The 55983-nt window shown below is 33.3% G+C and carries 53 protein-coding genes, 16 tRNA genes, 1 rRNA gene and 1 riboswitch; of the genes, 8 read left to right on the plus strand and 62 right to left on the minus strand.

The genetic code is table 11. From position 1 onward, the window contains the following. Positions 1–116: 116 nt before the first annotated feature. From ACFVRR_RS21625 to ACFVRR_RS21695, 15 genes are all read right to left on the minus strand, one after another. Positions 117–662, minus strand: a complete 546-nt coding sequence (locus tag ACFVRR_RS21625) for a GNAT family N-acetyltransferase (protein ID WP_387332560.1) — start codon at positions 660–662, stop codon at positions 117–119. Between the two features lie 216 nt (positions 663–878). Continuing rightward, the gene (locus ACFVRR_RS21630) at positions 879–2360 is read right to left on the minus strand and encodes a DEAD/DEAH box helicase family protein (RefSeq protein ID WP_387332562.1); all 1482 of its coding nucleotides are present in this window, start codon (positions 2358–2360) and stop codon (positions 879–881) included. 229 nt (positions 2361–2589) lie between these two features. Then, on the minus strand, positions 2590–2886 hold the full coding sequence (locus ACFVRR_RS21635) for a hypothetical protein (protein WP_387332564.1): 297 nt from the start codon (positions 2884–2886) through the stop codon (positions 2590–2592). A 1-nt stretch (position 2887) separates the two neighbouring features. Beyond that, on the minus strand, positions 2888–3163 hold the full coding sequence (locus ACFVRR_RS21640) for a hypothetical protein (RefSeq protein ID WP_387332566.1): 276 nt from the start codon (positions 3161–3163) through the stop codon (positions 2888–2890). Between the two features lie 116 nt (positions 3164–3279). After that, entirely contained in the window at positions 3280–3663 is a 384-nt protein-coding gene (locus ACFVRR_RS21645; RefSeq protein ID WP_387332568.1) for a hypothetical protein, read from the minus strand. Between the two features lie 134 nt (positions 3664–3797). Then, positions 3798–4547: a helix-turn-helix domain-containing protein gene (locus ACFVRR_RS21650; protein ID WP_387332570.1), complete on the minus strand. Its 750-nt coding sequence runs from the start codon at positions 4545–4547 to the stop codon at positions 3798–3800. Between the two features lie 177 nt (positions 4548–4724). Continuing rightward, on the minus strand, positions 4725–5666 hold the full coding sequence (locus tag ACFVRR_RS21655; RefSeq protein ID WP_387332572.1) for a tyrosine-type recombinase/integrase: 942 nt from the start codon (positions 5664–5666) through the stop codon (positions 4725–4727). Positions 5667–5863: 197 nt separating this feature from the next. Beyond that, positions 5864–5936: transfer RNA gene (locus ACFVRR_RS21660), tRNA-Lys, on the minus strand. 123 nt (positions 5937–6059) lie between these two features. Further along, a tRNA-Gln gene (locus tag ACFVRR_RS21665) sits at positions 6060–6134 on the minus strand. Positions 6135–6437: 303 nt separating this feature from the next. Next, positions 6438–6513, minus strand: a tRNA-Asp gene (locus tag ACFVRR_RS21670). A 12-nt stretch (positions 6514–6525) separates the two neighbouring features. Further along, positions 6526–6601, minus strand: a tRNA-Val gene (locus ACFVRR_RS21675). 10 nt (positions 6602–6611) lie between these two features. Continuing rightward, positions 6612–6686, minus strand: a tRNA-Glu gene (locus ACFVRR_RS21680). Positions 6687–6692: 6 nt separating this feature from the next. Then, positions 6693–6783: transfer RNA gene (locus tag ACFVRR_RS21685), tRNA-Ser, on the minus strand. A 7-nt stretch (positions 6784–6790) separates the two neighbouring features. Next, positions 6791–6865 (minus strand) — tRNA-Asn (locus ACFVRR_RS21690). Positions 6866–6948: 83 nt separating this feature from the next. Beyond that, a complete protein-coding gene (locus ACFVRR_RS21695; protein WP_387332574.1) occupies positions 6949–7401 on the minus strand; it encodes a SprT family protein in 453 nt (150 codons plus the stop codon). A 301-nt stretch (positions 7402–7702) separates the two neighbouring features. Between ACFVRR_RS21695 and cmpA the strand changes: the two genes are divergently transcribed. Further along, entirely contained in the window at positions 7703–7813 is a 111-nt protein-coding gene (gene cmpA, locus ACFVRR_RS21700; protein WP_088003988.1) for a cortex morphogenetic protein CmpA, read from the plus strand. On the opposite strand, the gene ACFVRR_RS21705 is transcribed toward cmpA, so the two are convergent. The 13 genes from ACFVRR_RS21705 to msrA form a co-directional block, all read right to left on the minus strand. Beyond that, positions 7803–10001, minus strand: coding sequence for a Tex family protein (locus ACFVRR_RS21705; RefSeq protein ID WP_387332576.1), 2199 nt, complete (start codon positions 9999–10001; stop codon positions 7803–7805). The genes cmpA and ACFVRR_RS21705 overlap by 11 nt on opposite strands. Positions 10002–10118: 117 nt before the next feature. Next, complete coding sequence (gene ndoA, locus ACFVRR_RS21710; RefSeq protein ID WP_056476047.1) at positions 10119–10469, minus strand: type II toxin-antitoxin system endoribonuclease NdoA; 351 nt, start codon at positions 10467–10469, stop codon at positions 10119–10121. Positions 10470–10473: 4 nt separating this feature from the next. After that, positions 10474–10755: a CopG family ribbon-helix-helix protein gene (locus ACFVRR_RS21715; RefSeq protein WP_069033898.1), complete on the minus strand. Its 282-nt coding sequence runs from the start codon at positions 10753–10755 to the stop codon at positions 10474–10476. Positions 10756–10899: 144 nt separating this feature from the next. Beyond that, positions 10900–12066 carry an alanine racemase gene (gene alr, locus ACFVRR_RS21720; RefSeq protein ID WP_387332579.1) on the minus strand — a complete coding sequence of 389 codons (1167 nt, stop codon included), beginning with the start codon at positions 12064–12066 and terminating at the stop codon, positions 10900–10902. 168 nt (positions 12067–12234) lie between these two features. Continuing rightward, on the minus strand, positions 12235–13254 hold the full coding sequence (locus ACFVRR_RS21725; RefSeq protein ID WP_387332581.1) for a LolA family protein: 1020 nt from the start codon (positions 13252–13254) through the stop codon (positions 12235–12237). Between the two features lie 344 nt (positions 13255–13598). Beyond that, a complete protein-coding gene (gene acpS, locus ACFVRR_RS21730; protein ID WP_097978941.1) occupies positions 13599–13952 on the minus strand; it encodes a holo-ACP synthase in 354 nt (117 codons plus the stop codon). Between the two features lie 25 nt (positions 13953–13977). Beyond that, positions 13978–14943, minus strand: coding sequence for a UV DNA damage repair endonuclease UvsE (gene uvsE, locus ACFVRR_RS21735; protein ID WP_387332638.1), 966 nt, complete (start codon positions 14941–14943; stop codon positions 13978–13980). A 125-nt stretch (positions 14944–15068) separates the two neighbouring features. Beyond that, a complete protein-coding gene (cshA, locus tag ACFVRR_RS21740; protein ID WP_387332583.1) occupies positions 15069–16622 on the minus strand; it encodes a degradosome RNA helicase CshA in 1554 nt (517 codons plus the stop codon). 419 nt (positions 16623–17041) lie between these two features. Further along, a complete protein-coding gene (locus tag ACFVRR_RS21745; protein WP_387332585.1) occupies positions 17042–18424 on the minus strand; it encodes a UDP-N-acetylmuramoyl-tripeptide--D-alanyl-D-alanine ligase in 1383 nt (460 codons plus the stop codon). Between the two features lie 80 nt (positions 18425–18504). Continuing rightward, the gene (locus ACFVRR_RS21750) at positions 18505–19605 is read right to left on the minus strand and encodes a D-alanine--D-alanine ligase (protein WP_141437846.1); all 1101 of its coding nucleotides are present in this window, start codon (positions 19603–19605) and stop codon (positions 18505–18507) included. Positions 19606–19891: 286 nt separating this feature from the next. Then, positions 19892–21163, minus strand: a complete 1272-nt coding sequence (locus tag ACFVRR_RS21755) for an MDR family MFS transporter (protein ID WP_387332587.1) — start codon at positions 21161–21163, stop codon at positions 19892–19894. Positions 21164–21332: 169 nt separating this feature from the next. Beyond that, positions 21333–21560 carry a hypothetical protein gene (locus ACFVRR_RS21760; protein ID WP_097978935.1) on the minus strand — a complete coding sequence of 76 codons (228 nt, stop codon included), beginning with the start codon at positions 21558–21560 and terminating at the stop codon, positions 21333–21335. A 269-nt stretch (positions 21561–21829) separates the two neighbouring features. Then, positions 21830–22777 carry a peptide-methionine (S)-S-oxide reductase MsrA gene (gene msrA / locus ACFVRR_RS21765; protein WP_387332588.1) on the minus strand — a complete coding sequence of 316 codons (948 nt, stop codon included), beginning with the start codon at positions 22775–22777 and terminating at the stop codon, positions 21830–21832. Between the two features lie 151 nt (positions 22778–22928). Here msrA and mscL point away from each other — a divergent pair, with 151 nt between their 5' ends. Next, the gene (gene mscL, locus ACFVRR_RS21770; RefSeq protein ID WP_387332589.1) at positions 22929–23318 is read left to right on the plus strand and encodes a large-conductance mechanosensitive channel protein MscL; all 390 of its coding nucleotides are present in this window, start codon (positions 22929–22931) and stop codon (positions 23316–23318) included. Between the two features lie 270 nt (positions 23319–23588). Here the strand turns inward: mscL and ACFVRR_RS21775 are convergent, their stop codons facing one another. Continuing rightward, positions 23589–24788: a C40 family peptidase gene (locus ACFVRR_RS21775; RefSeq protein WP_387332591.1), complete on the minus strand. Its 1200-nt coding sequence runs from the start codon at positions 24786–24788 to the stop codon at positions 23589–23591. Between the two features lie 214 nt (positions 24789–25002). Continuing rightward, positions 25003–26322, minus strand: a complete 1320-nt coding sequence (gene lysA, locus ACFVRR_RS21780) for a diaminopimelate decarboxylase (protein ID WP_387332593.1) — start codon at positions 26320–26322, stop codon at positions 25003–25005. A 135-nt stretch (positions 26323–26457) separates the two neighbouring features. Next, positions 26458–26631: riboswitch (Lysine riboswitch) on the minus strand. Positions 26632–26938: 307 nt separating this feature from the next. Here lysA and ACFVRR_RS21785 point away from each other — a divergent pair. Beyond that, a complete protein-coding gene (locus ACFVRR_RS21785; RefSeq protein WP_387332595.1) occupies positions 26939–27877 on the plus strand; it encodes a cation diffusion facilitator family transporter in 939 nt (312 codons plus the stop codon). 67 nt (positions 27878–27944) lie between these two features. Here the strand turns inward: ACFVRR_RS21785 and ACFVRR_RS21790 are convergent, their stop codons facing one another. From ACFVRR_RS21790 to ACFVRR_RS21800, 3 genes are all read right to left on the minus strand, one after another. Next, a complete protein-coding gene (locus ACFVRR_RS21790; protein ID WP_387332597.1) occupies positions 27945–28601 on the minus strand; it encodes a VC0807 family protein in 657 nt (218 codons plus the stop codon). 228 nt (positions 28602–28829) lie between these two features. Further along, positions 28830–29297: a DinB family protein gene (locus ACFVRR_RS21795; RefSeq protein ID WP_387332599.1), complete on the minus strand. Its 468-nt coding sequence runs from the start codon at positions 29295–29297 to the stop codon at positions 28830–28832. A 175-nt stretch (positions 29298–29472) separates the two neighbouring features. Further along, positions 29473–29859 (minus strand): DoxX family protein, encoded by a 387-nt coding sequence (locus ACFVRR_RS21800; protein WP_097978520.1) that lies wholly within the window; start codon positions 29857–29859, stop codon positions 29473–29475. Positions 29860–30035: 176 nt separating this feature from the next. Here ACFVRR_RS21800 and ACFVRR_RS21805 point away from each other — a divergent pair, with 176 nt between their 5' ends. Together ACFVRR_RS21805 and ACFVRR_RS21810 are read left to right on the plus strand one after the other, a co-directional pair. Continuing rightward, entirely contained in the window at positions 30036–30680 is a 645-nt protein-coding gene (locus tag ACFVRR_RS21805) for a TVP38/TMEM64 family protein (protein ID WP_387332601.1), read from the plus strand. A 111-nt stretch (positions 30681–30791) separates the two neighbouring features. Then, entirely contained in the window at positions 30792–31100 is a 309-nt protein-coding gene (locus ACFVRR_RS21810) for a magnetosome magnetite crystal formation protein family (protein ID WP_069033916.1), read from the plus strand. A 106-nt stretch (positions 31101–31206) separates the two neighbouring features. On the opposite strand, the gene ACFVRR_RS21815 is transcribed toward ACFVRR_RS21810, so the two are convergent. From ACFVRR_RS21815 to ACFVRR_RS21825, 3 genes are all read right to left on the minus strand, one after another. Beyond that, on the minus strand, positions 31207–32091 hold the full coding sequence (locus ACFVRR_RS21815) for a TVP38/TMEM64 family protein (protein WP_387332604.1): 885 nt from the start codon (positions 32089–32091) through the stop codon (positions 31207–31209). 297 nt (positions 32092–32388) lie between these two features. Beyond that, the gene (locus ACFVRR_RS21820; protein WP_387332606.1) at positions 32389–33219 is read right to left on the minus strand and encodes an aldo/keto reductase; all 831 of its coding nucleotides are present in this window, start codon (positions 33217–33219) and stop codon (positions 32389–32391) included. Between the two features lie 39 nt (positions 33220–33258). Then, positions 33259–34461, minus strand: coding sequence for an MFS transporter (locus ACFVRR_RS21825; protein WP_387332608.1), 1203 nt, complete (start codon positions 34459–34461; stop codon positions 33259–33261). Between the two features lie 423 nt (positions 34462–34884). Here ACFVRR_RS21825 and ACFVRR_RS21830 point away from each other — a divergent pair, with 423 nt between their 5' ends. Continuing rightward, on the plus strand, positions 34885–35250 hold the full coding sequence (locus ACFVRR_RS21830; protein ID WP_387332610.1) for a winged helix-turn-helix transcriptional regulator: 366 nt from the start codon (positions 34885–34887) through the stop codon (positions 35248–35250). A 49-nt stretch (positions 35251–35299) separates the two neighbouring features. On the opposite strand, the gene ACFVRR_RS21835 is transcribed toward ACFVRR_RS21830, so the two are convergent. Together ACFVRR_RS21835 and ACFVRR_RS21840 are read right to left on the minus strand one after the other, a co-directional pair. Then, entirely contained in the window at positions 35300–35971 is a 672-nt protein-coding gene (locus tag ACFVRR_RS21835; protein ID WP_387332612.1) for an META domain-containing protein, read from the minus strand. A 62-nt stretch (positions 35972–36033) separates the two neighbouring features. Further along, the gene (locus ACFVRR_RS21840; RefSeq protein ID WP_387332614.1) at positions 36034–37398 is read right to left on the minus strand and encodes an alkaline phosphatase; all 1365 of its coding nucleotides are present in this window, start codon (positions 37396–37398) and stop codon (positions 36034–36036) included. A gap of 332 nt (positions 37399–37730) precedes the next feature. Between ACFVRR_RS21840 and ACFVRR_RS21845 the strand changes: the two genes are divergently transcribed. After that, positions 37731–38273, plus strand: a complete 543-nt coding sequence (locus tag ACFVRR_RS21845) for a copper resistance CopC family protein (protein ID WP_387332616.1) — start codon at positions 37731–37733, stop codon at positions 38271–38273. Next, positions 38270–39349, plus strand: coding sequence for a copper resistance D family protein (locus ACFVRR_RS21850; RefSeq protein ID WP_387332618.1), 1080 nt, complete (start codon positions 38270–38272; stop codon positions 39347–39349). Before ACFVRR_RS21845 ends, ACFVRR_RS21850 begins: the two co-directional genes overlap by 4 nt. A 56-nt stretch (positions 39350–39405) precedes the next feature. Here ACFVRR_RS21850 and ACFVRR_RS21855 read toward each other — a convergent pair whose 3' ends face one another. The 24 genes from ACFVRR_RS21855 to rrf all read right to left on the minus strand — a co-directional run. Beyond that, complete coding sequence (locus ACFVRR_RS21855; RefSeq protein ID WP_156339746.1) at positions 39406–39570, minus strand: hypothetical protein; 165 nt, start codon at positions 39568–39570, stop codon at positions 39406–39408. A 90-nt stretch (positions 39571–39660) separates the two neighbouring features. Continuing rightward, a complete protein-coding gene (gene mgsA / locus ACFVRR_RS21860) occupies positions 39661–40077 on the minus strand; it encodes a methylglyoxal synthase (protein WP_097978524.1) in 417 nt (138 codons plus the stop codon). Between the two features lie 153 nt (positions 40078–40230). Then, positions 40231–41640 carry a sensor histidine kinase gene (locus tag ACFVRR_RS21865; protein WP_387332619.1) on the minus strand — a complete coding sequence of 470 codons (1410 nt, stop codon included), beginning with the start codon at positions 41638–41640 and terminating at the stop codon, positions 40231–40233. Next, positions 41630–42304 (minus strand): response regulator transcription factor, encoded by a 675-nt coding sequence (locus tag ACFVRR_RS21870; protein ID WP_387332641.1) that lies wholly within the window; start codon positions 42302–42304, stop codon positions 41630–41632. Before ACFVRR_RS21870 ends, ACFVRR_RS21865 begins: the two co-directional genes overlap by 11 nt. A gap of 148 nt (positions 42305–42452) precedes the next feature. After that, on the minus strand, positions 42453–43121 hold the full coding sequence (locus ACFVRR_RS21875; RefSeq protein WP_387332621.1) for a PspA/IM30 family protein: 669 nt from the start codon (positions 43119–43121) through the stop codon (positions 42453–42455). A gap of 1 nt (position 43122) precedes the next feature. Beyond that, positions 43123–43533 (minus strand): hypothetical protein, encoded by a 411-nt coding sequence (locus ACFVRR_RS21880; protein WP_387332622.1) that lies wholly within the window; start codon positions 43531–43533, stop codon positions 43123–43125. A gap of 158 nt (positions 43534–43691) precedes the next feature. Continuing rightward, positions 43692–44762 carry a Ger(x)C family spore germination protein gene (locus ACFVRR_RS21885; RefSeq protein ID WP_387332624.1) on the minus strand — a complete coding sequence of 357 codons (1071 nt, stop codon included), beginning with the start codon at positions 44760–44762 and terminating at the stop codon, positions 43692–43694. A 14-nt stretch (positions 44763–44776) separates the two neighbouring features. Continuing rightward, positions 44777–45862, minus strand: a complete 1086-nt coding sequence (locus ACFVRR_RS21890; protein WP_387332625.1) for a GerAB/ArcD/ProY family transporter — start codon at positions 45860–45862, stop codon at positions 44777–44779. A 17-nt stretch (positions 45863–45879) separates the two neighbouring features. Then, complete coding sequence (locus ACFVRR_RS21895; protein WP_387332627.1) at positions 45880–47169, minus strand: spore germination protein; 1290 nt, start codon at positions 47167–47169, stop codon at positions 45880–45882. Between the two features lie 690 nt (positions 47170–47859). Continuing rightward, the gene (gene glmS, locus ACFVRR_RS21900) at positions 47860–49662 is read right to left on the minus strand and encodes a glutamine--fructose-6-phosphate transaminase (isomerizing) (RefSeq protein ID WP_387332629.1); all 1803 of its coding nucleotides are present in this window, start codon (positions 49660–49662) and stop codon (positions 47860–47862) included. 534 nt (positions 49663–50196) lie between these two features. Beyond that, positions 50197–51540 (minus strand): phosphoglucosamine mutase, encoded by a 1344-nt coding sequence (glmM, locus tag ACFVRR_RS21905; protein WP_387332631.1) that lies wholly within the window; start codon positions 51538–51540, stop codon positions 50197–50199. A gap of 13 nt (positions 51541–51553) precedes the next feature. Then, positions 51554–52843: a CdaR family protein gene (locus ACFVRR_RS21910; protein WP_387332633.1), complete on the minus strand. Its 1290-nt coding sequence runs from the start codon at positions 52841–52843 to the stop codon at positions 51554–51556. Continuing rightward, entirely contained in the window at positions 52836–53654 is an 819-nt protein-coding gene (gene cdaA / locus ACFVRR_RS21915) for a diadenylate cyclase CdaA (RefSeq protein ID WP_387332635.1), read from the minus strand. The genes ACFVRR_RS21910 and cdaA overlap by 8 nt, the downstream gene beginning before the upstream one ends. Before the next feature lie 273 nt (positions 53655–53927). Next, entirely contained in the window at positions 53928–54827 is a 900-nt protein-coding gene (rocF, locus tag ACFVRR_RS21920) for an arginase (RefSeq protein WP_088014518.1), read from the minus strand. Between the two features lie 240 nt (positions 54828–55067). Next, positions 55068–55143, minus strand: a tRNA-Ala gene (locus ACFVRR_RS21925). A 20-nt stretch (positions 55144–55163) separates the two neighbouring features. After that, positions 55164–55238: transfer RNA gene (locus tag ACFVRR_RS21930), tRNA-Gly, on the minus strand. Positions 55239–55254: 16 nt separating this feature from the next. Continuing rightward, positions 55255–55327, minus strand: a tRNA-Lys gene (locus ACFVRR_RS21935). Positions 55328–55355: 28 nt separating this feature from the next. Continuing rightward, positions 55356–55430, minus strand: a tRNA-Gln gene (locus ACFVRR_RS21940). An 8-nt stretch (positions 55431–55438) separates the two neighbouring features. After that, positions 55439–55523, minus strand: a tRNA-Tyr gene (locus ACFVRR_RS21945). An 18-nt stretch (positions 55524–55541) separates the two neighbouring features. Further along, positions 55542–55617, minus strand: a tRNA-Val gene (locus ACFVRR_RS21950). A 10-nt stretch (positions 55618–55627) separates the two neighbouring features. Then, a tRNA-Glu gene (locus ACFVRR_RS21955) sits at positions 55628–55702 on the minus strand. Positions 55703–55718: 16 nt separating this feature from the next. Continuing rightward, positions 55719–55791 (minus strand) — tRNA-Thr (locus tag ACFVRR_RS21960). Positions 55792–55804: 13 nt separating this feature from the next. Further along, a tRNA-Asn gene (locus tag ACFVRR_RS21965) sits at positions 55805–55879 on the minus strand. A gap of 11 nt (positions 55880–55890) precedes the next feature. Next, a 5S ribosomal RNA gene (rrf, locus tag ACFVRR_RS21970) occupies positions 55891–55983 on the minus strand; the annotation flags it as partial.

The following is a 55983-nucleotide window of genomic DNA, read 5'->3' on the forward strand; positions in this document are numbered from 1 at the left end:
CTTTAGCCCTCCAAGACTCGTTACGAGCGAATGGCTAGTTCTTACTCGACGGGAATCCCACCCGTTATATGATACGACCTAGGCTCGGCCGCACATGCATCAGTTAGTTGTATAGGTTAATTCCACTCGTTTACCAATAGACCGTAGATAATATGGTCTACATAATGGTCATACAACCACTCTGCTTGCCTGATTTTACCTTCTTCAACAAATCCAAATCTTTCAGGAAGTGCTCTACTTTTGTTATTCGCAACAGCGACACTAACTTCAATTTTATTCAGTCCAAGGTCTTTAAATCCATAATCAATTAAAGATTTAAATGCCTTTGACATAATTCCTTTACCTTGGAAGTGTTCCCCTAACCAATAGCCAATCGTTCCAATTTTATTTGACTTATTAATGTCGGTAAAACCGATTGTACCTGCTATTTCTCCTTTATAAATAATAGCGAATGACCTTGGTATTCCACCATTATCAACAAATGATTTTAACCTTGCATTAATATTTTGAACAGTATCTTCTACACTTTCAATGAAATCTAACCAACCAAGCCATTCTTTTAAATAAGCCTTCGAACTGATCGTTAAATTATAAAATTCTTCAGCATCATTAATATTCAACATTCTTAACGACACATCTTCGTCGACCTTATGTATTAACATTTCTTTCCCCTCACTTGTAAAAACGTTATTAAATATTTTACCAAAAATAACCTATTACTTCATTTTTCTTGTTCAACTAAACTGCCATTTAGTTGCATAAGAACATCAACTTTATTCTTTAATAGAGCCAAAAATAAGACAGATTTCTCCTCCTTACTGACTTGAGACAAAATTAGTTATGTTTCAATTTAAATAAGAAAGGTAACTTTTTTTGTCTCAAACTTTTATAAGAAGCCAATACGTTTTCTTATAATTTTCAGACTGTCTACTTTCCTCTCGTTTACTTTCAATTACATAGGCAATGTTGTTTTCTTCAAAGAATGAATTGATAGTTTTCATACCAGCTTTATTTGAGCCATTCTTTGCCCTCAATCCATACTTGTTGCAGATTACTTTGACTAATTCTTGCTGCTGTTCCTTGAAGATTTTTTTATCGATGTAGTTATCAATTATGTCTAGCTGAATATAGTCTTCTCTTTTAAGTTGTTCCAAATCGATGTATTGGATGTTAGGAAAATATTTGTCAAAGAAAGATTCAAATCCAAATTGACTCATAAATTCATATACTTCAAATTGATACTGAAGATAAGCTAATCCAGTTTGATGAACTCGTAAACAAGTATAATTTTGGTGACTAATCGGATCAACAACAGTATCAAGATAGAATGCTTTCATTGACTTATTAATTATATCTAACCCATATTCTTTAACGAATTCGGTTTCACCGAGTTCTGTAAATTTGTCATAGTAATCAAGCTGTTTATCAAGATAACGAAGCTTAGTCTGAATAGATTTTTTTGAAATACGTTTATAAAAAACATTTACTTTATGATTTCTAACTCTTGCTGTAGATTGAACGAAAGTATCAATTTCACTAATCCCATTTATCACAATAGTTTCAACTGAATCATCTTTAATTTCTGTTGCTTCAGTCATAAGCTTTGTAGTATTTAAAACAGTACATTCAAATTTCTGAGTTTCAGCAATCTGTTTGAACTCCAAAGAATTTTCCCGGTTACCTGAATAAAGAGTTTTGCTATTACTTAAATTGAAATCCGACATTGAATCTATGGAATTATGAAATATAAGAACTTTATTACCTTTTTCAACTTCCTTATCGATTACTGCTAAAACCGTTTCATTTTGTTCGTAGCGATACATATCTTTAACATTGTTGTTATAGTAGTTAGCTTCATTTAATACTTCTAATTTATTGTTCCAAGGTAGATAACCAAGTCCTTCAGATGTTGCAGTCATAAAGATTTTTATAGCTTTCTTATTTTGATTTAAGAAGTTAAATGCTAACTCTGTCTTCGTATTGAATGAACTGTCACTTACAAAGTAATGAGCTTCATCACATACAATATAATCGAATGAATTCACCATAATATCATTCCGTTCAATCATCTTTTGAAATGCTTGATAAGTTTTACTTTCAAACATTCCACCTTTAAATTGTCGAATACATTCTTGTTTGTATTCATCTAAGTAGTTTTCTTGTTGTCTCATTGTCTGAGCTCGATGTGATAAAAATAATGTTCTTTTGTTATTATCCAAAGTGTATGGAAGAAGTACTTTTCTCACCCAGTAATTTTTTCCACTATTCATTTCAGAACCAATAAGATAGTTTTGTCCTTGATTCAGTTGTCCAACAATATCAGTTGTAATTTTATCACTTACATAAGTTGTTTCTTCCACTTTATTTTCCTCCAATTGATTATTTATTTATTTATTTATTTATTTGTATCTGTACTTTGAAATACGTAAATCAATTGGACAAATTATTTAGAGTTAACAACGAATCATCCACTAATATATATCTATTAAAAATTAAATTCCACTACCTCTGAGAGCTTTTGGTAGCACCCACTTAAGTAATATAGGTAATAAAATATTGATTTTATTATAAAAAGAAAAAGCCGAGCAATTAAGCTCGACTCCAACCAATCCTATATTCTCTAAGTAGTATGAATTCAGCATGTTCTTCAGAAATCCAAGACTCTTCTCGTTTAAGACGTTTATAACATCTTCTCCACATTTCTTTTTTAGTAATTCCCATTGAAGTTAGCATTCCTTTGTCTTTGTTCCAATTATCTTCAAAGTAAATCATTCCTAAAATTACACTTGGTCGTTTTTCCGTTCGCATAAGCTTGTCGAACTCTTTAGTTTTTATAAGTTGTGTGATATTAAAAATGTTAATTTTCATTTTCTCTTCTCTACTCATATTATTTGACCTCCATTGGATAGTATCTGTTGAATTCTGTACATCCAAGAGATTTGATTTTTTCTAAGACGATTTTGTACTGCCAGTACTCATGAGATTTTGACCATTGAAGCTCCCGATCAAAAACTGCTTTTTTATCGGCTACATTGATTTTTTCAGACTTCTGAGCTAGGGCTCTAATATTGATAAGGATCGGTATCTCATAAGTATCAAGCCCATAATACTGTTCCTGACGAATACGTTCAGCTTGTTCCAACATTTGTTTTGTGATTTGCATAATAATGACCTCCAGTTATTATTATTTTGTTTAACTGAAAGTATTATATATTCTCAATCAAGAACGTAAAGCAAATGAGTAAAAAAATAATAAAAAAGACTGACATAATTGTCAGCCTAAAATTCTACATTAACTTTTAGTGTTCTACTTGAATTGTAATATTCATCATACAAAATATCGAGTAACTTCCATCTCTCTTCGTTATCCATGATTTTTATCGCATTTAAAATTTCATCTGAAGTCATCTTTTCTATATGTAAGTCCAAATTAGAATCTTGATCTTTTTCAACTTCAACTTTCTCGCATAACATTTCAGACATTCTTTTTTGTTCTTTTTCTATCGAACTAATTAAACTATCAATAGAATCAATTTTTACTTCCATTACAACTGTACGTCTACCAATTACAGAATCAATCAAAGTAAATCGTTCATAGTTAGTAGCATCCATTTTTTTAAGAAATTCCATAATCTTTTCATTTGTTACTTTTTCATTTGTCATTTTCTCAATCTCCTTTAATAATCATATTTTTAAATTTAAGGACAAGATTACTATTTATGAGTATTTATATTTAATGAAAATTAAAATACAACACGGGTTAAGCAGGGGCTTCTGGGAGCTATCCTAAATAACTCTTAGTATTCACAATTTACACCTATGCCTTGTGCCATAAGTTGTTGACGCATTTTAATAACTTCTTCCTCAGAGATATTAGATTCATTTTCAATAAAATCATCTTGAAGCCACTCTGGTACAATTTCTTTTCTAATAGACTTCTTATTAAAAAAGTTACTTTTCTTTTGAGGTATATAATTCTTTAATCTATAAAGAAGAACAGAATAATATTGCTTGTCTGTATTAATGATCAAAGTTCCATCTTCAAGAACTTGTTTTATCACTTCTTCAAAGATGGTTGGATAAAGTTCTTTAAGTTTAATATTAATTTCTTCTCTACTACTATTTTTATTTTTAATAATTTTATTTTTATCTTTTAGTTTTAGTGGTTCATTTTGATCTACCTCATAGTTCAATTTGACCTGCGCTCCTGATTCATTTTGAGCTAGCTCATTTTGACCTAGGTTATTTTGAGCTACGTCATGATAATCGTTAAGTATGTAGATCGAGGTAAATCCAGGTCTACTTTTAATATCTAGAAGGTTTAACTGGCCTAAGTCTTGAAGTGTTCTTTTAACTGTTGAAATTGAACAACAAACTGCTTTTGATATTGTTTCATGTGATGGAAAAATTGAAGAGCAATTCTTTAAAGAATACAAGTAAAGATAGCATAACTTTTGATTAGCATTCTTAAAAATAGTTTTTTCTTGTAGTAGGTCATTCGTAATTACTGTAAATGGTTGTTTTGTGTTATTAATAAAATTTCCCATGCTTGTCTCTCCCTTGACACAGAAGAAAAACAATTGCTATCATTACATATGTAGAAGTTTTCTTCTGCGTGTTTTTTCAGGAGATGGTTGGGGTCCAATCCAAAAACCATCTCTCTTATTTTATTTTAAAACACGAACACACATTCGTAAAATATAAGTATGATTTTAAAACCAGTATTAAAACAATCCCGAAAAATCTTCTTTTTTCATAGCTTGTTTCTCTAAGTCTGCTCCCCATATCTGAACATATCTTTTTGTTACTTCTAGTGTTGAGTGTCCAAGCAGTACTGCTAAACTGAATGGGTCCATCCCTTTCAAAATTGCCTTTTTGGCATACGTTCTCCTACATACATGTGGACTAACTTGTTTTTTGATTCCACAAGCTCTAGAAGTCATCCTAAGTCTTTCTTTATAAGTGTTATTACAAAGCCTCCCGTTATCTTGATTAATAAACAAATAATCATGATAAAGAGTTCCTCGAACTTTAATATAGACTCCTAACTTTTCCTGCATACTTTTAGACAAATAAACTATCCGTTGTTGCAGGTTCTTTGATTCGGTAATTACAAGCCGTTTTCCATCAATATCTTGGATTTGTATGTTAAGACATTCGTTGATTCTTATTCCAGTATCTAATAGTAGTTGAAATATAACTAAGTCACGAAATGAAGGAAATGTATTTTTCTTTTTTAAGTAGTCAGCAATTTTTTTGATTTCGTTATCTTCAAGTGTCTCATGGATTTTTTTTCGATCACGAAGTAACTTAACATTTTTAGTAGGATTTTTCTTAAGCCACTTCTTTTCCTCTAAGAAAGAATAAAACGGTCTGATACCTCTAAGTTTACTGTTTATAGTTGTTACCTTTAAATTCTTCTGCCAATGCATGATAATTTGTTCAATATCTTTTTCAGTAAGTTCAATCAGCTGCTTATTGATGCCTAAATAATTTAAATCTCGTTTCAATACATGAAAAGCATCATAATAATATTTAATTGTCGTATCACGTACATTTTTTAAAGTCCTACTTCTTATAAATTCTTTTATTGCTTTTTCGTCATCAATTTTAGTCGCTTTATTAATAATTTCTTTCTCAAACTGGCTAAGTTCTTTTCTTCTCATGAACAACCTCCAACTAGATCGTCGTGTTAGATTCTTACGAAAAAAATCTTGCTGAAAAACAAAAAAATCCCTACGTAAAAACGTAGAGATTAATGATGTCATTGGTATGTGTTGATGTTATATAAAATTATGTATGTCCTTGTGGACCCTCAACCTAGCGCGTCTGCCATTCCGCCACGACCGCGAATAAACAAAAGTGAGCCATGAAGGATTCGAACCTTCGACCCTCTGATTAAAAGTCAGATGCTCTACCTACTGAGCTAATGGCTCGTAATAATTAAAAGTAATTATAACTAAATACAATATATCTTTAAACCAACTTACTGTCTACACGATCGCATCTAAGATAAAAGCAAATCCCCTTACCTTAAACATATTAATAAAAAACTAAAATGGCTGGGCTACCTGGATTCGAACCAGGGCATGACGGAATCAAAATCCGTTGCCTTACCGCTTGGCTATAGCCCAATGAATTATCATCACGAATCTACTTCTTAGAATAACCTTCGTGAACCCGCACCGCAGGATTTATTTTTATGTTGAAATGTTTTAACCTCTCGAATTTACTCCTAAAGATAAAAACAATCCGACATTTCAAAATATTTATTATAGAATAGCAATTAACTCTATAACCTTAACAATAGAATCTGTAGAAGCTTATTGTCCAACTTTGGATCTAACTCTCAAAATAGAAACAAGCTAACTCCAAAAAACCACTCTTACTATTTTTCTCCAAATAAAGAAAAAAATACTACAATTTGTAGTAAATAATGGCGGTCCCGACCGGGATCGAACCGGCGATCTCCTGCGTGACAGGCAGGCATGTTAACCGCTACACCACGGGACCATATGTAATTAATGGTGGAGGATGACGGGCTCGAACCGCCGACCCCCTGCTTGTAAGGCAGGTGCTCTCCCAGCTGAGCTAATCCTCCAGGATAAAAATGGTGACCCGTACGGGACTCGAACCCGTGTTACCGCCGTGAAAGGGCGGTGTCTTAACCGCTTGACCAACGGGCCTTTATATGGCAGAGAAGAAGGGATTCGAACCCTCGCACCGCGTAAACGATCTACACCCTTAGCAGGGGCGCCCCTTGAGCCACTTGGGTACTTCTCTATAATAATGGCTCCGCAGGTAGGGTTCGAACCTACGACCACTCGGTTAACAGCCGAGTGCTCTACCACTGAGCTACTGCGGAAGAATACTAATCTTTTCATCAAGTGCTAAAACGTGATGACAAGTATTAATATAAACTAAATGCCTATTAGATGTCAACACTATTTATAATAGTTTTAATGGACTTTTGCATGATCCACATACATAGCGGCTTATGTCCACTTTTCTTTTTCTTAAGAAAGCTTGCCCACACCCTGAACATCTATATTTATACTTATAAGAATGCGTTCTTTTTTTTATTGAGTTTAGTGGTTTACAATACCTAGGAGCACCTACCTTTTTTAATAGCTCTTTAAAATCTCTATCTTCGTGCTTATATCCTTTCTTCATAATATGAAGATGATAATGACATAGCTCGTGTAATATGATCCCCTTTAACTCTTCAATTCCGTGTTCTTCATAATAAAACTTATTTAATTCGATATTACTTGTTTTTAATAAATACCTACCACCAGTTGTCCTCAATCTAGTATTGAAAGAAGCTTGGTGGAGAAATGGTCGATCGAAATAAGTGATTGATAGTTCTTCAACTAGTTTTTGTATCTCCTCATTATCCATTTATGAATCGCCATCCTTTTTTCTTCTTTATTATAACTGAACAACTCACAAATTCTTGGGTATGCGCATACATTAAACTTACAAATGAGAATTTCAAAAGATCTTATTAGTACGATTTATGCTAAATGGGCTGCTCTTAGTAAATCTCTCTACAACGGCGTAATTTTTACTATCAAAATGAACAATACAGTTATCCTTTTAATACAGTGTATCGGAAGGTTACCCCTCACTCATTTATTTCATCGCCCATCCTCAAAAAAGATGGGCGAAGATTTTTAAGTTGGAGGTTTTCATCATGGTAATGCCTAGTTGGCTTAAAACTCAAATGCAAAAAGCATTTTATGAAAAAAACCGTTATCAAATTAAATTATTGAATCAATGTTGGTTTTATTATCAAAAAATTAAGCTTTGACGATTTCTTTCGATTCAATTGGTAGCATAGATAAACCTACTCTTTGTTTCTTTTGGTCTACTTCAGCAATCCATACTTTTACTACTTGACCAACCGATACAACATCAAGAGGATGCTTAATAAATTTGCTACTTATTCTAGAAATATGAACAAGGCCATCATTCTTTAGCCCAATATCAACAAACGCACCAAAATCGACTACGTTTCTTACTGTTCCTTCAAGTTCCATTCCTATTTTTAGGTCTTCAATTTGAAGTACATCTTGGCGAAGGATTGGTGCTGCTAATTCATCTCGTAAATCTCTTTCAGGTTGCATTAATGATGCTAAAATATCTTTTAGCGTAATTTCACCAATATCTAGTTGTTCTGATACTTCTTTTAAATTAATCGTTTTTAACTGATCTTTCAATTCATTTGAACCAATTTGGCTCGTTGAGAAATTTAATTGCTTTAATAATTTTTTTACTTGTACGTAGCTCTCCGGGTGAATACTTGTACGGTCTAAAGGCTCATCTCCTTCAAGAACACGTAAAAATCCAATACATTGCTCATATGTTTTAGCGCCTAATCTCGGTATTGTTTTAAGCTCTTTTCGGTTTGTAATTTTCCCTTTTTCATCACGGTAATTAACAATATTTTTCGCTACTGTTTTGGACAAACCTGATACGTATTGAAGTAGTGAAACTGATGCTGTATTTACATTTACACCAACTTTGTTAACAGATGTTTCAACGACAAATGATAATGATTCATTTAAGCTCTTTTGAGATACATCGTGTTGATATAATCCTACCCCAACAGATTTCGGATCAATTTTTACTAGTTCTGCTAACGGATCTTGTAGTCGTCTTGCAATGGATACTGCGCTCCGCTCCTCAACTTGGAAATCTGGGAACTCTTCTCTTGCTAGTTCAGATGCTGAATAAACACTTGCGCCAGCTTCATTTACGATTACATAATAAGTATTATTGTTCATTTCTTTTAAAATTCCAGATATAAACAGCTCTGTTTCTCTCGAAGCCGTACCATTTCCAATTGCGATCATTTCTATTTTATATTTGACAAGAATATCTTTAATTTTTGTAATTGCTTGTTCTCTTTTATTTCTTTGAACCTCTTCTTTTTCTCCTCTGAAAGGATGAGGGTAAATCACATCTATTTTGAGCACTTTGCCTGTTTCATCTACTACTGCTAATTTACAACCTGTACGAAATGCCGGATCTACTCCTAGTACGATTTTCCCTTTTAATGGTGGTTGCAATAATAATGAACGCAAGTTTTCTGAGAAAATATTAATCGCGTGTGAATCAGCTTTTTCGGATAATTCTTTACGAATCTCTCTTTCAATCGAAGGCTGAATTAATCTTTTATATGCATCTTCAACGACTTCCATTAAGATTGGTCTTACAAAAGTGTCCTTTGTAATAACCCTTTTTTCTAAATATAAAATAATCTCATCAAAAGGAGACTGAATAGCAACTTTTAAAATATCTTCTTTTTCAGCACGATTCATTGCTAGTATTCTATGAGGAACAATCCTTGAAATTGGTTCAGAGTACTCGTAATACATTTCGTATACTTTTTTCTCGTCTTTTTCGGAGTCTTTTACCGTACTGTCAATCGTTCCTTTTTTGAAGGTAACTTCACGAATCCACTTGCGATAAGTAGCATCGTCTGCAATCCATTCTGCAATTATATCTTTTCCACCTTGAATAACTTCATCAACTGTATTAACTTCTAGTTCAACATTTATGTATTTTAACGCTTCATCCGCAAGTGAACCTTCATTTGGCATTGAAAATAACCATTCTGCAATAGGTTCTAACCCTTTATCTTTTGCTACTGTAGCACGAGTTCTTCTTTTTTCTTTATATGGTCGGTATAAATCTTCAACTTCTTGTAGCTTTGTAGCTAATGTAATACTTTTACGTAAGTCATCAGTCAGTTTCCCTTTTTCCTCAATTAAACGGATTACTTCATCTTTTCTCGTTTGAAGATTTACTGCATACTCATATTTTTCTAAAATGGAATGAATTTGCACCTCATCTAGAGAACCCGTTTTTTCTTTTCGATACCTGGCAATAAAGGGAATCGTATTTCCTTCTTCCTTTAATTCAATTACGGTAGCTACTTGTTTTGTAGTAATCGATAAATCAGATGCAATTTTATTAATCAATTGTTGTGACAAAAATAACGCCTCCAATTTTTGGGAATTTTAAAGGACCTAAAATAACCCTTTCAAGACGAAAGGGTTACAAAACAATTTATTATAATCTATGTAGGTAAAGCTGCTATAAAAGCAACTTTAAAAATCAACAAGTCCTAAACTGATTTGCAACGCTTCGTCAACCTGATCCATCATCTCATCATCAAGATGTGTTATCTTATCGGTTAATCGTTGTTTGTCAATCGTTCGAATTTGTTCTAGTAGTATAACCGAATCACGTTCAAATCCATATTTTTTAGCATCGATTTCAACATGTGTTGGAAGCTTTGCTTTTTGGATTTGTGCTGTAATCGCAGCGACTATAACGGTAGGACTAAAACGATTACCGATATCATTTTGTATTATGAGAACCGGACGAACTCCACCTTGTTCTGAGCCAACTACAGGGGAAAGGTCTGCAAAATATACGTCGCCACGTTTTACTATCAAGTGATTACCCCCCGCTAACTAAGCGCTCCACTTTAGAATCCGCTTCAGACTCAGCATAGAATGACTCAGAAGATATTAATAAGTTGATTTTAGCCATTTCCATGTATCCACGTCGCATTTGTTCGCGACTTTGGCGTCTTTTACGATCTTTTAAAAACATCTTAGTCGCTTGATAAATATACTCATTTCGATTACCGTTTTCTTGCTTTACTAATCCATCTAGTTCGCTTACTACATGTTTTGGTAAACGTACTGTTATTTCAGTTGTCGCATTTAGTTCGGACAAGTTTCAGCACCTCCAGAATCAACTATTACCCATATATCTCCCTACACTACATCATACCATTATTTTCAGTGATTGGAAAGACACATATCTTCGTTTATCTTAACCAAATAACAGTGTTTCATACTTTAATACATCAAATTACAATTAATCTGATACTAGATAATTACTTATGGACTTAATATTTCCATTCTTTTTATATACCCTTGGTACCCTATGATTGATAAGGCAAGTTACTTCATAATTGATTGTATTCATATGTGTAGCGACTTCCTCAGCCGTTACTGCTCCATCCTTACTTTCTCCTATTAAAGTCACTTTTGTACCAACAGGATAATGTTTAGAAAGCTTGATCATACACTGATCCATACAAACTCTACCAACGATTTCTGCCTTTTCACCTTCAACCAACACAGAAAATCCTTGCATATCTCTAAGCCAGCCATCTGCATACCCAACTGGCAACGTCGCAATCCACTCAGAATCAGAAGTAAAATACGTTGCACCATAACTTACACCACTATTTGCTGGTAATTGCTTAATATGAGTGATTTTCGTATAAAACGATAGTGCTGGCTTTAATGTAAATGGTAACATTGGTTTTATTTCTAAAGATGGAGTTAAACCATACATGATAATACCAACACGTACAGTATTAAATAAGTTTGTTTCTAATGCAGCCGCTGCACTATTTGCACAATGAATTAGCTCTGGAGAGAATCCACTGCTCTTAACCCATTCTATACATTCATAAAATTTATCTACTTGCTCATTAAAATAGGATCTATTTAGCTCATCAGCAGTAGCGAAATGTGTAAACAAACCTTCCAGTATAATTGATGGATTTTTTCGTAAGATCGATGCAGCTTGCTCCCATTCAGAATTTGTTTTTAGGCCTAATCTACCCATCCCAGTATCAAATTTAATATGAATCATTGTACGATCTGTGCTTTTTAAATTTTTAGAAATACCTTCTAACCAATCAACATTATATGCCGTTAAAGTTAATTTATTCTTGATTGCCACGTTAATATCCTCTGGTCTAGTTGCTCCTAACACTAATATCGGCGCCTCTATACCCGCGTTACGCAGAAAAATCCCTTCATCAATAAAAGCAACTAATAATCTTGTTGCTCCAGATTTCAATGCTTGTTTTGCTACTTCAACATAACCATGTCCATATGCATTCGCTTTTAAAGCTACATATATTTCTTGATGATTAGGGTAAAGCGATACAATATTTTTGATATTTTCCTCTATTGCATCTAAATCTACTTCTACCCAAGTGTCGCGATAAAATGATGTTTCTGTCATGAAATACACTTCCTTATCGATTTACCCATTACTCTTTTTTTATATGTTTAAAATTATTTGCTTATTTTACTATAAATGTCAACCAATATACTACTCATTTATAGTTTATTTAAAATTTAAAAAGGCGTGATAAAGCATCATCACGCCCTTTTAAGTTTGAAAAAAATATTATTTTGTGCCTGTATCTCCGACTGATTGGGCAACTTGAATTAACTCACCTTGAGTTAAGTTTTTAGAAACAATCGTGAAATCTGTTCCACCGTATGACCATGTGATCATCTTATCTGATAACGCTCCTACCGTTTTACCTAAATCTACTGGTTCACCAGTGATTTCCATCGTTGTTCCAGACTCTGAAATTCGTGCTTTTTCCTCTATTAAAGTAAACGATTTTTTATCACCTTTATATGAAAGTATAACCTGAACACCATTGGCTGTTTTTACTTCTTGTTGATCATCTAACACAACACCCTTCATTAAATAATTAGGGTAAAGTGTAACTAATAAATTAGGATCATTATTTGGATTTGTAGATGTAGGAACACTTAAACGGGCGCTTGTCATATTTTTCTTCACATCAAAAGCATCATTATCAAACTTCGCATTGTATTGTACTTTATCGAATTTAACATCCAACACAACATTTTTATCTGTATCTAATAGTTTTACCGATTCAGGTGTCAGACCCTTTTTATTAAACGTAATTTCTTGTGTTGGGAGCAATTGTCTATTTGTGTAATTTGTTTTTGTTTCAAACACATATCCTTGCTTAGTTGTTTTAAACGTTGCATTCTTATCTTGTACCAAGTCATTAACTAAAGATTCCGGTAAATATGGCTGACTGCTGTTTGATGGCCAATCGCTTTGGAAGCGATAGCTTTTATTTAATGCTGGCGTTAAAACAAACACACCCTCTTTGTTTCTTAAAATAATTTGGTTTTGATCACTCTTAGCATTTTTTAATTGAACACGGTAGTAAGATGGCTTTTTATGCCAAATGACTACTTCATACTTTTGAGGATCATTACCATTATTAATTGTTAATGTTGCATCAGCCTTATAGCCATTCATTTTTTCCATCTGATTACTAAGAGAACCTACAACATCATCTTTCGATTTCTTGCCACATGCAGCCAATGATAGTACTAACATGATTGTCAAAAGCATCGCTACAAGCTTTTTCTTCATCTCCCCAGCTCCTTTATTCCTCTTAAATTGTAAAAAAGAGAATTTTATGCAAAGGCTTATGAATAAATGTGCGCGAGTAGCTTAGAAGTAAAATCTAGATTTATTCATGCACGTTGCAACCTTGCTCTTCATATCCTCATGAAACTATATGAGGTCAAGCTCTAAAATATGCAGACTAGCATGACAAGCTAATTTAAAAAATTTAAAGAAAACGCCCTAATCACCAAGAGCTGTAAGTGAAGACAATGGAGTAGTTACACTTATTAATTAATCCTTATAATTTAACTATTACGTCAAGTACAAAAAAGAAAAGCCACTCAAAGGAGTGACTGTTTAAAAGGGTATTATACTTGCTGTAAGACCACTTGAGCAGCAGCATAATGTTCAGTATGCGTAATTGATAAAAACGGTATAAACGGCAAATCAACGGTTAAAACAGGCTTACCTTTTTCGTCATTTAAGATTTCAATATCATGAAATCCTAATTCCTTCCCAATTCCTGTACCAAAAGCTTTCGAACATGCTTCTTTTGCGGCGAATCTTCCTGATAAAAATTCAAGTTTTCTTCGTTCTGATAAATTTTCGTATATTTCATATTCTGCTTCAGTTAAAATCCTTTTTGCAAACCGTGGCTGCGAGCTTATAATTTCTTTCATTCGTTCAATTTCTACTAAATCTAATCCAATACCTACGATCATATTTCCTCACCCTAACTTTCGAGTACTACGGTTTAAAATAAAAGCTTGAATCATTAATCATTTCAATAGACGGATGAGCTTTCATATCATCCATTAGTTGAAATAGTGCATTATCTTTTTGTTTTGCTTCAATCATACAATCAATTTGCCTAACCGAGCCATAAATTTCATTTAAAAATGTCATAAACATGTTCGGGTCCACAAAATCAGCATGAGCACGGATGTCTTTCTCATCTCTAGGACTTGATATATGCATTTTCATAGGCAAGCTCGAAGCTTTCCATGTATCGACTGCATAACTCCAATTTTTAACCCAATCTTCATTTGTGTGATTGACTAGATGATGATGATAGTCAAATACAAGCGGTACTCCTAATTTTTCACAAGCAAATAATGTTTCATCAAACGTAAAGGTAGTATCATCATTTTCAAACATTAGCATTTTTTGAATTTGCGCAGGTACAAGGCTGAAATTCTCTATTAATTGTTCTAGTGATTTTTCCTTATCATCATACCCTCCACCAATATGTAGTACACATCGTTGTTCTGTATTAATCTTCATCGCTTTTAAAAGCTGATAATGCATTTTTAAGGTTTTTACTGATGTTTTTAATAACTCTTCATCAGTTGAGTTCAAGATAACGAAATGATCCGGATGAAAATCAATCCTCATTTCATTCGTAATCGCAAATTTACCTAACTCAAGTAAACTTTCCTTTAATGGCTTTATATAATTCCAATCTGCTACTTCTTCATGATTTGCTAACGGGACTAATTTACTACTCAGGCGAAAAAAAGATATATCATGTGCCTTGTTGTGCTTTAGTAGTCTTAGACAGTTATTTATATTAGTATTAGCAATTTGCTCTAGCTTACGAATAGCCGCATCTTTATCCTTTTGTTTTAAAAACTGAGCAACCGTCATTGTCTTTGATGGGGAGGCATTTTGTAAATTCATACTCATTGCGACATATCCAAGTCTTACTAACATTATCATTCCAACTCTCATAAGTTTTTAGTTAGTGTATGGAATCTGTCCAAATTCACACGTTACGAGAAAATAATATTATAAACAAAAAAGGTACATGGATTTAACCATGTACCTTAACTAGTTACTTATTTACTGCTGTCTTGTGGTTTGCGTTGTCCACCACGGTTGTTATCACGAGAACCTTCGTTACGTTTGCCACGGAAGTTTCCTCCGCCGCGGTTATCACGGTCTCCACGACGTCCATCTCCACGACGATTATCGCTACGACGTCCATCTCCACCGCCACGTCTATTTTCGCCACGACGGTATCCGCCGCCGCCACTGCCACCGTTTCCTCCGCGTCCGCCACGGTCACGTTTGACCATTGGTGGCTCATCAGTTAAACGAATTGGTGTTTCATTTGGCTCTTTTGTTAGCATTTTTAAAGCTGCAGCTACAACACTTACAGAGTCATGCTCTTCAAGTAATTCTTCTGCAATACGTTTGTAGAATGCTAAATTATCACTTTCCATAGTCGAAGTTAATTTTTCAGCAATGATACGTTGTTGACTTTCAATTGCTTCGTCTAATGTAGGTGCAGTCATACGTTCCATACGACGTTTAGTTGTACGTTCGATATTTTTTAATTGATTAAACTCACGAGGAGTAATAAATAACATCGCTATACCCGATTTCCCAGCACGTCCTGTACGTCCAATACGATGAACATAGCTTTCAGGATCTTGTGGAATATCAAAGTTGTATACATGTGTAACTCCAGAAATATCTAATCCACGAGCTGCTACATCAGTTGCAACTAAAACATCAATTGATCCAGATTTAAATTTACGAAGTACTTGCTCACGTTTTGCTTGTGATAAATCACCATGAATACCTTCTGCAGCATATCCACGTGAGTTTAATGCTTCTGATAATTCATCAACACGACGTTTTGTACGACCGAAAATAATCGCTAATTCTGGTGTTTGAATATCTAGTAAACGTGTAAGAACGTCAAATTTTTTCTTTTCTTGAACTTCAATAAAATGTTGTTCAATGTTAGGCATTGTAACTTCTTTTGCTTGTACTTTTACGATTTGTGGATTTGTCATGAAAGTTTCTGCAATGCGACGAATTGGATCAGGCATAGTTGCAGAGAAAAGAAGTGTTTGTTTGTTTTCTGGAACTTCTTTTAAAATCGCTTCAATGTCTTCAATGAATCCCATGTTTAACATTTCATCCGCTTCATCTAATACAACTGTATTTACATTGTTTAGGCGAATTGTACGACGGTTAATATGGTCTTGAATACGACCAGGAGTTCCTACAATAATATGTGGGAATTTTTTTAAAGAACGCATTTGACGATTAATATCTTGTCCACCGTATATCGGAAGGATTTTTACACCTTTATTCATACCGATTTTGTGTAACTCTTCGCCAACTTGAATAGCTAGTTCTCGTGTAGGAGCAATAACAAGTCCTTGGACATTGTTACTATCTACATCAATTTTTTCTAGTAATGGAATACCAAAAGCGGCTGTTTTACCAGTACCAGTTTGCGCTTGACCAATTACATCATGGCCTTGTTTTGCTAATGGAATAGTCTGCGCTTGAATTGGTGTAGCTTCCTCGAAGCCTAATTTTTCAATCGCAAACAGGATTTTACTACTTAATCCTAATTCTTGAAATGTTGTCAATTTGGTTAATCTCCTTTGTATCTCAATTGATCTATAAAAATTTAAAAAATTATATGTTTCGTGACTGTTTCATATGGAAGGTTCGTTTTTAGTGGAAAACAATAGTCCGAAGTTTCATGAAAAGGAAACAATATCTACCCATTATACGGACATTCTATCTAAAAAGCAAATGAAGTTATATTCTAACAATTTGGTTTCCACACTATATTTTACCCTTAAATTATCTTTAAATTCGCCATAAAATCATATTTATAGCCTTCTTCATCCCTTATATTACGAACAGTTTTCATTTGTTAAATTACTTGTATAAAGTTTTCACTTCGTATATTTTTACACACAAGAAGCGAAGAGCAAAACCAAGTGAATAAGGAAAACTTTTATTCCTATTTCTCCTACCTTCCCCTTCCCTGATTATATGCTTACCCCTGATTTACTAATGCATTTACAACTTCTTCTAATTTCATTCCCCTAGAAGCTTTAACTAATACTAGGTCATTTGGTCCTACCTGTTGTAATAAATCTTCAATTAACTTATTTTTATCTTCAAAGCTTTTTACATTTGAAGAGTCCATTTGTTCAAAAGCTGACGTTGCTGCAAATTTACTTAATGGTCCAAACGTATATAGAAAATCAAAATGAAGATTTACAACTTCTTCACCAATTTCTTCATGAAAAGCAATTTCTTGATCACCTAATTCTAGCATGTCGCCAAATACAACAAATTTTCGATTATAACCTTTTAGTTCTGAAGCAAATAAAAGAGCCGCTTTCATAGATGTAACACTTGCATTATAGGCATCATTAATAATTGTTATTCCATTTTCATTCTTTAATAGTTCCATACGCATTTTTGTCATTTCTAAATTCTGCATACCAGAACTAATTTCATCCCATGTTAATGAAAACTTTCTCGCAACTGCAATTGCTGCCATTGTATTACTAATATTATGTTTGCCTAGTACGCCCAATTTGAAACGGACATCCTTAGCTTTATTTATTTCAAATTCACTACCAGATTCATTCATTTCAATAAATGTTGGAAATACATCATTACTTTCGTTTAAACCAAAAGTTTCGATTGTATAGACTAAGTTTTTGTCTTTTGTACCTTCGATTAATAATGGTTCATCACCATTAATGACGAGTAATCCATTTTTTGATAGTCCGCTAGCAATCTCAAGCTTCGCTTTTGCGATTCCAGCTCTTGAACCAAGTTCCTGCATATGTGACTCACCGATGTTTGTAATTATTGCCGCGTCAGGTTCAGCTAAATTAGATAAAAATTCAATTTCACCAAAATTGCTCATACCCATTTCTAAGACAGCAACCTCTGTATCTTCTGCCATCGCTAATACTGTTAACGGAAGTCCGATATGATTATTAAAGTTCCCTTGTGTTTTATGTACTTTATATTTTGCTGAAAGAATGCTAGTTAAAATATCTTTTGTCGATGTTTTCCCATTACTTCCTGTAATACCAACTATTTTACCATTCCACTCAATTAAATATGATTTAGACAGCTTTTGTAATGCTTCTAATGTATCATCCACTAAGATGACAGATGCGTTTGTTGGTACATTTGAAAATTTTCTAGAACAAAGCACTGCACTAGCACCATTTTCAATTGCTTGAGGTAAAAATTGATGTGCATCGAATTTTTCACCAATCAGCGGTATAAATAATTTTCCATTTAAATCAACACGAGAGTCTGTTGAAACTCCGTTGATCGTTAAATCTTCACCCTTTAATTCGCTACCAGGGATCATGTTAACGATTTGAGATAAAGTACGTACGATTGACATTGTCACCGACTCCTCTTCTATAGCATGTTTCTTCTATTCACATGAAAACACTATTCAACCATGAATAGTGTTTTCAATTGTTAAATATTATATTTAATTTGTTGTTTTTGTTCGTAACGTTCAATTGCTAGGTCTATTAATTTTTCAATTAATTTTGGATATGTTAATCCAGTAGCCTGCCATAATTGAGGATACATACTGAACGGAGTAAATCCAGGCATTGTATTAACTTCATTCATTAATACGCCACCATCTTCTGTTACAAAGAAATCAGCACGAGTTAAGCCTGATCCATCGATTGCTTTGAACGCAACTTCTGCATAATGCTTAATTTTTTCATATGTTTCAGTTTCTACAGGAGCTGGGATAATTAGACCAGTATCGCCACTCTCATATTTTGCGGTATAATCATAAAATTCTACTGATGGTTTGATTTCGCCAACAACAGAACATTCAACTTGATCGTTTCCTAATACAGCAATTTCAATTTCACGGCCAACAATATTTTCTTCAATAATTATTTTACGGTCAAATTGGAATGCTTCTTCAAATGAAGCCATTAATGCTTCACGATTCTTAGCTTTCGTAATACCAACACTTGAACCTAAGTTTGCAGGTTTAACAAATACAGGATAGCCTAATTCTTTCTCGACTACTTCATAGCAAGACTCTGCATTTGATTTCCACTCTGTTTTTAAGAAATGTACATATTTAGCTTGAGGAATTCCAGCCTGAGCAAATAAGTTTTTCATAATCACTTTATCCATACCAGCCGCTGAAGCTAATACACCATTACCTACATAAGGAATATTTAATAGCTCAAGTAAACCTTGAACTGTTCCATCTTCACCATTTGGTCCATGTAATAATGGGAAAATAACGTCAACTGGGCCAGTTGAATCTTGATTTGAAGCTGCAGGAATAATTGATGAAGTTAACGCGACAGGAGCGATTTCATTTACATGTTGATCTTCATTTGAGAATTTTAAAGCTGCAACACTTTCTACTTTCCCCTCAATTTGTTTCCCTTGTAACCATTCGCCTTGTTCTGTTATATAAATTGGATACACATCAAATTTTGTGTGATCTAAGGCAGAAATAACGGCAAAAGCTGTTTGTAATGATACTTTGTGTTCAGCAGATTTACCGCCATATAATAATCCTAACTTAATCTTCATGATGTTCCCCCTACTATTTTTTGCTCTCCCTATTGTACCACTTTATACAAATGTGTATAAGTTTTTATGGGTAGAAACCTATTTTTCTTTACAACATATGCAATGATATCTTTTTTGTGATTTCTTTACAACTAAAAAAAGCATAGCTCTACTTAAGCTATACTTAGTTTATAGACAAGAATACCAAAACTTGAATTCCAGACTGAGGGCAAGCGTTTTCAGGCAGTCCAAAAAGAGCAATAAGTACTGCTCATTTCACGATTCACCAAAGAAACAAGTGCCCTTAGAACTATTGCGCTATACCCTGTTGATTATCTCTAATCGCTACTTTTTTATCAAGTGAGCGATACATTATTCCTGATAGTACAACTCCTGTTCCTAGAATGATAAAAAGCCATATTCCAAGTTTTAAATCAAATAAAAATCCACCTAATAAAGGTCCAAGAAATCCACCAATCGTCCATTTCATACTACCAACCGCCATATAGGTCGCTCTTAAATCTTCAGGTGCAATATTCGCCACAAATGTCATTTGTACTGGCGACATGACCATTTCCCCAAAAGTGTAGTAAATGAAGATCATTGCCAAGAAAAATAGAATCATCCATTTACCTAACCCAACTGTAAGTAATAATGGAGGTGCAAGGCCGATCGATAAAATACCTAAGCCAAATAAGATGGTTCCATAAAACATTGTTTTTCCAATTGAACGATTCGATAAATAACTTGAAATCGGAAATTGCAAGAGAACAACTAACAATCCATTAAGCGACATTAAAAATGGGTAAGGATTCCACATACCAAATTGAGATTGAAAGGTTTGTTTAAAATAAAGTGGAAGCATTCCCTCAATTTGTGAGAAACCCATTGAAATAATTACACCTGTTGCTACGTAAAAAATTAATAATTTATCAGATCTAATGATTTTCATAACCTTTTTAAAAGGTATTTTCGTTACTTCATTCTTTTCTTTAACATTCTTTACTGCAGGAAGTGTTTCTTTTAATAGAATTAATTGTGCAATACTATAAAGTCCTAAAGTGATTGCTGCAATATAAAATAAACTATCTTTTGAAAAGTAAACAACTGAACTTCCTAATAATGGACCGATCACAGTACCTACATTACTTCCAACCCTTAATAATCCATATGCTTCAGTTCTTTTCTCTGGTTCAGTAACATCAGCTATCATAGCAGAAGCTGCTGGACTAAAGAATGAGTTACTTATACCTAGTAAAATTGATAAAATTAAAAATGCTGTATAGCCTTCTGCTAAAGCAAAGGATAATAAAATAAGAGATGTTCCAAGCGTCGAAAAAACCATCATACGTTTTCGACCATATAAATCTGCTAATCTACCACCAGCCATCGAACCAAATAGTGATGCTATAGGTGAAATTGACATAATAAATCCTACCTTTAGCATTGAATCAACTTTTCCTTCTAGGTATAGTGCAAAAAACGGCATAAGCATCATCATTGCACTACTCGTAATCGTTTCTCCAATCACTCGAATCCACACATTACGATCCATACCTTTTAACTTTTTAAAAAAATTCATCCTTAAGCGGCACCTCCTAGTGCATCATAACTTCCATATTTTAATCGTATCGGAAGAATTTTAAGTTTCAAATTACTTTATACACGTATCCGATAAAATATGTTATACAAAACAAAAGGGCGTTCAAATTGACTTATCGCCATTTGAACACCCACTCTTTTTTTAACTTTTAAACTTGTTCTTTTGAAGAAATTGAGAACATCAATCCCAAAAAAGTACCTAATAGAAATAAGGTTGAACAAGAGCCCATCAATACTATGCTCACCGTTAAGCTTACGCCTGTATGTAAGAAACCGCTTCCAGTGAAATATAGTAAAAAAAGAATAAGACCAATAAAAAAGGCAATACCAGAATATTGAGTATATGTTTCAACGATTTCATAATCAGTTCGCTTCATAATGATTAACCTCCTGTTTTCATCTTTTTCGTAAATTGCAATACCTAATTTGTGACAACTTTGTGACACTTTTATATTAACACACTTATTTTATAATTGTAAATATTTTCAGAAAACTTTTTAGAAAATATTTTGGACAAAATCAAGAAACAAATGAATAGGTAGGATAAATACCCCCATTCTAAATAAAAAAACCGAGACGAATAGTCATCTCGGTTCAAATTAAAATTTTTTCAATTAGTTCGTATCTAGTTAAATATCCTTAGCGTCTATTTAAGAAAGATACTCTTATAATTACCATAGCCCTCTTCATCCATTTTTTCATACGGAACAAATCTTAGTGCTGCAGAATTTATGCAGTAGCGTAGGCCCTCAGGTCCAGGTCCATCATCAAATACATGCCCTAGATGCGCGTCAGCTTCAGAACTTCTGACTTCAATACGCAACATTCCATGGCTATAGTCCTTCTTCTCTTCAATTTCACCTTTTAGAATCGGCTTTGTAAAACTTGGCCATCCACAGCCTGAATCAAATTTGTCTAATGAACTAAATAAAGGAAGTCCTGATACGATATCAACATAAATTCCTTTTTCTTTATGATTCCAGAACTCATTTCTAAATGGTGGTTCAGTTGCATCTTCTTGAGTAACAGCATACTGAATTGGTGTTAGTCTTTGTTTAAGCTCCTCTTGACCCGTTTTCCAATGTTCCTTTAAAAATTTTTGACGACCAGATCCTTTAAAGTAAAGCTGGTAACGAACCGGATGCTTTTTATAATAATGCTGATGATATTCCTCTGCTTCATAAAATGATTTTGCAGATAAAATTTCAGTCACAATTGGTTTCTTGAAAACGCCACTTTTCTCTAGTTTATCTTTCGAAGCTAAAGCTTGCTCTTTTTGATTTTCATTGTGATAAAAAATTGCTGTTTTGTATGAACTACCTCGATCATTAAATTGCCCACCTACATCTGTTGGGTCAATTTGTTGCCAAAATAAGTCCAATAATTTTTCATACGGATAGACTTCCGGATCAAATGTAATTTGAACAGCTTCATAATGACCTGTTAAATGAGTGCATACTTCTTCATATGTTGGGTTTTCTTTTTCCCCACCTGTATAGCCTGAAACAACTTTTATAATGCCATCCTGTTGATCAAACGGTTTTACCATACACCAAAAACATCCACCAGCAAATGTAGCCAATTCTGTGCCCATACCTTTACTCCTCCTAAAAATTGTCATTAATTATATTTACCATATCTAGAGGGTGATATAAATATTTTTGCTTAAAAAAGTCCAATTGCTAACTTGAAAGAATTAAGATTTGTATGTAAACTTATACGATAATTACACAGGAGGATATAAGATGTTAGAAGAATTTAAGAAGTTTGCTTTAAAAGGAAATGTACTTGATTTAGCAGTCGGGGTAATTATTGGGGGTGCTTTTGGTAAGATCGTATCTTCTTTAGTTGCTGATATAATGATGCCTATTTTTGCACTGATCATAGGAAAACAAAGCTTTTCTGCTTGGCATTATCATGAAATTAAATATGGCTCATTCATCCAAACAGTAGTCGACTTCCTTATCATCTCAATTTCAGTATTTTTCTTTGTTCGATTAATTAATAGACTTTCATTTAGAAAGAAGGAAGCAGAAGAAGCAAAACCTGTTGTTCCTACTAAAGAAGAAGCTCTACTTATTGAAATACGTGATTTACTAAAAGAACAGGTTTCAAATCAAAAAGGTATAAGCTAAACGCTTATACCTCAGACTGCCCGCCAAACGCTCGCTTTCTTCGTTGCTTCGCCTGTCTGCGGTGCTCATTACCTTCTAGGGTAACTCCGCTCCTCACCAGGCTTCGCGCCTCGAAAGACAAGCGCTTGCAATCAGTCTGAAAATCAAGTTTTTAGTATACTTTGTCTACACACTTAGGTATAAGCTAAACGCTTATACCTTTTTGGTTTTCCTTAAGACAATATAAAAAACCTCGTACTATACTAAATATAATACGAGGTTAATAAACTATTAGAATTTTCCATAGCCTAAGAAGTGAGAACGAACCCAGCTATTACTTAAGCTGATTACGCTGATCCCTTTACTTCCAGCATGAACCATTTTATTTCCACCAATGTAAATACCCATATGTGAAGGACCATCAATATAAGTATTTTGTAAGAATACTAGGTCACCAGGTTGAGGAGAGCTGATTTTTGTCGCATTGCTCCAATATGTTTTTACATTTCCACGAGAGATGCCATATCCATTATGTGAGTATACATACCAGATGAAACCACTGCAATCGAAACCGCTTGGAGACGTTCCACCAAATACATAAGGTACACCTTGGAATTGTAAAGCATAATCTACAAGTGAGTTTCCAGTTGCTGCTGAATCATCATTATTTGAATCTGATTTAGGTTTTGAATCTGAATTTGAACTAGAATTTGAACTAGATTTCGAATCAGAATTTGAACTAGATTTAGTAGCTGGGGTGCTAACGCTGTCATTTTCCTCATCATCGCTAGATAAAGCAGCTAATTCAAGAGATTGTTGCTCAAGACGTTGAACTCTCTCATCTTCTTTTGCATTCTCTAATTCTTTAACAGCTAACTTTAAGTTAGCTTCAGCAGTATTTAATGATTTTTGTTTTTCAGCTTGTGATTTTGAAAGTTCACTTTGTTGAGCAACTAAATCTTCTTTCGCTGTTACTAAAGATTCTTTCTTCTGATCAACAAGTTGTTTTTCTTTTACTACTTCTGCTTGTTCAGACTTTTGTTCTTTAATGATATTTTCATCAGCTTGAAAAAGTGTTGAAATTGAGTTTACTCGATTAAAGAAATCTACGATTGAGTCAGAATTAAATAGTACGTCTGTTACTAGATTAACTTTTGGTTGCTTTTGCATTGCAACTAAACGATCCTCTAATAAATCGTTACGTTTTTGAATTCGGTCTTGTAAATATGTAATTCTCGCTTTTTTATCTTTAATAATTTCTTCAGTTTCAGAAATTTCTGCTTTTTTTGCTTCTATGTTTTGCTTAGTTGTTTTAATTTGTTGATCTATTTTCTCTATCTCGTTGCTTAATTCTTTAAATTGTGATTGGAACTTATCTACTTCAGCTTGCTTTTTTTCAACTTTGCTATCAGCTAATACTGAAGCATTTGGCGCTAATGATAATACTATTGTACTTGCCATCGCCAGCACTGCTAGTTTTTTTCTTAACATTTCAGCGTTTCTCCTCTCGCTAATCTACGTAAATATTTATACCATAGATTCCCGAAGAGAGTCGCAATTGTTACAATATTGTAATATAAATGATAAATATGTCTTTATATGTCGATAAATTAACATCTTTTATTAAAGGAAACGAAATAAAACACTTCTATATTATATAGAAGTGTCAGTATTGATACAAATAACACAAAAACGTTAATTATATCTATCTACGAGAGTTTTCGATGTAAACTCTGTCATTTCTAACTAAATCTTCATATGTTTCACGACGGACTACTTCTCTTGAAACACCCTCTTTAACAAATACTACTGCTGGGCGACGGATACGGTTATAATTATTAGCCATTGAATAGCCATAAGCTCCAGTGCAAGATACAGCTAATACATCATTGTTTTGTACAACAGGTAAGTTACAATCCCAAATTAGCATGTCGCCACTCTCGCAGCATTTACCAGCAATCGATACAACTTCTTTATTCTCATCATTTGCTCGATTTGCAAGCATCGCTTCGTATTTTGATCCGTATAGTGCAGGACGAATATTATCAGTCATTCCCCCATCAACAGATACATATTTACGAATTGAAGGAAGAGTTTTTGTTGAACCAATCGTATAAAGTGTTGTTCCAGCTTCACCAACAATACTACGTCCAGGCTCTAACCATAATTCTGGTAATTTGTAGTCTAGCTCTTCACATTGTTGTTTAATAATAGTAGTAATTTTTTCTATATGTTTAGCAACAGCTAAAGGCTCATCTTCCGAAGTATAACGAATACCAAAGCCTCCACCTACATTTAATATTTCAGCTGTAAAACCTAAATCATTTTTAAGTCCATTTAAAAAGCTCATTAATACATTGATTGCATGAACAAATCCATCTGGTTCGAAAATTTGAGATCCTATATGTGAATGTACTCCTAATAATTTTAGGTTAGTTGATTTTAAAGAAACTTCCACTGCTTCATTAGCTTGACCAGACATAATATCGAATCCAAATTTAGAGTCTTCTTGACCAGTCATTACATATTCATGTGTATGTGCTTCAACACCTGGCGTAACACGTAATAAGATTGATACTTCTTCATTACGTTGTTCAGCTAAAGCCTGTAATACTTCTAGCTCAAAGAAATTATCGACTACAAAACAACCTATTTTTGCATTTAAAGCTTCTTCAATTTCTTCAATTGTTTTGTTGTTTCCGTGAAAGTGAATTTTCTCAGCTGGATAACCTGCTTGCAATGCTGTATATAACTCTCCACCAGAAACAACATCTAGACATAGACCTTCTCTTTCTATTAAGCGGGCTTGTTCAACACATAGAAACGCTTTACTCGCGTAAGCAACCTGATATTTCATTCCCGTTTCTCTTAAAGCTTCATGGAATTCCCTACATTTTGATTCAATTAATGCTTCGTCATAAATGTATAGAGGGGTACCGTAATTTTTTACTAAATCTACAGTATCACAACCTCCGATTTCTAAATGTCCTTCATTATTAATTCGACTATTACCATGTAAATACATTCGTATTCTCCCTTCAAATCAAATGTAAGATCATTCTAAGAAGCTTCCTTCAATGTATTAGTGTATTAAAAAAGACACATGAAGGATATGTTCATGTGCCTATCGCTTTTTAAAAAAGGACTTAGCCAATCACATCTCTTCAATAGCTCTTCACAAACACATGTGACAGTACTACATTTATTAAATGTAGTCCCAGAAATAAAATGTGTGGCAATTTATTTCTTCGGCATAGGATCCTTTCTCATTTCGTCATAGAACCCACAGTTCTCTAAAATGATACTCATATACAATGCAACCTCTACGAATAGACTGTTATTTTTTATATTAGTCTATGTATAACACAGTCTAAAAATAGATGTCAAACCATTTTTGAATAATATTGTCGATTTATATTCACTTCATACACACAGCTTTTCCTTTTCAAAATAATATCTATAATATAGAATATGTTTTATGCGAGAGAAAAGGTGATTCAAAAATGAAAAATCATTTCAAAAAATATAAATTAAATCTAAAAAAAACAAACCACTAACAAACTGTTAGTGGTTTTTCTTTTTTGTTGCCTTATTACAAAACTCTTAACTTAAGTAGAAAAAATTGGACAGGGGTGAATAGATTGCGTTCAAGCAAAATAGCTGTACTCTCAATATGTAGTAACTCATTCATCGTTTTATTAAAATTAATTGTCGGGATTTTTACTGGTTCCGTAGCAATTATCTCTGAAGCAATTCATTCTTTGTTGGACTTAGTTGCTTCAGTCATTGCCTTTTTCTCTGTAAGGATTTCAAACAGACCACCTGATAAGGAACATCCTTATGGTCATGGTAAGTTTGAAAACATTTCAGGTACAGTCGAAACCATCTTAATATTTGTAGCTGGTATTTGGATTATCATTGAATCTGTTGAAAAGCTACTTCATCCTACCCCAATTAAGATGCCAATTATCGGTGTAGTCGTCATGTTTATTGGAGCGTTAATCAATTGGAGAGTAGGAAAAATCGTTCAAAAAGTAGGAAATGATACTCATTCAGTTGCAATGCAATCAAACGCTTTGCATTTATTAACAGACGTTTATTCATCACTCGGAGTTGCAATAAGTTTAATTTTAGTCAGTCTTACTGGTTGGGAATTTCTCGATGCATTGATTGGAATTGGAATCGCAATTTATATAATGAAAGAATCAATCGAACTTGGACGTAAGTCGTTTACCCCCCTACTTGATACTGGGCTTTCGATAGATGAATTAAAACAAATCGAAAATGTATTATATTCTTTTAAATCCCAATTTATCGAATACCATGACTTACGCACGAGACGTTCTGGTGCTGAGGAGCATATAGATTTCCATTTAGTATTGCCATCTCACATGAGCATTGAAGAAGCCCATATACTATGTGACAAAATAGAAGAAGAAATAAAAAAGGTTTTAGTTGATCCAAAAGTATTAATACATGTCGAACCAGAAAATGAAAGAATACAAAAACTTGATTTCGTAAATACAGCATCTAGAGAAGAGCAGGAATTGCAAGGAGTAGGAAATTCATTAAAAGGATAAATGGACATTAGAAAACCCCACAAGGATTTTATAACTTGTGGGGTTCATTCTATTTTTAGGACATTTACTAAATAATAATTTCATCGGAGGGTTGCTCTGAATCGTCTCCTTTTAATTTTTGAGCTCTCATCGTAACCATTGCATAGCCGATCGCCATAATTATGCCAAAAACATATCCACCAATTGTAAAGATAATTGTACGTGAGTAATATGCTTTTAATCCATACGTATCAACCATCCACCATTGTGCAACAGCAAATACGATATCTTTAATAATCCATGCGACAAACAAGTACTGGAACACTTTGAATAGTGAAGGATGTTTATATAATTTTTTACTTTCTTCACGATCTTGTCCCTGTATTGCAGCAATATCAATCATAAAATAATATGGTAATGGCTTTTTCAAAGCCAATAAAACTAAAAATACAACTACAACACCAAAGTGATAATACACATTGTACAAAATTAAGTTTTTCGCAGAACCTAATGCCATTAGATCAACGGCAGTACTTACAGTTAATGTTGAGATAATAAATATACCTGTAACATTAAACTGTTTAGTATACCAAAAACGAAATAAAGTATATAAGATCCCTGGAACCGTTGGTAAGAGCATCGCCCAATAGTCACTAAAATAGTGTTGTAAAACTTTATATAAAACAAGCGGAAATACTAAATACAAAATTAGATCGTAAATAATTAAATTACTTTCTTTCTTCATTTATACAACCTCGTTTTTTTAGGCCTTTTTCGTCATAATCATTGCTAGTTAATATTATTATTAATGTTACTAAAAAACAAAAATCAATTAGAAAGTGCCATATTTTATTTTTTAATTACCACAATTTTCAAACTATCAAAATAACAAATTGTTAAACATGATTATAACAAAAAAATCTAGGAGCATAAACTCCTAGATTTAATGTGTGGACAAAAGTCAAAAATAACTCTACTGGCCAAGTGATCTTTTTAAACCGTTTACTAATCCTGCATGTAGCCCTTCATGGAAAATATTAAAGCTAATCATGTCTCGAACTGTCTTTATTTCAAAACTCCCTAGTTTCATCTCTTTTGAAATGATTTCATCTAAGCGCCCTTCATATGTAGAAATAACTTGTTCAACTTGCTTTTCTAATAAAGTAACAATTTCCTCATATGATGGTGGCTCCGCTTGCCAGTCACCTGGTTTAGTCCCACCCTTGAAAAATTCAATGAATTCCTTTTGAAGTTTCCCAGCATCAGCAGTGTTAGCATAAAGTAATTGCTCATATGCCCCTAGCACATGACCTGCATTCCAAAGAATATTATTATTGAATCCGGCTGGTATTACATCTACAGCTTCTTTTGAAACAGAACCAAGAACTTTCAATGTATAAACCCTTGTAAACCTAAGTTGTTCAAAAATAGCATCCGCCATCTTGATCCCTCCATATAATGTCATTACTGATATTATCGTATCACGAATGAGGGATATTTTTCTTAAAAAAGATGTTATCACGATAGAAACAGATGACTGTTTTTAACGATAATTAAGAAACAAAAAAAAGAGCCTCAATATGAGACTCCCTCCAGTACTATTAACTATCAATCCCTTAAAATAAAACCATTGATCCTGGACCAGTGAGCAATAACCCTACTGCAGCTGCAATAATTAATAGATTAAACTCAAATCCGTTCGAAGTATTCCAGAATCCATTCTTTATATGAACCTTTAATACTGCTACTGCCATCACTACTATTATCAACCATGCGCCTATTTCTGTATATACACCAGCCGCTACAAAGAATCCACCTACAATTTCTGCCGCTCCTGTTATAAAAGCAAAAAATGCTCCAGGTTTGATTCCAATCGACTCTAACCATTGTCCAGTTCCTTTAATACCGTAACCACCAAACCAACCAAATACTTTCTGCACCCCGTGACCTAATAAAATAATACCTAAAACAAGTCGAATAACTAATAGGCCTTCATCAAGCATATCTCCACCTCAATTCTCTTTAATTTGAGATATTTAGTGCATAATTATTTTTATTCATTTTTTGACATGTTTATGACCTTTATTATTAATTTTTAAAAAATGAATCAGTTTTCTTGTATTTGAGGAATAGAATACTATTACAGAAGATTTTCTAACTTAAAAGGAGAGCATACATCATGAAAAAAGTCGTTCCACTAACTGTAATCGGCTTTTGGATTTTAATGCTACTACTCGCCATTCGATATCATTTATTTCATTTATCATTGCAAGATATAAAACATTTTATTGCTAATTCTTCCATCAACCCAATGCTATTATTTGTCGCTATTTTCTGTGCAAGAATCTTTCTATTCATTCCTAGCTCTGTATTAATTGTAGTAGGTAGCTTGTTTTTTCACCCGTTTGAAACCATTCTCTTATCATTAATCGGAATGGCTATCACAGAAACAATTATTTACCTATTAAGTAGAAGTATATTAAGTGATTCGATCCAGCAATTCATGGAGAATAAATATCCCTCTCTATTTGAAGAGCTTATTTCGAACCGAAAGAGATACTTATTCTTAACAGTTGCAACTCCACTAGCTCCAACAGATGGTGCATGCTTTATCGCAGCCTCCACTAATATGAAATACTTGTCCTATATCGCAATAGTGCTTACTGGTAATATTCCAATTGCAGTTCTTTATACGTTATACGGAAATTTCTTGCTTGGCTCACCATGGATTACAATCTGTATTACTGCTACAATCTTAGCCGGATTTTTCATTTACATTTCTTTAAAAAAGAGACAAAAAAAGGATACACATTTCTCAGCCTAAACTTTTTCAACTAAGTATTTTAAAAAATTGTTAATAAATAAATCGATTTTTATAAATAAATTAAACTATACTAAGATTAATTAAAACTTTTTAAGAAATCGAGGTAAAAAGATGGAAACAAATAAGATTTTGTCGTCATTATGTTATTTTAGCGTATTCTTCGCACCTTTTTTATTCCCTATAATTGTTTATTTCGTTGCAAAGGATCAACAACTAAAATCGCATTCTAAACGAGCATTTTTTTCACATATACTCCCATTTCTAACGATTATTATTTTAGCGATTATTTCCCTTTTCACTTTTAATACTTTTGGTGACGGTGCAGGTTTTGCTCTTATCGGTGGATTTATATTAGCATTCATTGTTAATTTAATTGTCTTTATATGGAATATTGTTCAAGGTATTAAAGTATTGATGTAAATTCGTCATGTTTTCTACATTATTTCTCAGGAAATTTTCAATTTCGACAAACGCTTAATAAGTAAAAAGGCAATGTAATATTAAACCATTACATTGCCTTTTTTTATTATTCACTTTGTGTTACATAAGCTTCTTTTGAATTAGTTCGTTTAATTGATTTCTTAATCATTAATGATAAAGATAAGATGCAGGCAATTAAAATGGAGCTAGTTAAAGCTATTTGCGATGTTGTTAAAGAGAAAAATTTAGCCAAATAGACAGAGTATGAAAGTAGAGATGATGTAATTAATTTTGAAATCGAAGCAATTAAAAGAAACTTTTTGAAAGATACTTTACTAATTCCTGCCCCGACACAAATAATTTCATCAGGTAAAATCGGAATGATAAACATTAAAGTTAAAATAATTGTTTCATTTTTTTTGACATATTCCTGGTATTTTTTTAACTGTCTTTCTTTAACAAACTTTGAAACTAATTTAAGTCCACCTATTCTTGCTAAGAAATACATAATGACAATACCTAAAGTTGAACCTAAGAATCCAATTAACGCTCCTGTAAACGATCCGATTACAGCACTACCCGCAGGAATAGTAAGTGCTTCCGGTAAAGGTAAAATAATCGGTTGAAATAAACAGATTAAGAAAAATAATAACTTTGCAGTTGTAATATGATTGGTTAATATTCGCTCAACTCCGTACTTATCTACGAATACTAGAAATTGACTAGCATAAAATAGAATTCCAACTACTGATATACAAAGTAGTAAACTAATTAATGCTATCTTTGTAACCTTTAAAAACTTTTTATGATTCGATACAACTAGATAGAAATCTAGTAGCAGAATTCCCATGATTGCAAAAACAAATGATATTTTATAGATCGTTACAACAGTAGGTAAACTAGTGACTAATATTAAGATTGATATTGTAGCTAATACTATGTGTAACGTAATTTCTTTCATTGTATTAAACTGTTTATTTTCTTTCTTCAATGTTATCAACTCCTATACTACTGCTTGACCGTTCTTCAGTATTTTTCGTTACTCTAATCGTAACGATTTAATATACAGTTTAAAACGCACTTAAGTATTAAACTTAGTAAGTCTTAGGTCTTACATTAAGGAAGTTTTTTTAAAATGAATTTATATTCAAATATTCAACATTTAAGATAAAATGCCTCTATGGTTTTAGATAGAAAATAAATATTCTATGATATTCAAACGGCCTCATTCGATTAAATAAAAAAACGACTGTCATCTTTTTGACAGTTGTTTTGTTTTATTATTTAATTAAAAATCAAAATTGTCTGGGTCTGGACCAACACGGTGGTTTTGGTTCAGAGAGTTGATTTGGTTCATATCTTCTTCTGTTAGTTCAAAATCGAAAATATTTGCGTTTTCTTGAATACGATGTTCTTTGATTGATTTTGGTATGATCACTACACCGTTTTGTAAATGCCATCGTAATACAACTTGAGCAATTGATTTATTATGTTTGTTTGCTATTTGTAGTAATGTTTCATTTTCAAATAATTGTCCTTGCATTAATGGAGCCCATGCTTCTACTTGAATTGAGTTTGCTTTTAAAAATTCTCTTAGTTCAACTTGACTTAACATAGGATGTAACTCAACTTGATTGATCATAGGCATTATTTCAGCATTCGCCATTACTTCTTTCAAGTGATGAATTTGGAAGTTACTCATTCCAATTGCTTTTACTTTTCCATTTTTGTATAGTGTTTCTAGTGCTTTCCATGATTCAACATATTTACCTTCTACTGGCCAGTGGATTAAATATAGATCTAAATAATCAAGACCTAGTTTTTTCAAACTTAATTCGAAAGCATCGATAGTTGATTGGTAGCCTAGATCAGCATTCCATACCTTTGATGTAATAAATAAGTCTTCACGTTTAAGACCATTTTCTTCAAGAGCTTCTCTAATTCCTTGCCCTACACCTTCTTCATTTTGATAAATCGCTGCCGTATCGATACTACGGTACCCATTTCGTATTGCAGCTTTTACAGAATCAATTACGACTTGTCCATCTTCTACTTGGAAAACTCCTAACCCAATTACTGGCATTTCTAAACCATTATTTAATTTAACTAAATTATTCATTTTATTTCTCCCTTTTTTATATAATATTTTATTAAAAATTCACTTTTTCTTTTCTAAAGAAACACTCCAGATGCTTAACAGAACTGCTCCGAATACCATGATTCCACCAATCCATGGGGTATGAATCAACCCAATTGTATCTACGACTAAACCGCCAATAAACGCTCCAATTGCAATACCTACGTTGAATGCTGCAATATTTAGCGCTGATGCAATATCTACAGCAGAAGGAACATACTTCTCAGCTAATTTCACAACATAAATTTGTAGACCAGGTACATTCATAAAAGCAAGTAAGCCTAAGAAGAAAATCGTTACAATCCCTACTATTTTAAACGGTGCCGTAAACGATAGAATGATGAGAACAATGGCTTGAACAGCAAACATCCACGTTAGTGCTTTTAAAGGATTTTTATTTGCCGCTTTTCCACCAATCGTATTACCAAGTGCTACTGCAATTCCATAAACAAGTAAGATCATACTTACAGAGTTAGGAGCAAAGCCGGTGATTTTTTCAAGGATTGGTGACAAGTATGTGAATGCTACAAATGTACCTCCATATCCTAATGCTGTAATAGCAAATGCTAAAAGTAATGGTCCATTTTTTAAAACTTTCAGGTTATCACTTAATTTTGAAGCTGGCGGTTGTTTAATTGTTTTCGGAACTAATATTGCAATTGCTATAATTGCAATCACACCTAATAATGCCACAGCCCCAAAAGTAGATCTCCAACCAAAATGCTGACCAATAAATGTGCCTAATGGAACTCCTGTTACGGTTGCAACAGTTAAGCCCGTAAACATGAATGCAATCGCACTTGCACGTTTGTTTTCAGGAACTACATCCGCTGCAATTGTTGAACCGATTGAAAAGAACACCCCATGTGAAAATGAAGTAATGATTCGAGCAACTAACAATAGGCCAAAACTAGTCGAAAAGGCAGCAACGCTATTACCTACTATGAAAATAATCATTAAAAGCATTAATAACGTTTTTCGGCCAATCTTATTTGTTAATGCCGTTAAAATTGGTGCCCCAAAAGCAACACCCATCGCATATCCAGAAATTAATAATCCCGCTAATGTGATTGAAATTTTCAAATCACCAGCTAGAGTTGATAATAAACCAACGGGAACAAATTCAGTTGTTCCGATACCAAATGCACTAATGGCAAGAGCCATTAACGCGGGAGTGCCACTTTTTTTCTCTTGCACTTTAATCGAAGCAGCAGTCGAACTCATAAAATTCCTCCTTGTTATTTTTATAGTGAGTTTTATTATTAGTTTGAATACAAAGAGACATGGTGGCTGAATAAAGTCTCATTATCATTCAAAACATAATTGAAAAGAAATAATAAAAGATTAACATCTTCCTCTTTTCATTTAAGTAACAATGGAAAAAACACTTTTCGTAAAAATGTGTTAATCAATTAACTATTGTCATTATGAGCGATAGGATTGAGTAAAAGAAGTATGTACTTTGAAGTGATATAGTTACTTTTTAGTAACATTTAAGCGAATAAAGGTTTAAAACAGAGAACAATTTATAAAAAAGTTTTTTACCGAACTACAAACTACACAGTTTGCGTAGAGAATGTTATGATATTTGAATCATTAAAAATATGTTTCGTAGTTTTGATAAAAATGAAAGAAGGAGAGGAGAAAATGAAAAAATACAATATTCCAGTTGAAGCTTCATTAGATGTAATCGGTGGTAAATGGAAGGTTGTGATTCTTTGTCATTTGACAAAAGGTACAAAAAGAACTTCTCAATTAAAAAAATTAATGCCGAACATTACTCAAAAAATGTTAACTCAGCAGCTAAAGGAATTGCAGGAAGACAATATCGTTCACCGAAAAGTATTTAATCAGGTTCCGCCAAAAGTGGAATATTCCTTAACGGATTACGGATGGTCTTTAAAAGAAGTATTAGACTTACTATGCTCTTGGGGAGAAAATCATATTGAACATATGTATCCAGACAAAAGTGAAGTACTTCTTCCACAAGTTGAGGATGAGATTACCCTATAAAATAAAAAACTCCTTTTTCTATTTTAAGAAAGGAGTTTTTTTCTGCAATCTATTGAAAATCTACTTTTATTTTTTGTGCTTTCGCAATTACTTTATGTTGATCATCTAGTACATCACTTGTTGTTAACTCAATCCATTTCAAGCTAGGATCAGTATGATCGACTATAAATCCCATTGCACCTTGCTTTGAACTATTAGGATTGATTTCCCCACCTAAATATTCAATATAGAAGTCATCTTTGAATTCCTTTACTTCATTATTACTTGTCATTAAATGGGCAACTGGACCAAAGTGTAATTGTTTATTCGCGTGATTAATGATTTCTACCTCAACCTTAACGAATCGAAAACTTTCGTAGCTTTCTGTATAATAATGAAAATAATCCATTAAAGAATAGGTCGGTAAATTTTTAATCAGCTTAATCTGTTTAATTTTCATTTCGATTGGCCCAATTGTGTATGAATTATTTATTGAAGCAATGCCCTCTAAAGTAACTTCACCTTTGTCATCTTTCAGTGTTTGACCTTTAAGAAGTAAACTCGTATCATCTGAAACCTGTGGATTTGGCACATATACATCGTTTAATGACTTTGCTCGGCTTTTGGAGATTGTAGAGACATTGTTTACATTCTCTGCTGAAGCAGTTGTTTTCTCCTTCTGAACTAAGCTACATCCTGAAAGCATTAAAGAAAGTAAAATAAATGGAATCAATTTTTTCATAAAAATCCCCTTTCATCCTTAAATCCCGTTAAATGGGTCATTTAACGGGATTTATTTTTTACTTATTTACCATTCTTTAAAATACTAAAGATGTTTTTTGCTTGGTCAGTATTATCAATTTTCCCTGCAAATAGTTGGCTACCAGGGCCATAAGCATAAACATTTACGTCTTCACCTGTGTGACCACCTGTAGTCCAACCAGTTACTGAACGGTTATCAAAAATTGCTTCGATTGCATTATCAATCTCTAACATATTTTTTGACTCTGCCGCTTTTTTTACAGATTGAATTTCTTCAGGCTTCAATTCTAAGTTAATGTTCGATATTAATGTTTTTTCTACATCTGCGCCTTTACTAATTTGTTCTGCCATGAAATCAGGAGTACGTTTAGCTGCAGCAATCGGTGCGCCGTACCAATTATAATCACCTTTTGCCCCAATAGAATATCCGCCTGTTGAATGGTCTGCTGTTGCAACGACTAATGTATGCTTGTCCTTTTTAGCAAATTCAATTGCAGCTTTAAACGCTTTTTCAAAGTCATCCATTTCACTCATTGCTGCAACGATATCGTTATCATGACCAGCCCAATCAATTTGACTACCTTCTACCATTAAAAAGAATCCATCTTCATCTCTGCTTAATTTATCAATTGCTGTATTTGTCATATCGCCTAATGATGGCAATGAATCATCACGATCGATCATCTTTGGCATTCCACCAGGAGCAAATAAACCTAATACTTTATCGTTTTTATCTTTTTGCATTTGATTTTTATTCGTTACATAAGAGTATCCATCTTTTATAAATTGCTTTGTTAAATCACGATCTTCTCGTACAAAATTACTTAATCCGCCACCAAGCATGACATCTATTTTATGTCCACCTGTAATTAGTTCATCATAATAATCATCCGCAATAGCATTCATATTTTTACGACTTACATCATGCGCTCCATAAGACGCCGGTGTAGCATGGGTAATTTCTGAAGTAGCTACAAGCCCTGTTGCTTTTCCTTTTTCCTTTGCAGCCTCTAGTACTGTTTTTACTCTTGACCCATCATTATCTACACCTATTGCTGCATTATAGGTTTTAACCCCCGCTGACATAGCTGTTGCTGCTGCTGCAGAGTCAGTAATATTTTGCTTTGGATCCTCAGGATATGTCATTTGTTGGCCTACTAAATAATGATCGAATTCTGTTTGTTCAACTTCTTTTGTTTTTGGATCATCTTTTAAATAACGATAAGCAGTCGTGTATGAAACACCCATACCATCACCAATTAAAAAGATCACATTTCTAATTTCATTCTTGTTTGTTTCCTTAGCTTGTACAGTATGATTTGCAAATGAACCAATAAACGAACCAAATGCCATTGTTGAAAGCACTGCCACTGGAATTAACTTTTTCTTAAGTTTGTTTCTGAACATAAAAAATCCCCCTAAAGATTAAAGTTTCATTAGATTTAACCTCTTAATTTTAATGAAATTTTATTAATTTACTTTGGAGGTTCTGTAAATAGAGTATTAAGAATTGTTTTTAATAAATTAATTTTCTTAATTAAAACTAACTACTACTTTTTGATAGGATTACAAATATGTACCGACTAATTGCGTCTTCTTCACAAATACATCACATTTTTGAACTAAAATGTCTAATTGAATAGAGTGGTTAATTTAACAAAAATATTAATATTTCATAATTACAAGTTTTTACATTATATTAAATTAAGCACAAATTTTCACATAAGAAGGAGATTTATATGAAAAAAGGTTTATCAATCATTATTTTATTGCTATTTTTATTCCCAACTATGGCAAGTGCGCATACTAAGCTTGTTTCTTCTAATCCATCAAATGGGCAAATTATCACTAAACCAACTAAACAAATTACGCTTGAATTTGAAGAGGCTCTTGAACAATTAGGTACAATCAAATTATATAAAACTGGGTCTTCTACAGCTGTTACAAATGTTTCTATTAGAGGTAATAAATTAATTGCTGACCTACCAAATGGTTTAGAAAATGGTGATTATAAGATTGAATGGAAAGTAGTAAGTGAAGATGGTCATCCAATAACAGGTCAAATTCCTTTCAAAGTGCAATTAAAGCAAGCTGAAACTAAAACGACAACTGAAACTAAAACAACTGACAAAGTAGTTAAAGATCAAACGCCAGCTAAAGAAAAACAAAAAGAGGCTACTCCTAAAAAAGAAAGATCCAAATATCTTATTCCATTAATTGCAATCGGGCTATTTGGAATAGCGTTAATGGTTGGTGGAGTTGTTCTTTGGAATAGGAAATGAGTTATATCGTTCCGATCACGGAGTTCATAACATATATCCTTTATTCGATATTAGCAGGAAAGTTTGTATTAGATTTTGTACCGTCAGATAAAAAACCAACAATCAGTATTTCGAAAGGTACTGTTTATTTGGTTATTATCGGTATATTATTCTTTTCACTATTTCCTGCTATTCGAATTATTACTTTTTTCCTAGATGATGTTCATCTTAAAACAGCTATATATTCTGTATTCATAAAAACAGCTGTAGGTAATGCATGGGTTTACTCGAGTATGTTTGCCATTATGCTTGTCATTAATATTTATAGCGATGGCAAAAGGTTTTTTAATTTCTTTTGGTTATTCATGATGATTTTAAGTATCGGTTATGCAGGTCATATAACCTCTATGAATTTTTGGACGGGTTTTATCTTTCAAAGTAGTCATTTTCTAATGGTTTCTATTTGGAGTGGAATTCTATTTAATGTCACTTGGCTAGCTAAGGACACGAATAACTATGGTAGATTCTTGACATGGTATACACCTTTAGCCATCATATGTGTCGTTATTATTTTCATTAGTGGTCTAGTCTTAATGCTAGAAGTCGTCAAATTGAAAGACTATACGAATGCTTGGTTACTTCCTTATGGACAGATGTTAGTCTTAAAGCACATTAGCATTATTCCAGTATTGTTTTTTGCTTTTTTCAATGGTGTACTAATGAGGAAGTCCGCTGAAGGCACTACGAGTAATATTCGTAGTTGGTTAAAAGCAGAGTATATTACCATCATAATTGTGTTCTTTTTTACAGCTATTATGGGTACTAAATCTCCACCGCATAATATTAATTTAACTTTGCAAAATGAGGGTCCGTCTAAATGGATTGAATGGATTATGGGGATTGATATTACTTTATCTATTAGAATAGCTTTTACTTTTACGGTAGAAGGAACGATGTTAATGAGTATGTCGATCATCTTCCTAGTGTTATTAGTCATCAGTTTTATGAAAAAGACAAAAATCATGCTACCGATTGTATTTAGTCTTTGCTTTGTGATTACAATGTATCTTGGTCTAATGTATAGCGTATCGGTTTAGAAAAAAAGATTGTACTATGTATTTAAGTACAATCTTTTTTTCTTTATTATCTAGTTTTAACGTCCGTGTCTCCATTTAGTTGGCTTTCCTGATGAAGGACAGTTAGGGAATTTTTGTCCTGCTTGTAATTCAATATGTTCCCCGTCTTTATCAGTATAGTAGCCCGAAATCTTTACTGTTTCACCTGTATCATGTGTATGTCCAAATTCTTGATTATCCATCATAAACCTCCTTTTCAACTGAACTAGAATTACTTTTTCCTTCATCAAAGTTAATTATTCGATTACGACATCTTTTTTAGGATTTTTTGCTTATCTTTCTCGAATTTGTTTATCATGTACGATGTTTCTCCACTTTAAGTCCCCTCGCTCTAGACCATGAATTAAAATTTCTGCTGTACCCATGTTTGTTGCTAAAGGGATTGAGTAAACATCACATAAACGAATTAAAGCCAAAATATCTGGTTCATGAGGTTGTGCTGTAAGTGGATCACGAAAGAAGATAACAATATCCATCAAATTTTTAGCTATTAAGGCACCGATTTCCTGATCTCCCCCAAGCGGTCCAGAATTAAATCGATGTATTTTTAAATTTGTATTTTCCATTATTTTTGTTCCAGTTGTTCCTGTTGAATATAATTCATGTTTAGATAAAATAGATTCATATGCCATTGCAAAATTTACTAATTCTTTTTTCTTTTGATCGTGTGCAATGAAAGCAATTTTCAACGTCAACATTCCTCTCTTTTCGGAAAAATGGAGGATTTTATTTCGGCAATTGTTTGTAAAAACAATCTGAAACGACTCCATTCAAATTTAACCTTTTTATATTTTTTACTTCTTTGTATTGGTTATTCTACTCTTGCTTATGCCTTTTTACTATTATTTAGAAGTTGGAATCCGAATAGTAAACGTACTTCCTTTTCCCACTTCACTATTTACTTGAATAGTTCCATTATGAATTTCCACAATCCATTTTGCAATCGCCAAGCCTAAACCATGGCTACCGATTTGTCTAGATCTTGATTTATCAGATCGATAAAAACGATCAAATATTCGGGCATGGTCTTCCGGTTTAATCCCAATACCAGTATCTGTTACTTGGATACATAGTTCATTTTCTTTATCCGAAAGAACTAACTGAACCTCTCCTCCAATAGGCGTATACTTAATCCCATTATCTATTAATATATATAAGAGCTGTGATAACTTTTCAGAGTCTCCTTCAGCGATTACATTCTTTGGAGCAGTTAAGTTTAAATTGATTTGTTTGGATGCAGCTAACGGTTGTAGAGATACAATCGCCTTTTCTGCAATGGAACGAAATTCAAACTTCTCTAATTTAATTTCAACTTGATCTGAGTCTGAACGAGCTAAAGTTAATAATCCGCTGACTAAGTTTGTCATCCTTTTTACTTCGTCTTTCATATTAAATAAAAGTTTTCGAGAAAAATCATCTTTCTCTGTATCAATCGTCATTTCCATTGCATCAATCGACGATAATAAAACACTTAATGGTGTTCTTAATTCATGAGAAGCATCTGCAACAAATACGCGCTGTCGGTTAAATGATTTAAAGATAGGGATCATCGCTTTTTTTGACATAAAATAACTGATATATAGTGCAACCCCAGAAAATACGATTGTTAAGCCTACCAGTATAATGACAACAAATTTGAATAAATGGTAAATATCCGAAATATCTTTTCCAACATAGATTGTACCGATGATATTTCCCTTATAAAATAGTGGTTTACCTGAAACCATCAAACTAATCTCTTTTCGATTTGAAGGAACATGTATTTCATGGTCATGGAATTTTCTCATGTCCTTTTCAAACTCTTCATGTTCTAATTTAATTTTTAATTTTCGGGTTTCATTTCCTTTAGGAATCCAATCTTTTATTTGCCCAAACAGCCTAGACCTTATTTGTGGGATATCCTCCTGTCCCATTATTAATTCGCCATTTGGATTAACTACATAATAAAAAAATTGATCGACACCTGCTAAAACTACTTCTTGGTTATCGTCTTGGAGGTTTCCTTGTTGATTTTGAATCATATAGTTTTCGATAATCTTTGCTTCTTGAGTAGCCAATGATTCCACTGTACGTCTTTGATCATTCATTATGACTACATATAACACTGCAAAGACTATGATGATGAATATAATTAGAAAAAGCATAACAAGTCCGCTATATAGTATTGTTAGGCGATTTTGCGTGCGCTTAAAAACATCTCTTCCTCCGCGATTACGAAAATCACGTAAAGTAGAAATAAGATTAGTTATCAAATTTATATCCTACCCCTCTAATGCTTTGTAGCAAATCTTGTTTACCAAGCAAATCTAGTTTCTTTCGAAGAAGTTTAACAGTGGCATCAATCGTTTTCATTGCAACATCTGAATCAAAACCCCATACACGCTCCAAAATAATTTCACGAGGTAATACTTGCCCTTTATTTTGTATTAAAAAATCAACTAATTGAAATTCGCGAGGGCTTAATTGTATTTCAGTGTCTCCACCTCTGATTGATTGACTTGTACGATTTAGAATCATATCACTAATAAGAATTTCTTCCTCTAATATAGGAGCATAATTACGCCTAGAAAGTGCTCTTAATCGAGCTAGTAGTTCATCAATTTCAAAAGGTTTAACTAAATAATCATCAGCTCCTGAGTCCAGTCCTACAATGCGGTCTTCTAGGGCGTCTTTAGCTGTAAGGATTAAAATCGCTCCTGAATATCCTTCTTTGCGTAACCTATGACAAACTTCTATTCCTGTTCCACCTGGCATCATCCAATCTAATATTAATACATGATAATGGTTGTTCGTAGCGTAGTAGTAAGCTTCTTCTCCATCTGTAACCCATTCTACTTTATAACCTGCTTTTTTCTTTAACATATAACTGATTAGCTCACCAAGTTTCAAATCATCTTCAGCTACTAATATATTCATCATCAAAATTACTCCCTTGTTTTATATAAGTATCTCTATATTTTTCGGTTGTCTTCTTCATCTTTTCCATTTTCAAATCAATTATAAAAAAAAGGAAGCACCCGCTAACTAATACGGTGCTCCCCGATATTTCTTTTAGATCATGAACTTACGCAGTTTCCACCGCATGCTGTTTTAGCTTTTGTAGCTCTTCTTCTATTTCTTCACTCATTACGTTATCTTTATATCCATTAGATAGGTTATTATGATATGCAAATTTATTTTGAGCTTGTACTTCTGCTTCCATCATAAGTATTCGATCTTCTGCACGGGAGATTCCATTGGCGATTGTTTCTGAATTAAATGAAACAGATGTTTGTTGAATTTGTTTAATTGATTTTGCAATGTTTGCTCTAGAAACTAGTAACAGTCTCTTATGCAGATATTCATCATATTTACCTTTCAGTTCATCTAATTTTTCATAAAGTGACTGAGTTTGATTTTGTATTGTATTTAGTTGCTCTGTATATAGGCTTAGCTGTTTTTCATGAACAAGTTTTTCCTGTATTGCCAGTTTTGCAATGGAGTCTTCTCCATTTTCAACAGCTAGCTTAGCTTGTCCACTTCTTTTGTTTACCAGCCCTTCTGTCTCTAAAATCAGTGCTTTTTGCTTATTCTCTAAATAGATTTGACGAGAGAGTGCTTCTTGACCTTTCAAAAGATCTTCTTCCATTTCTCTTATATATTGATTCAACATTGAGATTGGATCTTCTAAACCATCCAATGCTCCATTCACTTTAGCCAACGATATTAATTTCATTCTTTTAAAAATGCCCATTTTATTTATTCTCCTTTTTTGATAATAGATTTTTTTCCCATTTATCCAATAAATCTGCGTTTGTTCTGTTTATAGGTATGTTAAAACTAGTTGTATCTAATGAAATTTGATTAACCTGGCTAGCTTGTCCCTTTTTAACTAATTTTTTAAAGATAAAAGTCACTACCGCAAATGCGATTAAAAGGAATAATACTAAACCAATCCAAGAAAAGTCATGAAAATGGTGTGGACCATGCATCATCTGATGTGATCTAAATTCGTTTCGACCGTCTCTATCCATGTACATTGAATGTTGATCAGCAAAACGTCTTTCATGAAAACCACCTAGTAATCTAAGAAAAAAATGTACCCCTAAAACAAAAACTGCTGTTATAGAGACCCATGTAAATATTCTCCTTACTCTTTTATTCATGTTATTTCCCTCCTCTCATTTCTTAATAAATTGAATTCTAATAGAGTATGGTGAAATTATGGTGAAAACGAAAAATTAGTTTTGCTTATTAAAAAAAGATAGGTAACAGATTTTTATCTGCTTTCCTATCTCTTTTTACGTAAATCTATTTATAGGCCTCAATTAATAAACCCGGTCCCTTTAATTTTTACTTTAGACTTAATCTTAAAGGCTAGGTTATTGTACTTTTTGTTCCATAATGATAAATTTCTATTTTCGCTATTCCTAGATAAGTATCTTAAACCAAAACCGATTGGATCAATGTCTTTTTCTTTTATTTTACTAAGTAAAGCTTTAGTCTCTGCATTAATTTTATCTTCCAGTTGCTTATTTAGTTCTGATATGTCACTTTCTTTGATCGAATCCAAGCCATCAATCTTTTCTTCTATAACCGCTCTCACCTTAATCGTATAATTGGCGACTATATTTTTATTTTGATGTTTTAATTTGTAATTTGCCTTACCTTTTTCTAAATTCATTACATACATAACTTTCTTGTTTTTGACCTTTAAGCTCTCATCGTAAATTCCAGTCGTTAAAAGTCGATAGGTTTCTGATTCACTTGGACTGAGCTCCATAATCATTTTACTCTTATCAAATAATGCTATTCGATCTACTAATAAATCCTTTTTATTTGATTCAATTATAGGCATGGCGATATCTATTCCGTCTTCTGTTTCTCTCCTATATGCGTCGAAAAGACAAACTGGATCTATGTACGGCGATTCAGTTCTACTAAAATCAAAATATGATTTCAAAACACCGCCTGATACTTGTTCTTGTATAGGCTTAAAGTTAAGCACTTCAAGTGCATTCGGTTTAGCAACGCTTAAATAAGACGTCATTTGAATATCAGGTCTTCTTACAAAAAACTCTAATAACGGCTGTATATTACTTTTGGCTAATTTTTCTCCAATCACAATCGTACTACTATGTCCATATACCAATTCTTTATCAATCTGTGACTTCATTAAGTTAAGACCTTCTGAAATCGAGTCAGTATTTGCTGTGAGAATAAGAAATTCTGATTTCGGTATTTTCGGGTCTCCATTCGGAATTGCTACTTTAATCATCACTTTATATTTTTTTTCAGGATTCTCAGATTGATCAATCCCAATAGATGTTACGAATGCTCTCTTATCAATATCTTTAAAGGTGCATCCAGATAATAGCAGCGTTGCACCAATCATAAAAAAACAAAGACTTAAGTAACGTGCCTTTTTTTTATTGACGCATACAATAATGAGATGATTAATAAGAAGTTTGTGAAGGCATTTAAATTGAAAAACATTGTAAAATATTTTACTAAGTCTGTATCTCTTATAAGAAGTTGAATAACTGTAGTTAAACAGATAAAGAAGGAAATTAATATCCATTTATAAGATCCTCCATAGCTTAAATTGAGCGTTTTAAAAAGCTCTAATGAGGTATGCCAGCTAAGTATAATGTATATTAATGAAATAAAAATTTGGCCAAACAGTAGAATATAAATAACTCTCTCTACAATCAAATAATCAAAATGCATACTATCAACAGTCGTTAACCAAACAAACACTTCTTTTCTAACACCGTTTAAGCCTAAGTATCCGATTGGTATTAAATAATTACTGCAGATAATAAACATCCCACATAGAAAGATCCAGAGAAGAAATCTTTTGGTTATAAAATTTAAATTTATTTTTTCATTAAAAATAATTAAATTAGAGAAGCCCGTAAAGACAAATAGGGCAGCAGTGAACGCACTGATTTTCGGTAAATGTTTAAAATAGTTAACAGATTGATATAGGGAATCAACTACAACAAAACGATCAGTCAAAAATCTTATAAGCACAAATAGAACAATTGGAATGTGAAGTATCACGAGTATTTCTGTAACGTATAATAATGATTCTGTTTTTAGTAAAATCGCAAAAACTATTACTAAGAGAAACACAATATAAGTTATTAAGATTGGGGTATTTGGATTGATGAAAATATTTACAACATGAATTAACGCAATAATAAATAAAGCACCCGTCAAGTACCAAAAAATTAAGCAATAAATGATGTAGCATTTTCGACACCAGTCGGGAACTACATTTTTTATGATTTGACTAATATTTTGTTCAGGAAATTTACTAAATAACTTTTGTAAAAAATAAATAAAAAAGCCACCTACTATAATGGCCAAACCAATACTTGTAATACTTCCGTTTAAACTATTCCTATACAATATTTGTGGCCCAAATGCAGTTATGCTAATAACTGTATTTAAATAAAATAGGTATGTAATATATCTTTTCCCTAGCAAAAAACACACCCCATTATTTAATTTTTATTAAAAAGTGTCAAATAAGGTTTTCCTAAGCTTCTTAAATTACATAAATGACAAAGAATAGCTAGTGTACCTACTATAACGCCAATCATCCCAAACAATGAGGCAAATAGTATAATCGGATATCGAACAATTCTAATTGCTTGATGCATCGCATTAATAGGAATACTAAATAAAGAGATGGCAACTAATGAAACAACGATAATCATGATGTCGGCTACTAGACCTGCTTGTGAAGCTGTTTGTCCTAAAATTAATCCCCCTACAGTAGTAGCTGTAGAACTAATTGATTTAGGTAGCCTTAAACTTGCTTCTATTAGAAATTCTGCCATTAACATTAGAAAAAGAATTTCAATATAAGAAGGAAACGGTACTGACATTCTACTTCCGGCAACGAGTAAAGCGAATTGGACTTGTAAAACTTCTGGAGAATAAGAAATAACTGCAACATAAATAGCTGGTAAAAACACAGTAATCATTAAAGCTATATACCGGATTGAAATAAAAAACTTCGATACTACCGTTAGTTCCACTGTATCATCCATCGATTTGAAAAAGTCGGAGAAAGTCGCAGGTCCAATTAGCGCCCATGGCGTTCCCTCAACAAGTAAAATTATTTTTCCAGCCGATAGATTAAATACGACTCGATCTGGCCGCTCTGTCGATAGAAAAAGTGGAAAGAGACTCCACTTATTATTCATTAGTAATTTTTGAAGCTGACCGCAGGATTGCAATACATCAATATGTATCCCTTTTACTTTTTCTATGAGGTGTTTGTATACATTACTATCTATTAAGTTCTCATCATATAACACAAGCACTTTTGTTTTTGATAGATTTCCGACAATGTAGTTTTCAACCTTTAAAGTACTCTTTCTATATCGATTTCGAATCAAGTTTAAAGATACATCAATTTTTTCATTTAATCCGTCCTTTGGTCCTTGTAACACATTTTCTTCGGTTGACACTCCGACAGAACTTGCACTAAATTCGCTAATTGTAACTGAGTAGTTTATTTCATCTAAATTTATAATAATACTTCCGTTTAGAATCTTTTCAATCATGACCAATTCTTCTGAAACGATCTCCCAATCATTTAATGTTTTAAGATAGTTTTTATATAAAACAAATGATTCAAATTCGTAAAAAGGTGTAATAAGAAGTTCAGTAATTTTATTCCCATCACAAACTGAATTTAAATAGAAAAGAGTGATCGTTTTATTTAATTTTTTTAGGCTACGTTTTTGAAAATCAATATTATCTTGAATTGATTTAAACCTCATATACATCACCTCTTTACTAATTTGTACGAATATCATGTGGATATTCGTAAATATTGGCAATAAGTAAAACTATGAATGGAAATAAAATTTATAAAAATTATCACGTGATCCGATAATGGAGCTATGATTTTTATCTGAAAGTTAGATTTTAGCTGGGAGATGGTGTTTTCGGAAGCAACAAAAAAGAGGCTGCTGAAAATTTAGATTTCAACTTAGCCTCTCTTCTATTAAAGTTCAACCTGATCTGGTTTTCTTATAACAACACGTTCATCAACTTCACTAACATGAAAGTCATCTTTTGTTGGAATGAAGTTTTCATCGTAAATTTTTATCATCATTTTTCACTCCTGCTTAGTATTCCATATTCTTATGAAGGATTGATTGATCTAAGTTTATTCTTAGTTTTGTTACATTTTTGTTTTTAAAACTTCAGAAGTTTAGCTTGTATGTATTATCATGTTCAAAATAAAAAAAGGACTAATGGTTATCACCACTAGTCCCCTGTATTTTAAATTGAAAGTTATTTAATTGGTTTTCTTATTACAACACGCTCATCAACTTCACTAACGTGAAAATCGTCTTTTGTAGGGATGATATTTTCATCGTTAAATTTGGTCATCATTTTACACTCCCTGCTCAGTTTTTATTTTCAAATCTGTTTTTTAATAAACTTTAAGATTACTAATTTGATTATTCAACAGTAACTGATTTTGCAAGATTACGTGGTTTATCAACATCACAACCACGATGTAAAGCAGCATAGTAAGAAATTAATTGTAATGGTACGACTGAAAGGATTGGAGATAATTCCTCTTGTACTTTTGGTAAAATGAAGCGATCGCCTTCCATATTTAATCCTTCCATAGAAATGATACAAGGGTTAGCACCACGAGCAACAACCTCTTTTACATTTCCACGAATGTTTAAGTTTACTGATTCTTGTGTTGCTAATGCGAAGATTGGAGTCCCTTCTTCGATTAGAGCAATTGTACCGTGTTTTAACTCTCCACCAGCAAATCCTTCTGCTTGGATGTAAGAAATTTCTTTTAGTTTTAATGCGCCTTCTAAGCAAACGAAGTAATCTACGTTACGACCGATGAAGAATGCATTACGAGTTGTAGCTAAATATTCTGTAGCAATTTTTTCAAACTCTTCTTTTTGGTTTGTAATTGATTCCATTGCATTTGCTACAATTCCAAGTTCTTTAACCAGGTTAAAGTTAACTGTTTTTCCTTTTTCTTTTGCAAGAGCATTTGCAACAATTGCAAGTACTGCTAATTGTGCAGTGTAAGCTTTCGTTGATGCAACAGCGATTTCAGGACCTGCGTGTAAAGGAAGAGTGAAATCAGCCTCACGTGATAATGTTGATCCTGGAACGTTTGTAAGTGTAATTGCTTTATGACCTAATTTATTTGTTTGTACTAAACATGCTCTACTATCAGCAGTTTCACCGCTTTGTGAAATATAAATGAATAATGGTTTTTCTGAAAGCAGTGGCATATTGTAAGAGAATTCACTTGCAACATGTACTTCTACAGGTACTCCCGCCATTTTTTCAATAAATTGTTTTCCAACAAGACCAGCATGATAACTAGTTCCACAAGCAACAATATATAATCTGTCAGCTTCTGCTAAAGCCGCTTTAATTTCTGAGTCAATTACAAGCTCGCCGTTTTCATCTTGGTACTTTTGGATAATATTACGGATTACTAAAGGTTGCTCATCTGTTTCTTTTAACATGAAATGAGGGTAAGTTCCTTTTTCGATATCGCTAGCATCAATTTCTGCAGTATATGGAGAACGTTCTTTAACATTTCCGTTAAGGTCCATTAATTGAACACGATCTTTAGTAAGTAAAATAACCTCTTTATCCATTAATTCAATAAATTGATCAGTAATTTGTAGCATTGCCATCGCATCAGATGCAATAACATTAAACTCTTCACCAACACCAACTAGTAATGGACTTTTGTTTTTTGCTACATAAATTACATCATCGTTTTGTTTATCTAATAATGCAATTGCATATGAACCTTTCAGAAGCTTAAGTGTTTCTCTAAAAGCATCAAGTACAGATAAACCTTTTTTAATATGCAGTTCAACTAACTGAACAATTACTTCAGTATCTGTATCACTTGTAAATTCAATATCATTTAAATAATCGTTTTTTAATTGTACATCGTTCTCGATAACGCCATTATGAACAAGTGTAAAACGTTCAGTAGAGCTTTGGTGAGGATGCGCATTACGTTTACTTGGAGCACCATGCGTTGCCCATCTTGTATGACCAATTCCAACGTTTCCGTCCGTTTTTGTAGGGATTGATTTACGTAATACTGCAATTCTACCTTTTTCTTTATAAACTTCTACACCATTGTCAGTTAAAAGAGAAATCCCAGCAGAATCGTAACCACGATACTCTAATTTTTCTAAACCTTTTAATAAAATTTCTTTCGCATTATCATTTCCAATATATCCAACGATTCCACACATAATTAACTATTGCTTAGTAAGTCCTAAAACAAGACATACAAAATGTATAGGAATGGAACGCTGTTTTCCTAACCGTTTAACTATTTAATTTTCTATTCCCTCGTCATGTTTAATAATGGTAGAGGACTTACAAGCAATATCCACCTACCTTTCATATTCCGCTCATTAGCGAGTTCATTTTTTGATTTTAAACGGTGTATCAGATTATTTACGTTTGTGCACACAGTCACCCATGTGTTTTACATAAATAATTTCGGTTGTGATACAGCAACCGGGAGTCATCCGCCGAAACTTCGATAAAACTCCACCTCGTCAACTACACATTCACGTCTAGTGTAGTTCTGGCGCTTTTTTAATACTTTTTTATTTCTATACTCCTTCCTTGTTAGGAAAACAATAAAACAACTATACTATACTGTATTAAAAATGGTCAACAAAAATATGTTGATAAAAGTTATAGAATAGCTGTATATAACAAAAATATGCATAGACTTACACAAAAGTGCTCATCAATGCATATTTTTTTAATTTATATTATTCGCCAACTTCTTCTTTTACAATAGCAACAATACGTTCAACATATTGTTTACATTCTGCCTCAGAAGGAGCCTCAGCCATTACACGAATAAGTGGCTCAGTACCAGAAGGACGAACTAAAATACGACCATTGCCGTTCATTTCTTCTTCTACCTCTGAAATGATTGCTTTAATGCGTTCGTTATTAAGTGCTTCATTTTTATCTGTAACACGAACATTAATTAATAATTGTGGATACTTTTTCATTTCTCCAGCTAATTGTGATAAAGTTTTACCTGTTTCTTTAACAATACTTACGAGCTGAATCGCACTTAACATACCATCACCAGTCGTTATATGATCTAAAAAGATGATGTGACCAGATTGCTCACCGCCAAGATTGAACCCATTCTTTCTCATCTCTTCCATTACATAGCGATCTCCAACACCTGTAACTGCACTTTTCATCCCATTCGTTTCTACTGCTTTGTAGAAGCCTAAGTTACTCATAACAGTTGATACAATTGTGTTTTGTTTTAGACGACCTTTTTCATTTAAATATTTTGCACAAATATACATTATTTGGTCACCATCAACGATTTCACCATTTTCATCGATTGCAATTAGACGATCTCCATCACCATCGAATGATAAACCGATGTCAGCACCTTTTTCCTTTACAAGAACTGCTAAAGCTTCAGGATGTGTAGAACCTACACCATCGTTTATATTAAATCCATTAGGATTCGTTCCCATTGTAACAATATCTGCTTCTAAATCTGCGAATAAATATGGCGCTAATGAAGAAGTGGCACCGTGTGCACAATCTAGAGCAACTAATAGGCCAGAGAAATCTTCATCAATTGTGTTTTTAAGGAATTGTAGATATTTTTGACCACCTTCAAAATAATCACTAACTTGACATAAATCATTTCCAGTTGGTCTTGGTAGACGATCAACTTCTGCATCCATTAGCTCTTCAATTTCATCTTCTTGCTCATCCAACAATTTAAAACCGTCTGGACCAAAAAACTTAATCCCATTATCTGCAACAGGATTATGTGAAGCTGAAATCATAACACCCGCTTGTGCTCCAAGTGCTTTTGTTAAATAGGCAACACCTGGAGTAGAAATAACACCTAATCTCATAACTTCAGCACCAATTGATAATAAACCTGCAACTAGTGCTCCTTCAAGCATATGTCCTGATACACGTGTGTCACGCCCAACAATAATTTTAGGTTTGACATTGTTTTTAGTTAATACATAACCGCCACAGCGTCCAATCTTATATGCTAATTCAGGAGTTAACTCTTTATTTGCAACTCCTCTTACACCATCAGTACCAAAATATTTACCCATTTTAACTCTCCTTCTAATTCGATGACTGTCCTACATCGCCTGAATTCACATTTTCATCAGTTTGAGCAGATTTTTTATCAGTAATTTCAATCGTTATTGTATCAAACTCTAAACTATATATAACTCCTTTTGGGCCGGTAATAGTAAGCGCTACATCTCTAGTTCCTGGATCTAGTCCATTAACTTTTGCTGTAATATTTAAATCGCTTGGATTAATCGCATCCAAGTCATCCTTAAATCCCTTGGCAGTAACTACTACTTTTCCTAACGGGGGCTTAGTAAACTTATATTCAAATTGATTATTTTCACCCACTAAATTAATAGGGATATTACTAAATTTCTTTTCCGTTTCTTGATCAAAATTAACGTCTACATTAATCGTGCTAGAGTCAACTCTAAATGCTCCATTTGGCGTAGGTACATTAACTTCATATGTACCACTTTGATTAAATGAAGATATGTCAACTGGCACTTCTATAGGACCGTTAAACTTGTCCAACCAATCTTTAGACGCATAAATTCTTAATGCATTAACTTTACTAGCAAGACTACTTAGTTTTAAACCATCCTTAAGTGTTCCTGTTTGCACTAACTTAATCGGGAAGCTAGCACTTTCAGAAACAATAGGGACAGTTACTTCAACTTTTCTTGGACTTGTAGTGAACGGAAGTTGAACACCTTTTTTATTGTATAATCTAACAGGTAAAACCTGACTAAATGTCTGATTCGCATCAGTAACATCCACACCAACAGTTGCATATGCCACTTGTGAAACTTCATCTCTTGATCCTACTATTGTCACTAAACCAGGTTTAACAATTGCATTTTCTGCCTTATAGCCATGTTTAATCCTTTTTTCATTTAGATAAACAACTTTAACTGAAACTGCTTTTTCAATTTTTTCATTAATTGTCACTCTAACTGTTCTTGGTTTAATAGTTGCCTTTATTTTGTCTGAAATATTTCTAATTTTTAAAGGAACTTCATATGTACCTAGAGCATAAGAAGTTAGATCCAAATATACTTCAAAATCCTTCTTCATTTCAGCAGTTTTTACAATACTATTTGGCCCATCTAATTGCACTGAAACATTCTTTGGAATTCCAGTTACAATTAGATTACGTTGATCGTAAATAGGCGTCACTGGTACGTCTCGCACTAATTCTTTATTATTAACAAACGGTATGTCTCCTAATCCCGATGTACTTGATTGTGGAACTAGATTGACAGACATGAAAAGTAATAATGTTACTAGTAAAGCGATTCCTCTTAATATCCAACGATTATCCATAAAATTATCCATTACGTTTCACCTTCCAATTCCATTTAGATGTAGTGGACTCTTCTGGTGATTTTAGTTCAGTATTCAATAAGTTTATAAGCTCTTCTTTTGATAATTCTCTGTATAGGTTTCCATTCCTTGCTACTGAAACTGCACCTGTTTCCTCAGAAACTACTATCGTAATACTGTCAGTAACTTCACTGATACCGACTGCTGCTCGATGTCTCGTTCCTAATTCCTTTGAAATAAATGCACTCTCAGACAAAGGTAAATAACAGGCTGCTGCTGTTATCTTTTCACCTTGTATAATTATCGCTCCGTCATGTAGTGGTGTATTTGGTATAAAGATATTAATCAGTAATTCTGATGATAAATTAGCATTCATACGAATACCGGACTCTATGTAGTCACCCATACCTGTTTGTCTCTCAAATGAAATAAGTGCACCTATTCTTCGTTTAGCCATGTATTCAGTGGCTTTTGCAATGTTCTCAACAATATCATTTCGGTCATTAATTCCACTACCTGTCGTTCTAGAGAAGAAACGGCCACGTCCAAGCTGTTCTAGTGCTCTCCTTAATTCTGGTTGAAAGATAATAATAACCGCCAAGAATCCCCATGTTAATGCTTGATCCATTAAAAATTGTAAAGTATGCAAGCCAAATAGGCTGCTTAATACTTTTACGACAATAATGATTGTTACACCTTTTAAGAGTTGGACTGCCTTCGTCCCTTGAATAATGATAATTAATCTATATATAACAAACCAGACTATTAGGATATCTAATCCATTCTGTAAATACTGTAAAAAATTTATATGTAAAGAAGGCATCTTTTACCCTCCAAATTCTATAGAATAAAACTGTATCTTGAGTATTATATCATATTTTTGCAATACACAAAATTTGTGAGTTATTAATTATATTAACAATACTTTAACGACTATTTTAGTTATATTAAACAAAATTACAGAATTATATATGTTGGCTCTCTATTTTAATAAGAGAATGGTCAACAATTCATATCTTATTTTGAAGGACAGTTCCCAAACTATTTTTATAAAACAAAAAAGCTAGCGAATGCTAGCTTTTTATTGTTGAAATAATTATAGTAACTTCTCACCTAATAATGAGCCTATTAATGCAACGGCAACGATTGCTGTTCTATTTCTTTCGTCTAAAATTGGGTTAACTTCTACGAATTCAATTGAAGTAATGATATCAGCATCAGATAACATTTCCATTGCTAAGTGACCTTCTCTATAAGTGATTCCTCCAGGAACAGGTGTGCCCACTCCAGGAACGTGAATTGGATCTAAACCATCAAGATCTAATGATAAGTGTACACCGTCACACCCTTTTAAGTGGTCAATGCTTTCTTCCATTACTTTTGTCATTCCTAATTTATCAATTTCATGCATTGTATAAACTTTAATTCCTAATTCTTTAATAATGGCTCTTTCACCTTCATCAAGATCACGTGCGCCAATAATGATCACGTTCTCTGGTTTTACTTTAGGGAAGTAACCACCTATTTTCGTTAATAAATCGTGGCCATGACCTAAAGAAACAGCTAATGACATACCATGAATATTACCAGAAGGAGATGTTTCAGCAGTATTTAAATCTCCATGTGCATCAAACCAAATTAATCCTAGATTATTATAATGTTTTGATACACCTGCTAATGTACCGATAGCAATACTATGATCACCGCCAAGTACTAGTGGCATTCTGTTTCTTTTAATAACTTCATCTACTTCAGCAGCAAGCTTTTCACATGTTTCTTTTACAGATTTTAAGTTCTTTAAATTATGTTCTGAATTATCTTCTTTAACTGGTGTACGTTCTACTAAAATATCGCCTAAGTCTTCTACTTGATAAGACATTCTTTCAATACGTTCGTGTAATTGTGCATATCTAATTGCACTTGGTCCCATATCTACTCCACGTCTAGTTTGTCCTAAATCTAGTGGTACTCCAATAATTGAAATATCTTTTAACATTTTTATTTCCCCCATCTATTGAATTCATAAAAGAAAACGCTTACTTTGTTTTGAAAAAATATAATTTTTTGACTGTTAAAGTTATTAATTATATTAATAGTTTAAATCTTTTGAAACAAATGGGTCAACTCGACATTTTTTTGTATACATATGCATTTTTAGCTTTTGAATTACTATAACATATGATTATAAACAACAAAAAACCTTAGTCAAATGACTAAGGTTTAACTTTATGTATATTGGTGGAGCCTAGCGGGATCGAACCGCTGACCTCCTGCGTGCAAGGCAGGCGCTCTCCCAGCTGAGCTAAGGCCCCACTATTTATGTATATGCGAATGGAGCGGAAGACGGGGCTCGAACCCGCGACCCCAACCTTGGCAAGGTTGTATTCTACCACTGAACTACTTCCGCACATAAAAAAAAAGAGTGAGCCATGAAGGATTCGAACCTTCGACCCTCTGATTAAAAGTCAGATGCTCTACCTACTGAGCTAATGGCTCGCAATAAAATTACGATAAAATAAAAAAATGGCTGGGCTACCTGGATTCGAACCAGGGCATGACGGAATCAAAATCCGTTGCCTTACCGCTTGGCTATAGCCCAACAATAAATGGTGGAGGGGGACGGATTCGAACCGCCGAACCCACAGGGAGCGGATTTACAGTCCGCCGCGTTTAGCCACTTCGCTACCCCTCCGGTATTTATTAAATTAGATGGTGGAGGATGACGGGCTCGAACCGCCGACCCCCTGCTTGTAAGGCAGGTGCTCTCCCAGCTGAGCTAATCCTCCGTAATATAAATGGTGACCCGTACGGGACTCGAACCCGTGTTACCGCCGTGAAAGGGCGGTGTCTTAACCGCTTGACCAACGGGCCAGTACAACTTTTCCTAAGCTTCCAACCGGGCTCGAACCGGTGACCTCTTCCTTACCATGGAAGTACTCTGCCTGCTGAGCTATGGAAGCATTAAGTTAAAAATGGCTCCGCAGGTAGGGTTCGAACCTACGACCACTCGGTTAACAGCCGAGTGCTCTACCACTGAGCTACTGCGGAATAAACTTAAAACCAAGCGACGTTCTACTCTCACAGGGGGAAACCCCCAACTACCATCGACGCTGAAGAGCTTAACTGCCGTGTTCGGTATGGGAACGGGTGTG

This window comes from Gottfriedia sp. NPDC057948, from assembly GCF_042887255.1.
In the GTDB taxonomy this organism is placed as follows: domain Bacteria; phylum Bacillota; class Bacilli; order Bacillales; family Bacillaceae_G; genus Gottfriedia.

Excerpts from the sequence above, each read along its gene's own strand:
- ACFVRR_RS21855 (WP_156339746.1), bottom strand. The coding sequence starts at position 39,570 with ATGGATAATCAAGAATTTGGACATACACATGATACAGGTGAAACAGTA.
- ACFVRR_RS21870 (WP_387332641.1), bottom strand. The coding sequence starts at position 42,304 with ATGAATATATTAGTAGCTGAAGATGATTTGAAACTTGGTGAGCTAATC.
- ACFVRR_RS21830 (WP_387332610.1), top strand. The coding sequence starts at position 34,885 with ATGAAAAAATACAATATTCCAGTTGAAGCTTCATTAGATGTAATCGGT.
- ACFVRR_RS21845 (WP_387332616.1), top strand. The coding sequence starts at position 37,731 with ATGAAAAAAGGTTTATCAATCATTATTTTATTGCTATTTTTATTCCCA.
- ACFVRR_RS21725 (WP_387332581.1), bottom strand. The coding sequence starts at position 13,254 with ATGAAGAAAAAGCTTGTAGCGATGCTTTTGACAATCATGTTAGTACTA.
- mscL (WP_387332589.1), top strand. The coding sequence starts at position 22,929 with ATGTTAGAAGAATTTAAGAAGTTTGCTTTAAAAGGAAATGTACTTGAT.
- ACFVRR_RS21795 (WP_387332599.1), bottom strand. The coding sequence starts at position 29,297 with ATGGCGGATGCTATTTTTGAACAACTTAGGTTTACAAGGGTTTATACA.
- cdaA (WP_387332635.1), bottom strand. The coding sequence starts at position 53,654 with ATGCCTTCTTTACATATAAATTTTTTACAGTATTTACAGAATGGATTA.
- ACFVRR_RS21910 (WP_387332633.1), bottom strand. The coding sequence starts at position 52,843 with ATGGATAATTTTATGGATAATCGTTGGATATTAAGAGGAATCGCTTTA.
- rocF (WP_088014518.1), bottom strand. The coding sequence starts at position 54,827 with ATGTTAAAAGATATTTCAATTATTGGAGTACCACTAGATTTAGGACAA.
- ACFVRR_RS21695 (WP_387332574.1), bottom strand. The coding sequence starts at position 7,401 with ATGGATAATGAGGAGATACAAAAACTAGTTGAAGAACTATCAATCACT.
- glmM (WP_387332631.1), bottom strand. The coding sequence starts at position 51,540 with ATGGGTAAATATTTTGGTACTGATGGTGTAAGAGGAGTTGCAAATAAA.
- ACFVRR_RS21635 (WP_387332564.1), bottom strand. The coding sequence starts at position 2,886 with ATGAGTAGAGAAGAGAAAATGAAAATTAACATTTTTAATATCACACAA.
- ACFVRR_RS21850 (WP_387332618.1), top strand. The coding sequence starts at position 38,270 with ATGAGTTATATCGTTCCGATCACGGAGTTCATAACATATATCCTTTAT.
- ACFVRR_RS21650 (WP_387332570.1), bottom strand. The coding sequence starts at position 4,547 with ATGGGAAATTTTATTAATAACACAAAACAACCATTTACAGTAATTACG.
- ACFVRR_RS21805 (WP_387332601.1), top strand. The coding sequence starts at position 30,036 with ATGAAAAAAGTCGTTCCACTAACTGTAATCGGCTTTTGGATTTTAATG.
- ACFVRR_RS21800 (WP_097978520.1), bottom strand. The coding sequence starts at position 29,859 with ATGCTTGATGAAGGCCTATTAGTTATTCGACTTGTTTTAGGTATTATT.
- ACFVRR_RS21835 (WP_387332612.1), bottom strand. The coding sequence starts at position 35,971 with ATGAAAAAATTGATTCCATTTATTTTACTTTCTTTAATGCTTTCAGGA.
- uvsE (WP_387332638.1), bottom strand. The coding sequence starts at position 14,943 with ATGTTAGTAAGACTTGGATATGTCGCAATGAGTATGAATTTACAAAAT.
- ACFVRR_RS21875 (WP_387332621.1), bottom strand. The coding sequence starts at position 43,121 with ATGGGCATTTTTAAAAGAATGAAATTAATATCGTTGGCTAAAGTGAAT.
- ACFVRR_RS21625 (WP_387332560.1), bottom strand. The coding sequence starts at position 662 with ATGTTAATACATAAGGTCGACGAAGATGTGTCGTTAAGAATGTTGAAT.
- ACFVRR_RS21790 (WP_387332597.1), bottom strand. The coding sequence starts at position 28,601 with ATGAAGAAAGAAAGTAATTTAATTATTTACGATCTAATTTTGTATTTA.
- lysA (WP_387332593.1), bottom strand. The coding sequence starts at position 26,322 with ATGTATTTACATGGTAATAGTCGAATTAATAATGAAGGACATTTAGAA.
- ACFVRR_RS21810 (WP_069033916.1), top strand. The coding sequence starts at position 30,792 with ATGGAAACAAATAAGATTTTGTCGTCATTATGTTATTTTAGCGTATTC.
- ACFVRR_RS21755 (WP_387332587.1), bottom strand. The coding sequence starts at position 21,163 with ATGAATTTTTTTAAAAAGTTAAAAGGTATGGATCGTAATGTGTGGATT.
- ACFVRR_RS21820 (WP_387332606.1), bottom strand. The coding sequence starts at position 33,219 with ATGAATAATTTAGTTAAATTAAATAATGGTTTAGAAATGCCAGTAATT.
- ACFVRR_RS21825 (WP_387332608.1), bottom strand. The coding sequence starts at position 34,461 with ATGAGTTCGACTGCTGCTTCGATTAAAGTGCAAGAGAAAAAAAGTGGC.
- ACFVRR_RS21775 (WP_387332591.1), bottom strand. The coding sequence starts at position 24,788 with ATGTTAAGAAAAAAACTAGCAGTGCTGGCGATGGCAAGTACAATAGTA.
- msrA (WP_387332588.1), bottom strand. The coding sequence starts at position 22,777 with ATGGGCACAGAATTGGCTACATTTGCTGGTGGATGTTTTTGGTGTATG.
- ACFVRR_RS21885 (WP_387332624.1), bottom strand. The coding sequence starts at position 44,762 with ATGATTGGTGCAACGCTGCTATTATCTGGATGCACCTTTAAAGATATT.
- ACFVRR_RS21895 (WP_387332627.1), bottom strand. The coding sequence starts at position 47,169 with ATGAGGTTTAAATCAATTCAAGATAATATTGATTTTCAAAAACGTAGC.
- cmpA (WP_088003988.1), top strand. The coding sequence starts at position 7,703 with ATGCCTAGTTGGCTTAAAACTCAAATGCAAAAAGCATTTTATGAAAAA.
- ACFVRR_RS21840 (WP_387332614.1), bottom strand. The coding sequence starts at position 37,398 with ATGTTCAGAAACAAACTTAAGAAAAAGTTAATTCCAGTGGCAGTGCTT.
- ACFVRR_RS21640 (WP_387332566.1), bottom strand. The coding sequence starts at position 3,163 with ATGCAAATCACAAAACAAATGTTGGAACAAGCTGAACGTATTCGTCAG.
- ACFVRR_RS21880 (WP_387332622.1), bottom strand. The coding sequence starts at position 43,533 with ATGAATAAAAGAGTAAGGAGAATATTTACATGGGTCTCTATAACAGCA.
- alr (WP_387332579.1), bottom strand. The coding sequence starts at position 12,066 with ATGACAGAAACATCATTTTATCGCGACACTTGGGTAGAAGTAGATTTA.
- ACFVRR_RS21655 (WP_387332572.1), bottom strand. The coding sequence starts at position 5,666 with ATGAGAAGAAAAGAACTTAGCCAGTTTGAGAAAGAAATTATTAATAAA.
- ACFVRR_RS21745 (WP_387332585.1), bottom strand. The coding sequence starts at position 18,424 with ATGTCAATCGTACGTACTTTATCTCAAATCGTTAACATGATCCCTGGT.
- ACFVRR_RS21760 (WP_097978935.1), bottom strand. The coding sequence starts at position 21,560 with ATGAAGCGAACTGATTATGAAATCGTTGAAACATATACTCAATATTCT.
- acpS (WP_097978941.1), bottom strand. The coding sequence starts at position 13,952 with ATGATCGTAGGTATTGGATTAGATTTAGTAGAAATTGAACGAATGAAA.
- ACFVRR_RS21645 (WP_387332568.1), bottom strand. The coding sequence starts at position 3,663 with ATGACAAATGAAAAAGTAACAAATGAAAAGATTATGGAATTTCTTAAA.
- glmS (WP_387332629.1), bottom strand. The coding sequence starts at position 49,662 with ATGTGTGGAATCGTTGGATATATTGGAAATGATAATGCGAAAGAAATT.